Source organism: Candidatus Tisiphia endosymbiont of Parasteatoda lunata (assembly GCF_964030955.1).
Classification (GTDB): Bacteria; Pseudomonadota; Alphaproteobacteria; order Rickettsiales; family Rickettsiaceae; genus Tisiphia.
The window spans coordinates 1,029,564-1,086,836 of the sequence record NZ_OZ035003.1; the positions used below are offsets into that span (position 1 = coordinate 1,029,564).

Below are 57,273 nucleotides of genomic sequence, written 5' to 3' on the forward strand. Positions count from 1 at the left end.
ATTAGGCTCAGTATTATCGCCACCCCTGCGAAAGCAGGGGTCTAAAAAAATAGCCAAGAAGACTATTCAACATTTTTAGACCCCGAATCCGTCATTCGCACCGAAGGCTCTCAATGTAGTACTAAGCTAAAGCTTTTACTTGAATAATCATGAGAGTAATATCAAGAAAAACTCTTAGGATCTATATCCACTTTTAAATGACAAAAAGCAGGGATTTTGATTAAACTTAACCATGTTTGTAAAAATTTTTGTAAATTAAATTTCCTATCCACTATGATTAGAATACGGTAACGAAACTTTCCTGCTAATTTAAACATCAATGCACTAGATGGTCCGAGTATTCTAGCTGAACTTTTTGGTGCAATTGCAACTAGAGTTTTGGATATTTCAAGCACTTTATGCTCATTTTTTCCAGACAAAATTATTGATGCCATTTTGGTGAAAGGAGGCATATTCTCTGCTTGCCTTGTTTTAAGTTCATATTGTAAAAACTGATCTCCTCCATTTTTTATATAACTAAATATAGCATTATCTGGATAATAAGTTTGCATTAATACTAGACCTTTTTTATCTTCTCTTCCTGCCCTACCTCCTACTTGATGAAGTAGTTGATAATTGCGTTCACTTGACCGCAAGTCTCCACTACTAATAGCTCCAAGATCAGCATCAACAACACCTACTAAAGTAAGGTTAGGAAAGTGATAACCTTTAGTAATCATCTGAGTACCAATTAGAATATCAACCTCAGAATGCTCCATTTTATATAGTAATTCGCGGATCTTTTCAGGTTTTTGGGCATAATCTTTGCTAATTACCGCAATTTTACTATCGGGAAAAAGATGCCTAGTTTCTTCTTCAATTCTTTCAATCCCAGGACCACAAACAGTTAAAGAGTCTTCTTCCCGACAATCAGGACAAAAAATATGAATCCTACTTTGATAACCACAATGGTGACATTCAAGTTTTTTGCTAGATTTATGTACCACTAACCAAGCAGAGCAAGAATTACAAGTAAAACGATAACCGCAAAGTTTACATAACATCAAAGGGGCATAACCCCTACGATTCAAAAATAATAACACCTGCTCTTTGCTTGCTAGCTTTTTACCTATTAATGCTATTAATTCCTTAGATAAGTAAGAATTTTTTGATAATTTCTCCTTTTTCATATCAATTATTTGAATTTCTGGCAAAGTTGCCTCCTGGTAACGATTTGACAATTCAATTAATTGATATTTATTGGTACTTACGTTATAAATTGTTTCAATAGACGGAGTAGCCGAGCATAATACTACTTTTATTTTGGATAAGCTTCCCCGCAATACCGCTACATCGCGAGCATTATATAATATACCATCATCTTGCTTATAAGAACTATCATGCTCTTCATCAATAATAATTAATCCAAGATTACTATACGGTAGAAATAGACTACTTCTAGCACCAATTATAACTTTAATTTCATTGTTGAGCAAACCTCTTAAAATCATCTTTTTCTGAGCTTTAGTAATCGCAGAATTCCATATTACTGGCTGAAAGCCAAAGCGTACTGTAAAACGATTTATAATTTGCTGACTTAAAGCAATTTCTGGTAACATGATCAATATTTGGTTACCTTGCTTCAAATAATCAGCCAATAGATGAAAGTAAATTTCTGTTTTACCTGATCCGGTTACTCCCTTAATAATTGATGGTTTATCCGATTGACTTAATAGAGAAAGTGCTTCTTGTTGCTCTACTGAAAGAGTTGGCAAAATAAAATCTTTGTTTAATTCTTGATGCTTTATTTTTATAGGTTGCTGGGCAATATCGATCGGCAAAGTCAACTTAGCAACTGAACCAAGTGAAGTCATATAATAATTAGCAGCCCATTTAATTAAATCTAATATTTCCTGATTAAACCTAAATTCAAGTGGCACTTTTTGTTTAATAGATTTGATTTTACTAGTTCCCTCTGAAACTTCAGTATCTAATTGCCAAACTATACCCGTTAATTCTTTATTCCTAAATGGGACAACTACTAAATCTCCTATAGCTAATTTTAATCCATTTGGAATTAAATAATCCAACGGGAAAAGCTTAGCTAATGGCAATAATATTTTTGCAACTTGCATTGAAATTCATTTTCAGGTCATTTGAGTATACTACTATATACTAATTATCAGAAGCACTAATAGATAAACAATAACAAAATGCAAAAATATTCATCTTTTTCAAAAAAAAATATAATAAATTCCTAGTAATATTCTAATTTTTAGTTTAACTTGTATAGCGATTTAAAATATTATGGTTTTTATGGAAGATATTAACTATTGGGACAACTCAAAGTATGAATATTGTCAGTATGCTACTAGGCTATTGAACAAACTCTGTAAGATAAATGAGGAAGTAAACCGACCAATAAATATTGACGAAGTTAAAAAAGCTATTTATTACGCCAAAAAATATCACGGCAGTCAAATGAGACAGTCTGGCGAACCCTATTACTCGCATCCAATTGAAGTAGCGTATATGGTAGCGGAATATGCAGCATCAGAAATTCCAAGCTATTTCAGAACTGATATGATTGTTACCTGTATACTGCATGATACTATCGAGGATACAAAACTGACCGAAAAGATGATTGAATATATTTTTGGAAGTGTAATAGCTAGTCAAGTAGAAGCTTTAACTAGGGTTAAACCTCACGGCAAGATTAGCTCTAGAGAGATTTTAAATTTATTATATCAACAAAAAAAATATGATGTAGCATTTATTAAAATTTTCGACCGAATTCACAACTTACAAACTATAGGAATTAAATCACCTGAAAAAGCTAGGAAGATTATTGAGGAAACTATAGAAGAATTTATACGTCTAGCTATATACTTAGAAACAATTGGTTTAGAAAAAAAACTAATAGAGCTATGTTATCAATATTTACCTACTATATCATCTAAGCAATATTTGCTACAGAGTCTACATAATACCAATTGCAATAATTAACACGGTGTATTTATCCAGTCTCTATACATAATTGATTTTACTAAATCTACATTATGAGCAAGTTGATTCCAAGCGTAACAAGCCATAGTGACGATATCTTCATATACACCATAACATTGGTTAGACAAGTAATGATTCTTGATCCATTCCCAAACTTGTTCCATTGCATTAAGTTCCGGTGCATAGGGCGGAAGCGGTATCAAACTGATATTGCTTGGCACAGTTAGTTTTTTGGCTGTGTGCCAACCTGCATTATCCGTTAGTAAAGCTATATGTCGGTTGCCTTGAATACTGCGAGAAAGGTCTTCTAAGAATTTATTCATTGCCTGTGTGTTTGCATATGGTAAAATTAATGCAAAAGCTTCTCCTGTATCATGGCAAGCAGCTCCATAAATATATGTTGAAATGAATTGCTGTTGCCGAACTTTACGGGGTCTAGTGCCACGCTTAGCCCATATACGAGTTAAACTACCTTGTTGCCCAACTCGAGTTTCATCTTGAGACCATATATCAACTTTACATCTATCGATATTTTTTGGTAATAATTCTGTTAACATATCTGGAAAGTTTTTTTATATGTATTTTGAGTCTCTTGATTTGACTTTGGATGCATTGAACGAGAAGTAATCCAGCTAAAACCAAGGCGGTGCATAGTATTGTAGACTGTTTTTAAAGCACATTTAGCACCATATTCCTCAAGTAACATGATATGTAACTCCTTTCCAGTTATATACCCACCAGTTTTACTTTCACTGAGCGTATTGATTTTATCAAAAAGAGCAGACTCTTGTATAGTGTTAATCTTCCTAGGGGCACCGCTTCTTTGTGATTCAAATAATCCTTCAAAACCATGATTCCTAAATCTTCTGAGCCATGATTGCACAGTTTTCCAGTGTGACTTCACTATTTCAGATATGGCTTTAAAAGATTTGCCTAATTGAAGGTGATACATCGCCAATAAACGTATACGATTTCGACCATGCGGCTCATGTTTCATCATTTTTATAAAATCATGACCTTCAAAACCTTACGGTAATATTAACCTAGCTATTTGATTACCTTTTATCAGTTAAAAAACCATTTTATAACACTGCGTTAATTATTGCAATTGGTATAAGTTTTCTTTTCAGAAAGATTTCCAGCATCTTTCTCGAGTTTAATAAAATATGATAATCCATATGCACAACCTACAATTGTTGGGATTGTAATAAAATACAATCCCCAATGACTAAAATAATCTGTTAAATACACAAGGCTAACAGAAGTAATACCAATTGCAATAATTAACGCAGTGTTATAAAATGGGTTTTTAACTGATAAAAGGTAATCAAATAGCTAGGTTAATATTACCGCAAGGTTTTGAAGGTCATGATTTTATAAAAATGATGAAACATGAGCTGCATGGTCGAAATCGTATACGTTTATTGGCGATGTATCACCTTCAATTAGGCAAATCTTTTAAAGCCATATCTGCAATAGTGAAGTCACACTGGAAAACTGTGCAATCATGGCTCAGAAGATTTAGGAATCATGGTTTTGAAGGATTATTTGAATCACAAAGAAGCGGTGCCCCTAGGAAGATTAACACTATACAAGAGTCTGCTCTTTTTGATAAAATCAATACGCTCAGTGAAAGTAAAACTGGTGGGTATATAACTGGAAAGGAGTTACATATCATGTTACTTGAGGAATATGGTGCTAAATGTGCGTTAAAAACAGTCTACAATACTATGCACCGCCTTGGTTTTAGCTGGATTACTTCTCGTTCAATGCATCCAAAGTCAAATCAAGAGACTCAAAATACATATAAAAAAACTTTCCAGATATGTTAACAGAATTATTACCAAAAAATATCGATAGATGTAAAGTTGATATATGGTCTCAGGATGAAACTCGAGTTGGGCAACAAGGTAGCTTAACTCGTATATGGGCTAAGCGTGGCACTAGACCCCGTAAAGTTCGGCAACAGCAATTCATTTCAACATATATTTATGGAGCTGCTTGCCATGATACAGGAGAAGCTTTTGCATTAATTTTACCATATGCAAACACACAGGCAATGAATAAATTCTTAGAAGACCTTTCTCGCAGTATTCAAGGCAACCGACATATAGCTTTACTAACGGATAATGCAGGTTGGCACACAGCCAAAAAACTAACTGTGCCAAGCAATATCACTTTGATACCGCTTCCGCCCTATGCACCGGAACTTAATGCAATGGAACAAGTTTGGGAATGGATCAAGAATCATTACTTGTCTAACCAATGTTATGGTGTATATGAAGATATCGTCACTATGGCTTGTTACGCTTGGAATCAACTTGCTCATAATGTAGATTTAGTAAAATCAATTATGTATAGAGACTGGATAAATACACCGTGTTAATTATTGCAATTGGTATAATAAACGTCAATTCGGGATAAGGATATTGTGAACATGTAGATTAAAATCAAATTTTGTTGAAGGTTTATTTTTCTTTAATGAGTAAGCAACAAGAGTAGATAATATATGGACAAAGGCATTTATTGGTGATCTATGTCTAGTATGTTCAAGGTTCATTTTATTGTCCCACTTTGGGAGAAAAACCCCGCACTTGCAGTGCGTCGTTTCAACATAAATTTTAAATATCTTATCAAGAAAAGATAAGATAAGATAAGATATTTTTTAACAAAATCTTACACTTCACAGATATATTCTTTTTGTGTTGTGACACTTTCTAAATGAGCCATACACAAATAGTTTCTAACTTTTAAGTTAGTACATACATGAGGCATTCATGCCGTAATATTAAGCTCTGCACTTGCAGTGCAGAGTGGTTAACTTAATAGAACTTACGCGAATTCAGGATAAGAATTTGTCAATTCTTATCCCAAATTCGGTGAAATTATCGAAACAATCAGATTTGAGATGGCTCTGCATCTGATTGTTAAATTAATATTTTGCTAAAAACATGATTTTAATACTGAAACTAGAGAAAATTTTAACAATTATAGACATAGGTTAAAGTTGGGTTTTTTAAACTGCCCTAAAAATACGTTTGACAAGTGAGATACTTTAACTTAAGAAATTAATATAAATTCTAACCAAAAGGGTAAATATGGCAAAACATACTTTTTACAGGCTAATACCTGCTGTTGTCGGGGTTTTGTTTCCTACTACTTATTTTACTTATGATGGATATACAAAGTCTACAAAACCATCTCATTTCGAATTAGCTGCAACTAAATTGGGTTTTACAGGTTATAAAAAAGCAGGTCAAGGTATAAGAAGTGCATCAGAACATCAAGAAGCCTTATTAAAGCAACTTCAAATCGCAGGATATTTTCATCCAAAAAAGCTATGGCAGGATATTAATCGTCTAGGAGTAAAGGATCCTGTAATAACTTTTAAACAGATATATCCTGCAATAAAGAAATCTAAAGCTGATCAAAGTGATCCTAGCAAATTTAATGCTAAAATATTACGTAAAAACCTTGGAAAAGGAACAGAATTAGATGAACAAGATATCATGGATTTCCTTTTCTATATTTCTCAGAATGCTTTTGGTCGTAAACCTGGTCAGGAACGTAATGAGCTATCTTCCCAAGACTGGATGAAAAAGTATGAGAAAGAATATTTAGCTGGTGCTAAAGTACTACGTCTAATTGATCGCGAAACTCCAGAACATCAGGAATATGACATTGCTTGGATTGCCGGGGCATCTCGTATAGGCGTAATGGCTCGGATAATAGATTACCATAATATATTATTAAAATATAATATTAAAGTGAACGGAGAAACAGCAATATTAACAGGAGCACGAGAATTATGGGCTAATATTGATGGAATTACGCCTACAGTACGTGATAAGTTGATTGAAGCTTATAAAGCAAAAACTGACTTAGATACATTGGATGTTTCTCTGCCTATAGGAGAGGATCTAGCTCGTGTGACAGAAGGGAAAGAATATATAAAAGGTTTAGCTGCACGATATAATATCAGATTGAACGAATCATCTCCATTTATCCAATATAAGACAAAAGAGGAATGTCCCCCAGGATATTTTCCTGGTAGAGTGTATCCTAATTATGCAGAAGGAGAAAGTCGAAAATTAACAGAAACTTTAATGTCCCAAGATTTACTTACTACTTATCTATTAAATGATAGTAAAACCATTACTATAGTCGATACATTAGCAGAGCAATACCAAAGACCTAACACTACTAGTACAGCCCGTGACGCTGCAAGAAAGTCAGAACGCCCTCGCAAAGCGAGGGGCTTGACGGTTATGAGCAGCCCAAAGGGCTGCCATTGTTAATTAAAATTCTCCTGATTCGTCAGAGCCTAAACTATCAAGTTGCTCTTAATTCGAGCCTTTCTAATTAAGTGTGTAAATTTTTCATAGGGCTTAAATTCTACCTTCAAATTTTATCAAAAAGTGAGCCATAGCTGCGTTCCAGTTTGGAATCGGCATAACCCATTTCTTGGTCATATAATCAATTGCCAAATACAAGGTCTTAAAAACGGCATTATCATTTGGAAAAACCCGTTTATTCTTAGTAACCTTACGTAATTGGCTATTGACAGATTCTACACTATTAGTTGTGTATATTACTTTCCTTATCGCCTCAGGGTATCCTAGAAAAACCATTAAATTTTCCCAATGAACATACCAAGATTTAGCAATTTGTGGATACTGTTTACTCCATTTAGCTTCAAAAGATTCTAAAGCAAGATGTGCTTCTTCCTCTGTGCTAGCAGTATATATAGGCTTTAAATCAGCCGCTAATTCTTTTCGGTCTTTATATGATACATATTTTAAACTATTTCTAATCTGATGTACAATACATAATTGATGTTCGGTTTTCGGAAAAACTGCTTCTATTGCCTCAGACATACCGGTTAAATTATCACTGCAAGCAATAAGCATGTCTTGCATACCTCTGTTCTTCATCTCAGTAAAATTACCAAGCCAAAATTTCGCTCCTTCATTTTCACTGATCCACAATCCTAAAATATCCTTCCTTCCAGATAAATCAATACCTAATGCTACATATACAGACTTATTGATAATTCGTTTATCTTGACGTACTTTTACTACTAAACAGTCAAAAAATACTATAGCATATACTCGATCCAATGGTCGGCTTTGCCATATCTTGACATCCTCAATTACATCATCAGTAATTTGACTTATCAAACTTTCGCTAACGTCAGCTCCATACAATTCTTGCATTTGAATCTTAATATCAGATAAGCTCATTCCTTTAGCGTATAATGATATTATTTTATCATCAAATCCTTCAATACGTCTTTGACGCTTCGGAATTAATGCAGGTTCAAATGTACTACTTCTATCCCTTGGAACCTCAATCTCTACAACTCCATTATTTGTTACTAGATTCTTTACATTCCTACCATTACGAACATTATCACTATCAGTATGACAATATTTATCATATCCTAAATGATTATTCATCTCTGACTGCAATGCCTTCTCTACAAGCCGTTTGGTTAATTGTTTTAATAAACCATCCTCTTTAAGTAATGTTGATATATCTGTATCATTATTTATTGTCCCACTTTGGGAGAAAAACCCCGCACTTGCAGTGCGTCGTTTCAACATAAATTTTAAATATCTTATCAAGAAAAGATAAGAATGAATCATACAGATATTTTTTAACAAAATCTTACACTTCACAGATATATTCTTTTTGTGTTGTGACACTTTCTAAATGAGCCATACACAAATAGTTTCTAACTTTTAAGTTAGTACATACATTAGGCATTCATGCCGTAATATTAAGCTCTGCACTTGCAGTGCAGAGTGGTTAACTAATAAATCTATCGCTTGATTCATTGCTTCATTTTGTTTTTGGTGCATTATAATTTCTCCTTTTGTTATATTATATTTTTATATAACCTTTGAAAAATTTACACACTTATTTGTACAGAGCCCTTAATTCTTAATGTAGTGTTTGATCTGATTCTCTTCAAATCCTACAGTTGAGACCGCATAACCTCTAGCCCACAACTTTTCTCCATTAAAATTACGTTTTCGTCCACCAAACTGCCTAGCAACGGCTATAGCACTTTTCCCCTTGATATAGCCTATTACTTCAGCTACAGAATATTTAGGAGGAATCTTAATGAGCATATGCACATGATCTTGTACCATATGCCCCTCTATGATCTTGCTCCCACGTTGAAAAGCTAACTCATGGAATACGTTCCCAAGATATTTTCTAACCTTCCCGTACAATTCTTTTTTACGACACTTTGGAATAAACACAATATCAGGAGTTTCGCACTTAGCAAAAAATATGTTAATCTAGCAAGAAAGAGTTTTAGTTAAGCATGGCAAGATCAAAATGTAGCAAAGACTTATATAAATCATTTTTACAAGCAAGTAGCGTAAGATATAGTGGTAAAGCATTATCTGAAGTAAGTCCAATAAACCTATCTCATGATAGTGCAAGTCGATGGTTAAATAGTAAGGATTTCCGCCCTAGCGGGATCTACAGAGAAGTGTCAAAATATATTGATAGGGAAGCTTCTTGTTTATTAGTGGGAGATGACACGTTATTGTCAAAGCAATACAGTAAGAAAATTGAGCTTGTACATTATCAATATTCTGGAGCTGTACATGATGTTATACCTGGTATAGGGATGGTCAACTTACTGCATTACAATGCTAAAACTGATCAATCTACCCCTGTAGATTATAGAATATATGATAAAGAAACTGATGGAAAAACAAAGAATGAGCATTTTTGTGATATGCTTACTTTAGCTAAGGAAAGAGGGATCAATCCTGATGCAGTAGTAATGGATGCGTGGTATAGCGGTTTGGAGAATTTGAAACATATACGTAATTTAGGTTGGACATGGGTTAGTAACCTAAGAAAAAATAGAAAAGTTAATCATAATGTTAGCTTAGAAAGTTTAGAGATTCCTGATGAGGGACTAAAAATTCACCTACGTGGATACGGTTGGGTTACGGTATTTAAGTTTGTGGCAAAAAATGGTCGCATTGATTACATAACAACTAACTTAGAAAATCCAACACGTGAACAAATAGAGAAAATTGTTAAGGCACGGTGGTCTATAGAAGTTTATCATCGAGAATTAAAACAAACTTGTGGTATTGAACGCTGTCAGGCACGCACGGGTCGAGCTCAGAGAAATCATATTTGCCTTGCCGTATTTGCTTGGCTCGATATGAACAAAAGGAGGATAAATGAAAAAATTACTTTATATCAACAAACTTGGGAAGTTATAAAAACATCAATTCAGAACAACATTAGATGCCTTTTAGCTGATTCGCAATTTTGCTAACTGCGAAACTCCTGAATATGATATTTGCAATCCCATTTAGAATGATTTAAACTTTCGTATGTTGTCATATATTTTCTCCTTTGACCGTCAAGCCAAAGAAGTTATATATGATAACTTTTTATAGTCACCTTTTTGGTTAAAACCCCCAGCTTCAGCTGGGAAAGACTTCAGTCCTTGTTCTAATATTTCAATTCACTATAACTTGAATATAGAAACTGGACTGATTTTTCAAGACAAATTTTTCACTAATTTTGTTTCCCATTTTACATAATTTTTAAGCTGCATTTTGTAAGTAATCAAGATACACGTTCATCGGTTTTTTATAACCAATACTTGAATGGAATCTTTGATTGTTATATTTATCCATGTATTTATCAATACCATCTTTAAGTTCTGCGATATTTTTAAAATCATTTATAAATATACAATTATATTTTAAAGTTCTAAAAAATCTTTCAATCACAATATTATCAATGCTTCTACCCTTACCGTTCATTGAGATTTGTATATTATTCTCTTTTAGAATTCCCGTATGCTCATGTCCAGTATATTGACTACCCTGATCACTATTGAATATTTGTGGTGCAGGGTATTTATTCAGTGCATCTTTTAATACATCGGTTACAAGTGATGCATCCATAGAATTAGATACTTTATAACTTAGTATTGCCTTACTATGCCAATCTATAATCGCCACAAGATACATAAATCCTCCGTTAGTTCTAATATAAGTAATGTCACCACTCCACACTTGATTAACATAAGGTACATGAATAGTTCTATTCGTTCCTGATTTGTGCCAGTACGGCTCAAGCAAATAGCTATAAATTTTATGTTGACCATCCTTCACAGAAGTAGATTGCTTTTTATGAGGATGAATAGCTTCTATACCCATTATTCCCATATATTTAAGCACCCTATCTCTGCCCACATTAAAGCCGTCTTCCAATAATTGTTTGTATATATAACGATAACCATACTCAGGGTTATCCGTATATATTTCATCTATTCTATTTAAAATATCAAGATTATATAAGCTCATTACTTTAGCTTTATAATATACTCCAGATCTGCTTATCTTTAATAGTTCACATTGCCTTGTCTTTGCTAACGTACTCAGCTTGGGGTCGACAAGACTTTTCTTATTTGATAAGTCCAAGCTGTTTAGCTTTCCCACCGCCCAGTCCCTCTCGACTGTAGCCTTACCTAATGCTTTTGCAAGTTCATCGTTTTGATTCTTAAGTTCACTAATCTGCCCTTTGTACTCACTAACAGCTTTTGCTGGCTCAAATGCCAATGACGCATTATCTAAAAATTGTCGTTTCCAGTTTTGCATAGTTTTAGCCGTTACTTCATATTTGACCGATAACTGACCTATTGTTGATTCTTCTTTTAACATCTCTAATACTATTTTAGTTTTTGCTTCTGCACTAAAATTTTTAATTTGTTTTTTACCCATTTGTTTCTCTTTAATTTTATTTATTATTCTATACTTATTGAGAAACAAAAATACCTGCTTCTTTGTCTAATTTTTTCAGTCCATTATATTCTAGCTTTGTTCCACCTAAGCCTGATATTTCTGAAGTTAGTCTATCAGGAAACTGGTTACAAGGTCTATTTGATGAATATCTACCATAATATCGAATATGTCGATCGTTTAATAAAATAGTTATGAAATATGGTACATCAAATTGAATTAGGTGACAAAGAACATGGAAATGGCCTCAGATAATTTACCAATTTCTGCTATTTTGTTTTGAATCCAATGATGATAATAATTAAAATCACATATTGAATGGAGTGTTATATTTTAACAATCAGGTGGGCAGCCGCTTCAAACCTGATTGTTTCTATATATAACACTGAATTCGATGTAACTTGTTACATCGAATTCAGGTTATTTAAAGACTACCTAGAATATAAGGGGGTGATACTATCAACCATTACCCTAGATACCGTACTTAAGATAGCTATTGCCGCTAATTTGATTAAGAATGGTGAAGTAATGACAGTAACTTACCGGTTAAAGTAGATGTACAATCTTATGATTTGATCACCTATCCACCTCTCAAGGAACATATCGATGCTAACATGCTACTATTGTTTACGTATGGTAATATACCTAAATAAAGGGTTTGGAAGTAGTGATAGTAAAAGATGAGCTGAAGTAATTTTCAACTAAGCATAAACATGAAAAATCCTTTATCGATATATATACACTGGCCATTTTGTTTGTCAAAATGTCCGTATTGTGATTTTAATTCTCATGTTGTAGATAAAGTAGATCATGATACATGGTTGAAATGTTATGAACTAGAGCTTGATCATTTCAAGGATATTATAGGTCATAAATATATAAAATCTATTTTCTTTGGAGGTGGAACTCCATCTTTAATGAAGCCATTTGTTGTTGAAGGAATAATTAAAAAAATAGCAAATCTAGCAACAATAGATAAGCAGACAGAAATTACTTTAGAAGCAAATCCCACTTCATTTGAGACTGAAAAATTTAGGGACTTTAGATCAGCTGGAATAAACCGTGTGTCAATTGGCGTCCAGTCTCTAGTGGAAGATGACTTAAAGAGTTTAGGACGACAACATGATGTAGGGCAAGCAATCAAAGCTATTGAGACAGCTCGCCATCTTTTCCCTAGAATATCTTTTGACTTAATTTATGCAAGAAGTAACCAAACTCTAGAAAGTTGGCAAGATGAACTTACCAATGCCATGAAACTTGCCTCAGGTCATATCTCACTGTATCAACTAGTAATCGAAAAGGGTACGTTATTTTATAAATTGTTTAACGAGGGAAATCTGACTATACCAAACTCAGATCAAGCAGCTGACCATTATGAGTGGACTAACTGCTATTTAAAGTCCCAAGGATATCTTAGATATGAAATATCAAATTATGCTATATTAGGTCATGAATGTAAACATAACTTAACATATTGGCAATATGACAACTATTTAGGTGTAGGTCCGGGTAGCCACAGCAGGGTTAACATGTGTGATAGTAATTTTACATCTAATCTATATAGTATTATGATGTGGCATAAACCAGAAAAATGGTTACAAGCTGTTGACAGTTTAGGATGTGGTATTCAGCAGATTAATAAACTTTCTATGCAAGAAATAATTGCAGAAATGTTGATGATGGGACTACGTCTTGAAAAGGGTTTAACTATTGATAGTATACAGAAAAGAATTGGTAAACAATTATTTGAGGTTTTAGATATGGAAAAGGCAACATACTATAAAAAGCTAGGTTTACTTAGGTGGGATGAGGGATTAGGTGATAAAGGTCATATTAATCTTACGAACAAAGGTCTAATGTTACATAGCTATATAGTGCCAAGGTTATTTAAAACCTCAGTTTTGGATTAAAAATTTTAATCCAAAACTGGCTAGAATATCAGAAAAATGCATTCTTGAAGCGATTCTACGAATGCATTTTAATCTATTATCGCTAATAATCTTATTTTTATTGGTATAAGAATAAGATTATTAGTAAATGAAAATCATTCCAATTTCGGGTTAATTTCATTAATCCGAAATTGAGGTTTAAATAGACTTCTTTGTATTAATGTATATGTTGGAACAAAAAGAGAAAGAGTTAGATAAGATACAAAAAAGGATTAAGAAACTTAAAACAAATAATCATTTTCACCCTAAACTTAATCCAAAAAAAGAAATTGATGCGTTGGCTATAGCGTTAGATTTGTTTTCTAGTGTGATGCTGGGGTTTATTGTTGGTTTTACATTAGATAAATTGTTTAATTCTAAACCATTTTGTATTATAATATTTTTGTTGATAGGTATGCTTGCAGGTTTTAAAATAATTTGGCAAAAACTAAATAAGAAATAATGTCCCATAGTCCCTTAGATCAATTTGCAATAAAGAAACTAGTAGAAATTAATTTATTTGGTTTCGATATTAGTTTTACTAACTCTAGTTTGTTTATGTTGCTTGCTGGAGTTGTAGGTCTTTCCTATTTTTATTTAGCCTTAAAAGGCGAAAAAATTATACCATCTAGATTACAGCTTAGTGCTGAAATAATTTATGATATAATTACAGTGATGCTCAATCAAAATGTTGGAGAAAAGGGACGTAAGTTTATACCGTTCATTTTTACTTTGTTTATGTTTATTTTGTTATGTAACTTGCTCGGCATGCTTCCTTACGGGTTCACTGTTACTAGCCATATTATAGTAACATTTGCCTTAGCAATTATGATATTTTTTATGGTTACAATTATCGGTTTTATTAATCACGGTATACATTTTTTATCAATATTTTTGCCTAAAGGTACGCCATCTTGGCTAGCTCCGCTTATGATTTTGATAGAATTATTTGCCTATCTAGCAAGACCTATAAGTTTATCTTTAAGGTTAGCTGCTAATATGGTAGCAGGACATATATTACTAAAGGTGATGGCAGGATTTATAGTTTCATTAATGATTTTCTTTAAATTTTTGCCAATTCCACTAATTGTGATCCTTATTGGATTTGAAATTTTTATAGCAATACTTCAAGCTTATATATTTACAATTCTTTCTTGTGTATACTTGAATGATGCTGTAAATTCACATTAGGTTCTGCGTATGACTTCATTTTTATGGTCTTATAGATAAAAATGCAGTAATATGCAAGAACCTAGAATTTTTTATATTTAGGAGTTTACATATGGACGGAACGTCTCTAAAATTTATTGGTGTAGGATTAATGGCTATTGGTATGTCAGGTGCGGCCATTGGTGTAGGTAGTATATTCAGTGCATTGCTATCTTCAATTGCCCGTAATCCTTCAGCTACTGATCAATTACAAAGAATGGCATTCATTGGAGCTGGACTTACCGAAGCTATGGGCTTATTCTCGTTCGTAATTGCAATTTTGTTGATATTTTCCTAAGTAACTATGCCTCAATTTGATGTTACCTTTTATTGTTCGCAAATCTTTTGGCTGGTAGTTGTTTTTAGTATCTTATACCTTCTAGTTCATAAGTTCATTGCACCGCTAACTGAAAAGATTCTTGAGAATAGGCAAGCTTATATAGATAGCAATATTGCTAGTGCAGAAAGTCTTGGGGAAAAAGCTGAGGACTTGCATAAGCAATATGCAAATACACTAGCAGAGATATCAAATATAGTGGAAAATATTAAAAAAGAAGCTAGGGATGCAATGGAAGCATCTCTTCTATCAAAAAAAATTCAACTCCATAATGAGTTGAAAGCACAAATTGCCAATAATCGTCATGATATAGAAACAACTAATAAATTATTTTGGATTAATGAAAATGACTCATGCATCGATTTAGCAAAATTGTTAATTCAAAAAATTACTAATCAAGAAGTTGATTTAGAGTTATTAAAAGAATCTTACAAAAAGATAAAATAATGCAATTGTTTGACGAAAAATTTTGGCTAGCCGTCTGTTTCCTAATTTTTGTGTATTTAGTCTATAGACCAATAAAAAATATAATTTTAAAATCGTTAGATGACAAAATTATGGTCATCAAAGACCAAGTTTTAGAAGCCCAAAAACTTAACGAAGATATGACGTTGTTATTTGAAGATGCTACAGCCCAAATACAACAGATTGAAGTTTTAAGAGAAAAAATGATCAAAGATGGCAAAGAAACTGCCAATAATATAATTAAGCAGCAAAACGAAGAAATTGATAAGTTTCTAGAAAGCAAAAAACTTGAGGCTATAGATTTAATGAATAGACAAAAGCTAGAAGCTTCTCAAATGCTACAATCTGAGTTTTGTGATAAAATGGTAGAATTAGTAACTACCTATATGCGATCTACAAAAAACGATTCCATATCAGATAGTGAGATAGCTAAGAGACTCATGGAAAATCCAGTATCTAAAAAATTTATATAATAAACCCAATTCAGGATAAGAATTAGTTAATTCTTATCCTGAATTTGCATAATAACTATAAACTCCAATTCTTTAAAGTAGCAGAATATATAAGCTCATTTTAACATTAAAGGAGAAAAATAAATGATAAAGTATCCGCATGAACAGAGAAGTTTAACTAGTCTGTCCGGCAAAACTCTATAAGTCTTATAGATAATAGGGTTTAATGGCAGAAAATAATAAAGAAATCCATAAGAAAATGTTAAAATAATGGTATGGACCTACCCTATATACAGAATGAGAAGCGTATGCTAATCTTCTAGGATAGGAAATGAATCCTAAACAACAATAAGGAGGTCCATATGGAAGTTACCACAATTGGTATAGATATTGCAAAAAGAATTTTTCAAATTCACGGTGTAGATAAAAATGGCAAGACAATATTAAAGAAGAAATTAATGAGAGAACAGGTTTTAACTTTTATGGCTAACGTACCAAAATGTCTAGTAGGCATGGAAGCTTGCGGTGGAGCTAGCTATTGGGCAAGAGAATTAATAAAATTAGGTCATAATGTAAAACTAATGGCACCACAGTTTGTTAAGCCTTATGTCAAAACCAATAAAAATGATCAAGCTGATGCAGAAGGAATATGTGAGGCAGTAGCAAGACCTAGTATGAGGTTTGTACCCATTAAAACTGTAGAGCAACAAGATATTTTATTTATTGTCCCACTTTGGGAGAAAAACCCCGCACTTGCAGTGCGTCGTTTCAACATAAATTTTAAATATCTTATCAAGATAAGATAAGATATTTTTTAACAAAATCTTACACTTCACAGATATATTCTTTTTGTGTTGTGACACTTTCTAAATGAGCCATACACAAATAGTTTCTAACTTTTAAGTTAGTACATACATGAGGCATTCATGCCGTAATATTAAGCTCTGCACTTGCAGTGCAGAGTGGTTAACTCATAGGGTAAGACAGTGATTGGTAAAAAATCGTACTGCACTTGCTAATGAGATTAGAGGGCTATTATATGAATTTGGTTTTACTATTCCGCAAGGAATCAATAAGATTATAACAAAATTAACTGAGATTTTAGACGAAGGGGATTTAAGTAAGCTAAGCTACCAAACATTTAGTGAGTTAAAAGAAGAATTTGTAGAAAATGATAAAAAAATAAAAGAGCTAGAACAACGATTAAAAATCATAGCTAGCCAGTATAGTAATCACCAACAACTAATGATGATACCAGGTATAGGTTTAATAACTGCCACAGCCTTAATAGCCTCAATAGGTAATGCTAGTTGTTTTGAAAATGGTAGGCAATTATCAGCATGGTTGGGATTAGTGCCAAGGCAACACTCTAGTGGTGGCAAAAATAAGTTGCTTGCTATTAGTAAAAGAGGTGATATCTATTTACGTACTTTGTTAATTCAAGGGGCAAGATCCATTCTGAATAGCAAGATAAGATTTACCACGGAAGAACAAAAATCTAAAAAAGATTATAGCAAGTTTACTGAGTGGATGTTTAATTTATCTGAGAGAAACGGTCATAATAAAACAGTTGTCGCGGTAGCTAATAAGCTAGCAAGGGTGGTATTTGCATTACTTAGTTCAGGTGATGATTATACCGAGAGTAAAGTTTGTAGTTAAAAAACTACTCCAAATAATTGATGAAATGACATTATAGGTAATAGAAGTTTAACAAATTCCAATCCGGAATATGCGAAGAATGATAATATTGATGGTAAATAAGACGAACCTTAGCTTACAAAAAAACTGATTTAGCTAAGGGCTATTTATAAGTCGATAAAATAATAAGTATAAGTTTGTAAGCCAGCGAATTCCATCAGGGCTATAGGATAAATTGCTTGATTTATTGTCTATAAGCCGGATACATGACTGCATTCGATTTTTTTGCTGTTATATATTATTTTTTTCTTGCATTGTTGGGTAGGTCCATACATAATAAAAGATACCAATGTACTAAACATAAAGTTATCTGACATAAATAACAATTACCAAAAGATATTTGCTAGAGAAATAAGGATATATTCAGTAAATCGAATACGAGCATTGGAAACTACGCATCGTGTGGCAGCATTAATCTGTTTTTTGCATCAGATTTATCAAGATATTACAGATTTTCTGATTGAAACATATATTAAACTTTTGAATCAATCTACCAATAGAGCAAAAGCAAAAGTTAATAAACAAATTCAACAAAAGGAAGAAGATGTCAGGCAAGCTTTAAAGAGTTACGAAAAACTCAAAGTTACCATAAAAGACCCAACTATTCCTGATATTGATTTACGTAATGTAATTTTTAAGAAATTTTCTAAAGAATTTGAGCATGACAAACCAGTAGACATAATATTAAAAAGTAAATCTAGTCAGATATTTCATAGTATAACTAATAAATATAGCTACTTCCGGCAATTTTCACCACATGTTATAGCGAATTTAAATTTGCAGCCTGAAAGTAAGCATCAATCTGATGTAATAGAAGCAGCGAATGTTTTAAAGGAACTTAATCTTAATAATAAACGTAAATTAGATATAGATACACCTGTTAATTTCATACCAAGAAAATTGAGGAAGCATATTATCAACGGTAATCAAATAAACAGGCATGCTTGGGAGTGTGCTTTACTTTTTAATATAAAGAATGAGATAAAGAATAATAATATTTCAGTTAAGAATAGTAAGCGTTTTTGTAAATTCCAAGATTTTTTTATATCTGATGAGCAATGGGTACATACAAGAGAGGCTTTTTTTGCCAAAAGCAAGTTGCCACAAAACCCTAAAGAAGCTATCCCATATTTGACTGAAAGATTGAACATGGCATATGATCAGTATTTAGAAAGTGCTAAACATAATAAGTACGCTAAAGTAATAGACGGTAAATGGTCATTATCTACAGATTCAGCTGATAAGTTAACTAAAAAGCAAGAAGAAGATTTAAAATTATTAAAGAACTGGATTTTCTCACATATGCGAAAAATAAAATTACCGGATCTATTAGTAGAAGTTGATAATGAGCTGCAGTTTAGTGAAGTTTTTATGTTACCCAATAAGAAGAAACAACGTCTTATAGAAGATATATCTAATATCATCATAACTATTATGGCTCATGGCTGTAATATAGGATCATATGTTATGTCACAGTTAGTAAATGGGATTTCTTATCAGCAAATTAAAAATATAACAGATTGGCAACTTACTGATGACGCACAACGAATAGTTTTAGCATGGATTGTAAATGCTATATCTTGTTTGGGTATTAGTAAGAATTGGGGGGAAGGTAAAACTTCTAGCAGTGACGCACACTTAGTTTTATTTCAGGAAAAGGTTTTACAACAAGGATATAGTTTAAGATTTGGAGATTTTGCTCTTGCCTTTTATACGTTTGTTGCTGACAATTATGCCCCCTTACATAGCCAACCTATTGAATGTAATGAAGGGGAGGCTGCTTACGTATTAGATGGTATAGTAAATAATGAGAGTGATTTAAATATAGAAGAACATTATACTGACACAAGAGCAGCATCTTTTATCATATTTGCAGCTTTTGAATTTTCAGGACTCAAGTTTAATCCTAGAATCAAATCTATCCAAAATCATCGGATATTTAAGATTGATAAAAATAAGGATTATGGTGTACTTACTCCATTATTAACCCATAAAGAAAGCAATATAAGGATATCGGCAATTACTGGACAATGGGATAGAATGGCACATTTTTATGCTTCTATTGCTTTTGGGCATATTACAGCATCAGTAGCCTTAAAGAGATTACTATCTCTAAATTATAAAAACGAGTTTTATAATGCCAATATACACTTAGGTAGAATTCTAAAAACCGAGAACACTTTACAGAATATGATAGATCCCGATAAGAGGAAAAGAAGACATAGAGGGTTGCTAAAGGGGGAGGAGATGCATCAACTTGCTAGGGATGTTGGTTATGGGAACAGAGGTACGATTACAGCTAGAGATTTAACAGCCCAACGAAATTGCTGTAACTGTTTAACCTTGATTATGGCTTGCATTGTGTATTGGCAAGCTAAGGAGATTACTAGTATTCTTAGTGAATATGGTTCAGAAGCAAAAGGATTAGATTTATCTTTATTAAGGCATATTAGTCCTATCGGATGGGATAATGTAATTTTATATGGAGAATATGTAATTAATAAAAGTTTGATTAGAAGATAATATCCTTTTATGGAAAGTTTAATAGGAAAATGAACTAGGGTAATTTATAAAGAATCTCCAATAAGCAAAAATTTACTATTTTTTATTAAAAAATAGATACTTACAATAAAAAGATTCTTTTACAGAATATTATAATATGGTAACCTTGATTATCACAGCTCTACAGAACAAATTCTCAAATTTGTATTTTTTATTTTATGGAAAGATTTTATAGTCTGTCCGGCAAAACTCTATAAGTCTTATAGATAATAGGGTTTAATGGCAGAAAATAATAAAGAAATCCATAAGAAAATGTTAAAATATGCTAATAAACCTTATGGATTTCAGTCAATATGCCAATAGAAAATATTATCAAATCACAAAAACAAGGAAAACTTTTTGGTTATAAATTAAAAGAAGAATTAAACTCAAATAATAAGCTATATAAATTAAGAGAATTAATAAATTGGTCTGGTCTAGAAGAATGGTTATCAAAAAATGTTTCTATTAAGAGATTTGGTAGAAATAGAAAATGTCATAGAGTGATGCTTGGTGTAACGATGCTACAAGCAATGTATAATTTTTCAGATTCATTAGCAGAGGAAGAACTAAAAGAAAACATGTATTGGCAATATTTCTGTGGGTGGGAATATATAGAAACAGATATAGCGATGTCGGAAACTAGCATAAGAAGATTTCGTAATTTATTAGGTGAATCTGGATATAACGAGATATTAGCAGAGTTGATAAGAGTTGGAATAAGAAATAACACAATTAAAAAAAAAGATTTGAAATTGATAATTGCTGATACAACGGTACAAATTAAGAATATCCAGCACCCACATGATGTTTATTTAATGGATAAAGCTAGGCTTAGTATTGTGAAGCTTTGCCAAAGTTTGGGTATAAGTTTAAACGAAACCTACGCTAGAACCTATAAGCGAGATATAATAAAGCTCTGGAAGTATAAAGAGCATAGCAAAGCCAAGAAGCGTTGGAAAATAATGAAGCATTTAAAAACGTTACTTGGTCGTTTGGTTAGAATATGTGAGCGTGAGATAAAAAATCAGAAATTAAACTTATCTATCAGAGATCAAGAAGTATTGAAAAAAGTAAAACAAATACATAGCCAATCTGTTTTAAAAAGAGAAGAGAAAAAGCAATACAAAGAACAGAATAAAATATTGTATAGTTTTCATGCCCCTGAGGTAGAGTGTATAGGGAAGGGAAAACGAAACAAGCCATATGAGTTTGGCAATAAAGTTGCGGTAGTAGTCAGTGGTCGTAGAAATTTTGTACTGTCAGCAAAATCGTTTCATAATAATCCTTATGATGGTCATACATTGCAGCAGAGTTTTGAAGCGGTAGAAAATGTAACTGGAATAAAGATAAAAAAATCGTTTGTTGATCTTGGTTATACTGGCAGCAATGTTAAAGAGAAGAGTAAGGTATATACCCCAAAAACTCGGAAAAAGTTATTGAAAGAAGACAAGTGTATGATCAGGAGACGCAGTGCTATAGAACCAATAATAGGGCATTTAAAACAATATGGCAGGATGGGCAGAAACTTCTTGAAGGGTGTGATAGGAGATGTGATCAATCCAATAATCTCTGCTATAGGTTTGAATTTACGATGTATTGCCAATCATTTACACATCATGCCTAACTCTACATAAAAAAATTATCATTAAAAAACTTGCTAAACGATTAAAAAAAATCGTTAACAATAAGCTCATGTAAAAATTTTACTAAAATAGAAATTTTTCAATAAAATTGAAAACAATTTTTAATTTTAGTGCAAATATTAGAATTTTTTTTGTAAAAATTTTATTCAATCATAGATTATGGGGGGCTTTAAATATTTTTGGCGGACGGACTAGCAATAATTTTGCAAGCTTATAAATGCGTTCTATTATAAAAATAATTTATTTGCTTTTTAGTGCTATTCTATCACCGAATTATATTCGGCACTTTGTAAATTGCAACATTTTTTAGTATATTTTGCCAAAGTGGCACTTCATCGCACGTTCCCTAACACTCCGCCATACTGAACACAAAAAATCAGCATAATCGTTAAGCGCTTCATTGGACCAGATTGGTCCATAATAACCCATGATAATTCCGTATGAAAATTGATCTGTTAAAAAATTATTTGTCATAATAAACTCCTTTATGTTTTGTAAATATTAGACTTGCTGCATAACTCAATCTAGTTGGTGATTTTGTCGTCGAAACTCGCCTCCACTCCTCACGTACGTCTTTGTACGCGAAGGTAGCCGGCTTCGTTTCTCCTAAAAATCCCTCAACTATCTTTGATTTATGCAGCAAGTCTATTAAGTAAGGCTATCAATTAACTTAGCCATTCTTTCTTCGTCCAAATCCTCAAAGAAATCATCATTAATTTGTACAACTGGTGCATTGACACAAGCTCCCAAACATTCAACTTCTGTAAGGCTAAATTTTTTATCACTTGTTAGTTCACCAAAGTTAATACCAAGTTTTTTTTTACAAATAGTTACAATTTTATCGCTACCCCTTAGCCAACAAGGAGTAGTCCCACAAATTTGTATATGATATCGTCCTACTGGCTTTAGATTAAACATGGTATAAAATGTTGCAACTTCATATGCTCGGATGAAAGGTAAATTTAGAAAATTTGCTACATACTCTATGCAGCCTCTTGGTAACCAACCATTCATTTGGCGTTGTGCAAGGTCAAGTAATGGCAGAATAGCACTCTTTTGTTTGTTTTCAGGATATTTCTTAATGATATTTTGGGCTTTTTTTAAGTTCTCATCATTAAAACTGAAATTTAGTGGTTCATCATTCATCGATCAATTTCTCCAAAAACAATATCAAGACTGGCAATAATAGTTACCACATCTGCCATCAAATGTCCTTTTGACATGAAATCTAGACCTTGGAGATGGGCAAACCCAGGGGCTTTAATCCGGCATCTATAAGGTCTGTTTGTTCCATCAGAATATAAATACACACCAAACTCGCCTTTTGGTGCTTCAACAAATTTATATATTTCGCCTTTTGGCACATCATATCCTTCAGTGTAAAGTTTAAAATGATTAATCATTGCTTCCATCGATTCTTTCATTTTTTCTCTTGAGGGTGGTGCAATTCTAGGATCATCGGTTTTAATAGCACCCTTTGGCATTTTTTCAAGACATTGCTGTATAATTTTAAGCGATTGGTACATTTCTTCAATACGCACCAAATACCTATCATAACAATCACCATTTTTGCCAATTGGTATATCAAAATCTAGTTCATCATATACATCATACGGATTGGTTTTTCTGAGATCCCATGCGATGCCTGAACCTCTAAGCATTGGACCAGAAAACCCCCACTCCATAGCTTCTTTTTGACTTACTACTCCGATATCTACTAAGCGTTGTTTCCAAATTCTATTGTCATTTAACAGAGTCTCGACGTCTTCTAGTTTTTTTGAGAATTGCTGAACAAAAATATTTATATCTTCTAGTATACCATTTGGTAAGTCCTGTGCAACCCCACCAGGTCTAAAATAATTTGCATGCATTCTAGAGCCGGAGACACGCTCATAAAATTCCATAATTTTTTCGCGTTCCTCAAATAACCATAATAGGGGGGTAGTAGCACCAACATCTAGGGCTTGTGTTGTTATATTCAGTATGTGATTCAGGATACGAGTAAGCTCAGAAAACATCACTCGAATAAACCCTGCTCGTCTTGGCACGTTGCAGCCAAGCAATCCTTCAACTGCTAAGGCAAAAGCGTGTTCTTGGCACATTGGCGATACGTAATCTAACCGATCAAAATATGGTATAGCTTGTAGGTATGTTTTATGCTCAATTAATTTTTCAGTACCACGATGCAGCAGTCCAATATGCGGGTCTGCTTTATTGATAACCTCACCATCCATTTCTAAAATTAATCTTAATACCCCATGGGTAGCTGGATGTTGTGGACCAAAATTTAACACAACACTTTTATTATTATCACTCACCTTGTTTTAGACTCCGGCAATTGTTGATTTTAATCGAGTATATATCAAAATTTTTGTCCACTAAGTGAAAAAATTATATAATATTAAAATAATAGCATTATTTTTCCATGTCATCTATTAAAGCTTGCTCTCCATCATTGAGATTTTTTGGAGAATGAATTTTGTGGCTCTTTGTATCTTTTTCTTCGATAGAAGGCAATTCATAGTGAGGGGGAACTTCTAAGGTTTTATTGCGTTGTACCCTATATTCATCAGGGCCAGGTGTCACTATACCTATTGTTTCTTTTACTTTTTTATTGCAGGCAGACAGTGTTACTAAGGTAGTAAATAACAAAAAAATTATACGCATACTCTTCTGCTTTAAAGAATTGGTTTTTGCAAATACTTGCTGGGTATTCGCGTACTCACGTACCTTATTGTACTGTTTGCGTTCGCTTATCCCTTGTTTGTTTTCCCCATCCTCCAAATCATTTGAGTACATATCAATCCTCTTTATAAATTTATATTTTTCTTAGAATCAAGCTCACGAATCCTATCCGCTTCAGTTTGCAATCGAGCGTGATTATATTCAACATCTTGTTGTTGTGCAACAATTTTCTTGGTCTTATAATAATCATGTAATAAGAATATTGCACCTAATGAAATGAAACTATCTGCTAGATTAAATACCGGAAAACCAAAATCTTTATAGTGAAAATAAATAAAATCAAATACCGCCCCATGAACAAAACGGTCGATCAAATTACCAATAGCACCACCAATGAAAAAACTACAACCAACAAAGCTTGGCATTGTCTTACATTTTAATAAGATATACCACAAATATGCTATAAGGGCAGAGTTAACAACTATAAAAAGCATATTACTATACTGGTAATAATTTCGAAGTATTCCAAAACTAATTCCATAATTCCAAATATAAACCATATCTAAAAAGCTGGTTATTTCTAGCGTTAGACCAGCTTTACCTCTTAGATAACCTATAAGATACCATTTTACTAATTGATCTATAATTACTAATTTAACAATTATACGACTACTTTGGCGAATAATTAGTAATATTTTCTTAAATATTGATGGTATACGCATATTAGAATTTAATTTTTGATTATATACTCGGTGAACTTCAAGAATTGGCGTCGTCATGTCTAAAGATACCCGCTGCTCCGTTACTCATGTACGCTACGCCGCTCGACTTTGCTACTGCCTAGCTCTTCTTGAAATTATACTATTGTCTACCCAACTCTTCATTTACGAGAAGTATACTCTTCTGCTCCTACGAATTGTTTTTTGAAAATATCATGGATTCGCATGCTCACCATTCATTTTCAAATCCAATTCTTCAAATCATTTGAGTATACTTCTATTTTATTGTCCCACTTTGGGAGAAAAACCCCGCACTTGCAGTGCGTCGTTTCAACATAAATTTTAAATATCTTATCAAGAAAAGATAAGATATTTTTTTAACAAAATCTTACACTTCACAGATATATTCTTTTTGTGTTGTGACACTTTTTAAATGAACCATACACAAATAGTTTCTAACTTTTAAGTTAGTACATACATGAGGCATTCATGCCGTAATATTAAGCTCTGCACTTGCAGTGCAGAGTGGTTAACTAATCCTTTCTAGACATATCTTTTCAGTCACTATCTTTAATTCCTCTACGCGGTTAATAAGGTAAAGTAATTGTTCTTTACTAATTGTATAATCTTGATCATACCTTGCATCAACATAAGCATTTCGCAGTAACGTAAAGCACTCTTCTTGCTCAGGAGTCTCATGTGGAAATATCTTATAGAGATCGTAATGATGACTTCTAGCCCTATCGCCAAGTCCCAGTATATCATGTGACTTTGCCTTGTAACCAGTAAAAACTAACAGGATAGCATTATAAAAGCTCTCGGTAGCTTGGTGAAGCATAAAGGCTGCATTATTCAATTGTTCTATATCCAAACACAAATGAGCAAGCAATAGAAAGTCCTTAGCTTTTTTAAACCAATATTTGTAATCTTTCTCAGCTATTGGTCTACGTTCCTTCCATGATAGTTCCTTAGCTTCAGATAGTATAAATTCACCACTATTATATAAAAGAATGCCCTCTTTCTTGATATCACTAAAGAAATACTGCCCCTTTTCCAGTTGCCTATTTACCAGTTTAATAGGTTCAAGTATCAGAGTAATTGGTGGTTTTTCATCTAATGAGAATTTTTTACCTAGCCTATTCTCTATCTTATGTTGTAGGTTTATAGCTGGATAGCCGGCATATTCTCCGTTCTTTAAAATCAACAAAAGGTCAAAATCACTTTGATACTTATAATAACTAATATCCCCTACCTTCTCTATATCCTCTACCCAATCTCCTCTAGCATAAGAGCCAAATAAGATAATCATTGCTATTTTTGATTTGCCTACATATAGGATTTCTTTAATAATATTATCTAGTTTTTCTTTAATCACTAGTGAGCGATCAGGTAAGGTAGTTAAAGCTATTTTTTTATAGTCACCTTTTTGGTTAAAACCCCCAGCTTCAGCTGGGAAAGACTTTAGTCCTTGTTCTAATATTTCAATTCACTATAACTTGAACATATGATATTTTAACAAGACTAGCCACACTGTATTTTACCATCGCTTTAATGTTGTTTGAATCACTAAATATCGCTATAAAATACTGCAGGGTAACCTAAGAGTTAGGATCAGAGAGATAATGCACAGGCGTTAGTAATATCTCTTTAGAGTAATAGCGACTTCCAGTCTAGATATCAACCCACCAGCTTCAGCTGGTTGTTATTGAGCCTAGATCAACTATATACCAAATATTTAAATAATCAACAACAATTTAATCGTAAATTGTAAAAATAATTTATGATTATAATCAATAGTTGTTATATGTGTCATAATCAGTAACAATAACATAAGAATTCAGGATAAGAATTAACTAATTCTTATCCCAAATTCGCGGGAGTAGTATACAAGACATGAGGTAGCCTAGATGTTATCCCAAATTCGCATAAATTACTATACTTCGGCTCTGTACAAATAAGTGTGTAAATTTTTCAAAGGTTATATAAAAATATAATATAACAAAAGGAGAAATTATAATGCACCAAAAACAAAATGAAGCAATGAATCAAGCGATAGATTTATTAATAAATAATCAGGAGTTTCGCAGTTAGCAAAATTGCGAATCAGCTAAAAGGCATCTAATGTTGTTCTGAATTGATGTTTTTATAACTTCCCAAGTTTGTTGATATAAAGTAATTTTTTCATTTATCCTCCTTTTGTTCATATCGAGCCAAGCAAATACGGCAAGGCAAATATGATTTCTCTGAGCTCGACCCGTGCGTGCCTGACAGCGTTCAATACCACAAGTTTGTTTTAATTCTCGATGATAAACTTCTATAGACCACCGTGCCTTAACAATTTTCTCTATTTGTTCACGTGTTGGATTTTCTAAGTTAGTTGTTATGTAATCAATGCGACCATTTTTTGCTACAAACTTAAATACCGTAACCCAACCGTATCCACGTAGGTGAATTTTTAGTCCCTCATCAGGAATCTCTAAACTTTCTAAGCTAACATTATGATTAACTTTTCTATTTTTTCTTAGGTTACTAACCCATGTCCAACCTAAATTACGTATATGTTTCAAATTCTCCAAACCGCTATACCACGCATCCATTACTACTGCATCAGGATTGATCCCTCTTTCCTTAGCTAAAGTAAGCATATCACAAAAATGCTCATTCTTTGTTTTTCCATCAGTTTCTTTATCATATATTCTATAATCTACAGGGGTAGATTGATCAGTTTTAGCATTGTAATGCAGTAAGTTGACCATCCCTATACCAGGTATAACATCATGTACAGCTCCAGAATATTGATAATGTACAAGCTCAATTTTCTTACTGTATTGCTTTGACAATAACGTGTCATCTCCCACTAATAAACAAGAAGCTTCCCTATCAATATATTTTGACACTTCTCTGTAGATCCCGCTAGGGCGGAAATCCTTACTATTTAACCATCGACTTGCACTATCATGAGATAGGTTTATTGGACTTACTTCAGATAATGCTTTACCACTATATCTTACGCTACTTGCTTGTAAAAATGATTTATATAAGTCTTTGCTACATTTTGATCTTGCCATGCTTAACTAAAACTCTTTCTTGCTAGATTAACATATTTTTTGCTAAGTGCGAAACTCCTGATAATGATACAGATATATCAACATTACTTAAAGAGGATGGTTTATTGTCCCACTTTGGGAGAAAAACCCCGCACTTGCAGTGCGTCGTTTCAACATAAATTTTAAATATCTTATCAAGAAAAGATAAGATAAGATATTTTTTAACAAAATCTTACACTTCACAGATATATTCTTTTTGTGTTGTGACACTTTCTAAATGAGCCATACACAAATAGTTTCTAACTTTTAAGTTAGTACATACATGAGGCATTCATGCCGTAATATTAAGCTCTGCACTTGCAGTGCAGAGTGGTTAACTGTCCCACTTTGGGAGAAAAACCCCGCACTTGCAGTGCGTCGTTTCAACATAAATTTTAAATATCTTATCAAGAAAAGATAAGAATGAATCATACAGATATTTTTTAACAAAATCTTACACTTCACAGATATATTCTTTTTGTGTTGTGACACTTTCTAAATGAGCCATACACAAATAGTTTCTAACTTTTAAGTTAGTACATAAATTAGGCATTCATGCCGTAATATTAAGCTCTGCACTTGCAGTGCAGAGTGGTTAACTAAAACAATTAACCAAACGGCTTGTAGAGAAGGCATTGCAGTCAGAGATGAATAATCATTTAGGATATGATAAATATTGTCATACTGATAGTGATAATGTTCGTAATGGTAGGAATGTAAAGAATCTAGTAACAAATAATGGAGTTGTAGAGATTGAGGTTCCAAGGGATAGAAGTAGTACATTTGAACCTGCATTAATTCCGAAGCGTCAAAGACGTATTGAAGGATTTGATGATAAAATAATATCATTATACGCTAAAGGAATGAGCTTATCTGATATTAAGATTCAAATGCAAGAATTGTATGGAGCTGACGTTAGCGAAAGTTTGATAAGTCAAATTACTGATGATGTAATTGAGGATGTCAAGATATGGCAAAGCCGACCATTGGATCGAGTATATGCTATAGTATTTTTTGACTGTTTAGTAGTAAAAGTACGTCAAGATAAACGAATTATCAATAAGTCTGTATATGTAGCATTAGGTATTGATTTATCTGGAAGGAAGGATATTTTAGGATTGTGGATCAGTGAAAATGAAGGAGCGAAATTTTGGCTTGGTAATTTTACTGAGATGAAGAACAGAGGTATGCAAGACATGCTTATTGCTTGCAGTGATAATTTAACCGGTATGTCTGAGGCAATAGAAGCAGTTTTTCCGAAAACCGAACATCAATTATGTATTGTACATCAGATTAGAAATAGTTTAAAATATGTATCATATAAAGACCGAAAAGAATTAGCGGCTGATTTAAAGCCTATATATACTGCTAGCACAGAGGAAGAAGCACATCTTGCTTTAGAATCTTTTGAAGCTAAATGGAGTAAACAGTATCCACAAATTGCTAAATCTTGGTATGTTCATTGGGAAAATTTAATGGTTTTTCTAGGATACCCTGAGGCGATAAGGAAAGTAATATACACAACTAATAGTGTAGAATCTGTCAATAGCCAATTACGTAAGGTTACTAAGAATAAACGGGTTTTTCCAAATGATAATGCCGTTTTTAAGACCTTGTATTTGGCAATTGATTATATGACCAAGAAATGGGTTATGCCGATTCCAAACTGGAACGCAGCTATGGCTCACTTTTTGATAAAATTTGAAGGTAGAATTTAAGCCCTATGAAAAATTTACACACTTAATTAGAAAGGCTCTTAGTAAAATCAATTATGTATAGAGACTGGATAAATACACCGTGTTAATTATTGCAATTGGTATTAGTTTTTTGCATATCCATTTTAGTACAATGATCAAGAACTCCTTTAATCATGCTACTTACTTCTGAAGAAGAACAAGTTTTTAGTTGGGAATAGATACAGGTGGAATTTTGATCGACATGCCAATAAATCATCACTCCACGTCCTTTGTAGCGTGTATGCCACTCAGTCATTAAATTTTGATCCCAGCTACTTACCTTAGTTGAATCACAAGCACAACCAGTTGTAGCAAAACCCCAAATCCTTGAATCTCTTGTTTCTAAAATTGCATTAACAACCTCAACTATCGCTTCCCTAACATTAGCTGTATTGATATCAGGAGTTTCGCACTTAGCAAAAAATATGTTAATCTAGCAAGAAAGAGTTTTAGTTAAGCATGGCAAGATCAAAATGTAGCAAAGACTTATATAAATCATTTTTACAAGCAAGTAGCGTAAGATATAGTGGTAAAGCATTATCTGAAGTAAGTCCAATAAACCTATCTCATGATAGTGCAAGTCGATGGTTAAATAGTAAGGATTTCCGCCCTAGCGGGATCTACAGAGAAGTGTCAAAATATATTGATAGGGAAGCTTCTTGTTTATTAGTGGGAGATGACACGTTATTGTCAAAGCAATACAGTAAGAAAATTGAGCTTGTACATTATCAATATTCTGGAGCTGTACATGATGTTATACCTGGTATAGGGATGGTCAACTTACTGCATTACAATGCTAAAACTGATCAATCTACCCCTGTAGATTATAGAATATATGATAAAGAAACTGATGGAAAAACAAAGAATGAGCATTTTTGTGATATGCTTACTTTAGCTAAGGAAAGAGGGATCAATCCTGATGCAGTAGTAATGGATGCGTGGTATAGCGGTTTGGAGAATTTGAAACATATACGTAATTTAGGTTGGACATGGGTTAGTAACCTAAGAAAAAATAGAAAAGTTAATCATAATGTTAGCTTAGAAAGTTTAGAGATTCCTGATGAGGGACTAAAAATTCACCTACGTGGATACGGTTGGGTTACGGTATTTAAGTTTGTGGCAAAAAATGGTCGCATTGATTACATAACAACTAACTTAGAAAATCCAACACGTGAACAAATAGAGAAAATTGTTAAGGCACGGTGGTCTATAGAAGTTTATCATCGAGAATTAAAACAAACTTGTGGTATTGAACGCTGTCAGGCACGCACGGGTCGAGCTCAGAGAAATCATATTTGCCTTGCCGTATTTGCTTGGCTCGATATGAACAAAAGGAGGATAAATGAAAAAATTACTTTATATCAACAAACTTGGGAAGTTATAAAAACATCAATTCAGAACAACATTAGATGCCTTTTAGCTGATTCGCAATTTTGCTAACTGCGAAACTCCTGGATATATCTCCTCTTAATATAACGTAAATCTGAATAATTTGTATCTTCATGAGCACTACTAATACGTTTTAATCCAGTATTACTACCAATAGCATATAAAGATAGTAGTAAGCGTTTCAGTAATTTAGATTGGCTGATGTTGCCCCTAGCAGCAACTGTCTGAAAATGGTTGGTAAAACCAATACGCAAGTCTGTTTCTTTTAGGATATCAATTAAGTTTATTGCTCCCCAACGTTTATTAATTACTTGTAATGTTATCAGATTACTAGGTTCAATTTGAGCATCGTATGGTGTTAACTTAATATGTCCATTAGTGCTATTCTTCGGAACAATGATTTTTACCTTATGGTTATCCCCGATACTATTATTAAATTGCTGTAAATGCTGATCTAAAGTATCTCGCAATGATTGGATGAATTCGTTACCATCTTTTGGTAATCCAAGTTTTTTGTAATAATATTCAGCATTATAGTCAAAATCTTTGGGTCAATCCTCTTCTGGATCACGGTAACGATACGCACCCTTAATCCATATTTGCTTACAATCTAGTAAATCATGCAATAGCTCTAAAATTGCCACTTCATAATTAAAGCGGTTGATTCTAACATTTTTAGCTTTAGTTACATCTTTTATTTCATTGTCTGCATTGTTTCCAGTGTTCTCCTCCTGTTCTTCTATTACCATAGACTGCAAGAATACGAAGAACGTATGAAATGCCTAAGGGATGATTTTAATTCAGAAGAGTTTGACCCCATATTAGTTGAATTTGGTGATCATAAATAAATTTACGTATGGATTGAAAATATCTCAATAACAACCAGCTGAAGCTGGTGGGTTGATATCTAGACTGGAAGTCGCTATTACTCTAAAGAGATATTACTAATGCCTGTGCTGTCTCTCTGATCCTAATTCTTATAAGTTACCCTGCAATACTTTTGTAGCGATATTTAGTGATCCAAACAACATGAAAGCGATGGTAAAATACAGTGTGGCTAGTCTTGTTATAATCTGTCATATATGATATTTTAATATACATAAGAGCTTGCTCTTATGTATATTAAAATATCATATATTCAAGTTATAGTGAATTGAAATATTAGAACAAGGACTGAAGTCTTTCCCAGCTGAAGCTGGGGGTTTTATAATGGACTGAAAAAATTAGACAAAGAAGCAGGTATTTTTGTTTCTCAATAAGTATAGAATAATAAATAAAATTAAAGAGAAACAAATGGGTAAAAAACAAATTAAAAATTTTAGTGCAGAAGCAAAAACTAAAATAGTATTAGAGATGTTAAAAGAAGAATCAACAATAGGTCAGTTATCGGTCAAATATGAAGTAACGGCTAAAACTATGCAAAACTGGAAACGACAATTTTTAGATAATGCGTCATTGGCATTTGAGCCAGCAAAAGCTGTTAGTGAGTACAAAGGGCAGATTAGTGAACTTAAGAATCAAAACGATGAACTTGCAAAAGCATTAGGTAAGGCTACAGTCGAGAGGGACTGGGCGGTGGGAAAGCTAAACAGCTTGGACTTATCAAATAAGAAAAGTCTTGTCGACCCCAAGCTGAGTACGTTAGCAAAGACAAGGCAATGTGAACTATTAAAGATAAGCAGATCTGGAGTATATTATAAAGCTAAAGTAATGAGCTTATATAATCTTGATATTTTAAATAGAATAGATGAAATATATACGGATAACCCTGAGTATGGTTATCGTTATATATACAAACAATTATTGGAAGACGGCTTTAATGTGGGCAGAGATAGGGTGCTTAAATATATGGGAATAATGGGTATAGAAGCTATTCATCCTCATAAAAAGCAATCTACTTCTGTGAAGGATGGTCAACATAAAATTTATAGCTATTTGCTTGAGCCGTACTGGCACAAATCAGGAACGAATAGAACTATTCATGTACCTTATGTTAATCAAGTGTGGAGTGGTGACATTACTTATATTAGAACTAACGGAGGATTTATGTATCTTGTGGCGATTATAGATTGGCATAGTAAGGCAATACTAAGTTATAAAGTATCTAATTCTATGGATGCATCACTTGTAACCGATGTATTAAAAGATGCACTGAATAAATACCCTGCACCACAAATATTCAATAGTGATCAGGGTAGTCAATATACTGGACATGAGCATACGGGAATTCTAAAAGAGAATAATATACAAATCTCAATGAACGGTAAGGGTAGAAGCATTGATAATATTGTGATTGAAAGATTTTTTAGAACTTTAAAATATAATTGTATATTTATAAATGATTTTAAAAATATCGCAGAACTTAAAGATGGTATTGATAAATACATGGATAAATATAACAATCAAAGATTCCATTCAAGTATTGGTTATAAAAAACCGATGAACGTGTATCTTGATTACTTACAAAATGCAGCTTAAAAATTATGTAAAATGGGAAACAAAATTAGTGAAAAATTTGTCTTGAAAAATCAGTCCAGTTTCTTTTAACCAAAAAGGTGACTATAAATGCAAAATAATTTATCCGAAAATAATATTCTTGGTAGCGATGTTTTTTTTACGTTAGATAGTGAGGAAATTATTTTAGCTAGTAGTAAGAATACTAAAGAAAATAGATTAGCATTTGCTGTAATGCTCAAGTTTTTTCAAGTAGAAGGACGATATCCAACTCCTAGCGATGTTATCCAGCAAACGATGATTAATAGCCTGGCTATGCAACTAGATTGCTGTGATATGAATCTTGATAATTATGATTGGCATAACAGAAGTTCAAAACGATTTCGTCAAGAAATTCGGTTATTATTAGACTATCGAAAAGCTAATATAGAGGATAGTAAAAAGTTAATTGATTGGCTAATAGAACACAGCTTACCACAAGTTCCAACATTACCGCAAATATTAGAGCAAGCCTATCAATTTTGTGGCAATCAGAGATTAGAACCATTTAAACCAAGGCAGTTAGATCGTTATATTGCTACGGCATGTTCTAGATTTGAGCGAAAGTTTTTCTTGGACATTTCTAAGCAGTTATCTATTGCCACAATAAAGTTAATAAATGAGTTATTACCTAAGAGTGATGAAATCAGTGATAATGAGGAGCAAAACAAGGAGGATAGTGAGGAAAGTAGGTTAGCAATAATAACATTAAGCTGTCTAAAGAAAGATATAGCCGGAGCTAAATTAAAAAATGTCAGTAACGAAATAGATAAGCTTAAGTGGTTAAGAAGATTGAGTTTACCTGAGAAATTAAACTCAGTTCCAAGAAAACTTAAGAAAAAATATTACACTAGGATTTGTGCTGAATTGCCAAGTGAGATTAGAAAACACCAGCCACAAATTTGTTATTCCACTATGGCAATATTTTGTCATGTTCGTTGTGAATTAATAACCGTTTATTGGCGATGTATCACCTTCAATTAGGCAAATCTTTTAAAGCCATATCTGCAATAGTGAAGTCACACTGGAAAACTGTGCAATCATGGCTCAGAAGATTTAGGAATCATGGTTTTGAAGGATTATTTGAATCACAAAGAAGCGGTGCCCCTAGGAAGATTAACACTATACAAGAGTCTGCTCTTTTTGATAAAATCAATACGCTCAGTGAAAGTAAAACTGGTGGGTATATACTGGAAAGGAACTACATATCATGTTACTTGAGGAATATGGTGCTAAATATGCGTTAAAAACAGTCTACAATACTATGCACCGCCTTGGTTTTAGCTGGATTACTTCTCGTTCAATGCATCCAAAGTCAAATCAAGAGACTCAAAATACATATAAAAAAACTTTCCAGATATGTTAACAGAATTATTACCAAAAAATATCGATAGATGTAAAGTTGATATATGGTCTCAGGATGAAACTCGAGTTGGGCAACAAGGTAGCTTAACTCGTATATGGGCTAAGCGTGGCACTAGACCCCGTAAAGTTCGGCAACAGCAATTCAATTTCAACATATATTTATGGAGCTGCTTGCCATGATACAGGAGAAGCTTTTGCATTAATTTTACCATATGCAAACACACAGGCAATGAATAAATTCTTAGAAGACCTTTCTCGCAGTATTCAAGGCAACCGACATATAGCTTTACTAACGGATAATGCAGGTTGGCACACAGCCAAAAAACTAACTGTGCCAAGCAATATCACTTTGATACCGCTTCCGCCCTATGCACCGGAACTTAATGCAATGGAACAAGTTTGGGAATGGATCAAGAATCATTACTTGTCTAACCAATGTTATGGTGTATATGAAGATATCGTCACTATGGCTTGTTACGCTTGGAATCAACTTGCTCATAATGTAGATTTAGTAAAATCAATTATGTATAGAGACTGGATAAATACACCGTGTTAATTATTGCAATTGGTATTATTATGCTATCCAAAGACTTTTAGGATGGCCAATTATACATCTTAAAAATTGTTCTGCTATTTTTCACAGTCCACCAATCGGACAAAGTCAATTATGGTCTATATGTGAACTAAGTTAACCTCAGGTTAGTTGTGAGGAGGAGATTTATGAGTAATATCAAAATTCGTTACTGTGCAATGGAGGACCTCTCTTGCATGTTGCCTCTCATGGAACAACTTGGCTATAAGGCATCAGAGGATAGAAAAATTGATCATTATTATGAAGTTATAGCCAAGAAAAAATAAGATAAACCTTGTTACAGGATATGTTATGAATATTCATTTTGAAAAAGCTAACTTATACCAATTGCAATAATTAGTCCGTCCGCCAAAAATATTTAAAGCCCCCCATAATCTATGATTGAATAAAATTTTTACAAAAAAAATTCTAATATTTGCACTAAAATTAAAAATTGTTTTCAATTTTATTGAAAAATTTCTGTTTTAGTAAAATTTTTACATGAGCTTATTGTTAACGATTTTTTTTAATCGTTTAGCAAGTTTTTTAATGATAATTTTTTTATGTAGAGTTAGGCATGATGTGTAAATGATTGGCAATACATCGTAAATTCAAACCTATAGCAGAGATTATTGGATTGATCACATCTCCTATCACACCCTTCAAGAAGTTTCTGCCCATCCTGCCATATTGTTTCAAATGCCCTATTATTGGTTCTATAGCACTGCGTCTCCTGATCATACACTTGTCTTCTTTCAATAACTTTTTCCGAGTTTTTGGGGTATATACCTTACTCTTCTCTTGAACATTGCTGATCTGTCAACAGTTTTCCGGACAGTTTGTTTAGGCACATTTTTGCATTTTCTCGTATTGTACAGGTGATAGATAGTCATTAGTTGAATGCATCCTTATACGATTATAAAATACTTCTATATATTCAAATATGGCATATTTTGCTTCCTCCCTAGTTTTAAATTTATATTGATAAATTAGTTCTGTTTTTATAGTGTGAAAAAAGCTTTCAGCAACAGCATTATCCCAACAATTTCCTTTACCGCTCATACTCTGTATAATACCATGTTGTTTTGTAAGTTTTGAATGGCTATCAGAACAATATTGACTACCTCTATCAGTATGCCAAATAAGTCCTTTAGGTGGTTTACGTTGCCATATTGCCATTAGCAGAGCATTATTAACTAAATCAGCTTTCATGTTACTATTCATTGACCACCCTATAATTTTCCTAGAAAATAGATCAATAACGGTTGCTAAGTACAGCCAACCTTCTTCAGTTGGAACATATGTGATGTCCCCAACCCAATAACAATTAGCAGCATAGACCTTGAACTTTCTATCCAATAAATTAGGAGCAACTTGCTTATTATGACTAGAATCAGTAGTTGCTTTAAATTTATGTTTGCTTTTACATACTAAACCAGCTTCATTCATTAGCCTTGCAATCCGCTTCCGACTAACAATTATACCGTGTCTAGATAGTTCCTTTTTAATGGGTCTAGATCCATAATTCCTTCTACCTTCTTGAAAAATTGTTTTAATCTTACAGGTTAAAGCATTATCTTCTTTGTCCCTATTGCATTCAGGGGTAGTTAACCATTCATAATAGCCACTACGTGATACTTTCATAAATTTGCACATAATCGCAGTTGAAAAATCACCTTTATGCTTCTTTATCCATGCGTACTTTATTGGGACTCTTTCGCAAAGTACGCGGCAGCCTTTTTTAATAGATCACGCTCCTGCGTTACCCTAGCTAAATCTTTCTTTAATCTTTTTAATTCATCATAGAGATGTTCATCTGTTCGCATTATTGATTCTTTAGGTTTGGAATATTTATCTACCCAAGTATATAGAGTATTTCTAGTAATACCTAACTCTTTAGCTGTTTGTGACACAGGTCGCTTGGACTCAATTGCTAATTTAACTGCTGACTCTTTAAATTCAGCCGGATAAACCTTTGGTTTGCTATTAGTCATTTTTGTACTTCCTTTCTGTTAATATTGTCTCCTATTAACTGTCCGGAAAACTATAACCACATCATGCTGCCAGTATAACCAAGATCAACAAACGATTTTTTTATCTTTATTCCAGTTACATTTTCTACCGCTTCAAAACTCTGCTGCAATGTATGACCATCATAAGGATTATTATGAAACGATTTTGCTGACAGTACAAAATTTCTACGACCACTGACTACTACCGCAACTTTATTGCCAAACTCATATGGCTTGTTTCGTTTTCCCTTCACTATACACTCTACCTCAGGGGCATGAAAACTATACAATATTTTATTCTGTTCTTTGTATTGCTTTTTCTCTTCTCTTTTTAAAACAGATTGGCTATGTATTTGTTTTACTTTTTTCAATACTTCTTGATCTCTGATAGATAAGTTTAATTTCTGATTTTTTATCTCACGCTCACATATTCTAACCAAACGACCAAGTAACGTTTTTAAATGCTTCATTATTTTCCAACGCTTCTTGGCTTTGCTATGCTCTTTATACTTCCAGAGCTTTATTATATCTCGCTTATAGGTTCTAGCGTAGGTTTCGTTTAAACTTATACCCAAACTTTGGCAAAGCTTCACAATACTAAGCCTAGCTTTATCCATTAAATAAACATCATGTGGGTGCTTGATATTCTTAATTTGTACCGTTGTATCAGCAATTATCAATTCCAAATCTTTTTTTTTAATTGTGTTAGTTCTTATTCCAACTCTTATCAACTCTGCTAATATCTCGTTATATCCAGATTCACCTAATAAATTACGAAATCTTCTTATGCTAGTTTCCGACATCGCTATATCTGTTTCTATATATTCCCACCCACAGAAATATTGCCAATACATGTTTTCTTTTAGTTCTTCCTCTGCTAATGAATCTGAAAAATTATACATTGCTTGTAGCATCGTTACACCAAGCATCACTCTATGACATTTTCTATTTCTACCAAATCTCTTAATAGAAACATTTTTTGATAACCATTCTTCTAGACCAGACCAATTTATTGTCCCACTTTGGGAGAAAAACCCCGCACTTGCAGTGCGTCGTTTCAACATAAATTTTAAATATCTTATCAAGAAAAGATAGGATATTTTTTAACAAAATCTTACACTTCACAGATATATTTTTTTGTGTTGTGACACTTTCTAAATGAGCCATACACAAATAGTTTCTAACTTTTAAGTTAGTACATACATGAGGCATTCATGCCGTAATATTAAGCTCTGCACTTGCAGTGCAGAGTGGTTAACTAGCATATTTTAACATTTTCTTATGGATTTCTTTATTATTTTCTGCCATTAAACCCTATTATCTATAAGACTTATAGAGTTTTGCCGGACAGACTAATTAACACGGTGTATTTATCCAGTCTCTATACATAATTGATTTTACTAAATCTACATTATGAGCAAGTTGATTCCAAGCGTAACAAGCCATAGTGACGATATCTTCATATACACCATAACATTGGTTAGACAAGTAATGATTCTTGATCCATTCCCAAACTTGTTCCATTGCATTAAGTTCCGGTGCATAGGGCGGAAGCGGTATCAAAGTGATATTGCTTGGCACAGTTAGTTTTTTGGCTGTGTGCCAACCTGCATTATCCGTTAGTAAAGCTATATGTCGGTTGCCTTGAATACTGCGAGAAAGGTCTTCTAAGAATTTATTCATTGCCTGTGTGTTTGCATATGGTAAAATTAATGCAAAAGCTTCTAATGAATTGCTGTTGCCGAACTTTACGGGGTCTAGTGCCACGCTTAGCCCATATACGAGTTAAGCTACCTTGTTGCCCAACTCGAGTTTCATCCTGAGACCATATATCAACTTTACATCTATCGATATTTTTTGCTAATAATTCTGTTAACATATCTGGAAAGTTTTTTTATATGTATTTTGAGTCTCTTGATTTGACTTTGGATGCATTGAACGAGAAGTAATCCAGCTAAAACCAAGGCGGTGCATAGTATTGTAGACTGTTTTTAAAGCACATTTAGCACCATATTCCTCAAATAACATGATATGTAACTCCTTTCCAGTTATATACCCACCAGTTTTACTTTCACTGAGCGTATTGATTTTATCAAAAAGAGCAGACTCTTGTATAGTGTTAATCTTCCTAGGGGCACCGCTTCTTTGTGATTCAAATAATCCTTCAAAACCATGATTCCTAAATCTTCTGAGCCATGATTGCATAGTTTTCCACTGTGACTTCACTATTGCAAATATGGCTTTAAAAGATTTGCCTAATTGAAGGTGATACATCGCCAATAAACGTATACGATTTCGACCATGCGGCTCATGTTTCATCATTTTTATAAAATCATGACCTTCAAAACCTTGCGGTAATATTAACCTAGCTATTTGATTACCTTTTATCAGTTAAAAACCCATTTTATAACACTGCGTTAATTATTGCAATTGGTATTAAGTCATAAAGACACTATTTTTAACTGGTTAAAAGAACCCCATGTTCAGGAATTTTGGGATAATAGCCAAGAACATAAAGATGATATTTTAAATTTCATCAACGGTCGTATAAAACCTTCAAGTTACGCAGATGGTCTATACACATATTGGATTGGGTGTATCTATAACGAACCTTATTGCTTGGTCATGACACTACAAGAAAAGCAGGAATATTCTATAGCACTACTCAAAAAAGCTTATCTTTCAAAGCATGGTCACACCTATAGCATGGATTATACCATTGGTAATATAGCCTATTTTGGCAAAGGATTAGGGGCAAAGACTTTAGAAGTATTTATTGATTTTATTAGAAGTAGTTATGATAGCCAAGTTGATACTTTTTTTATCGATCCAGATGTCACAAATCCAAGGGCTAGACATGTTTATGAAAAGGCAGGATTTAAATATATCGATGATTTTATTATGGAAGGAGATGGTGTATTTGCTGGACGCAAAACACATTTTTTAGTAAAGCGATTGTAATCAATGGTACAAATTAATACCAAAATAAAGAATACAGTAAAGTTTCAGGAAAATATTTTAATCCGGCTTGCTGAAACTACTGACATCTCATCATTTGTCGCTCTGTCATATAAAAAGCGTCGTGCTTATGAAAAAGTTCAGCCACAGTTTTGGAAATATGCCGGTCCTGAAGCTGAGAAATCTCAAAAGCAATGGTTCGAAGAGTTATTGAGGTTAGACGATCACATTATGCTAGCTGCAGTTTACAAAGAAAAAATATTAGGTTTCATCATCGGTAGATTAATGTCAGCACCAAAAGTCTATAACCCGGGTGGACTAACCCTTATGATCGATGATTTTTGTGTGGAAAGTAAACACGATTGGAATTCTATTGGTCAGAAATTGATTAAGGAAATCAAGAAACTCGCAAAAACTAAAAATGCTACTCAGTTTCTTGTCGTTTGTGGTGCATATGACGAACCCAAACGTAATTTCCTTAAAAGCATGGGCTTAACTGTAGCTTCTGAATGGTATGTGGGAAGAATTATGTGATTACAGGAATGAATCATGTTACTTTAGCTGTAGTTTGATCAGTCTTGTGAGTTTTTTCGTAATACTCTGCTGCTTTAAATAATTATTTTTTTAATATCATGGATTCACGTATTAAATGGTAATACTTGCGTTCGCCCGCCTCTTGTTTGTTGTTTCCATTCTTCAAATCATTATGGGTATACTCCCCAAATCTAACTTAAAACAATGGAAATCAGTTGTGTTTATTATGAATTGTATTATAATAAACTATTTAGAGGCTTTATTTTAACCTGGGGTTATCTTAAGGCACGAATATTACTGACTTTAAATTAACCTACTCCAATTCGGGATAAGAATTAGACTTACTGCATAAATCAAAGATAGTTGAGGGATTTTTAGGAGAAACGAAGCCGGCTACCTTCGCGTACACAGACGTACGTGAGGAGCGGAGGCGAGTTTCGACGACAAAATCACCAACTAGATTGACTTATGCAGTAAGTCTAATTCTTATCCCAAATTCGCGTGACTACGTGGGAATGACATCTTAGGTCATTAAACCGATGTCTTACATCGATATTTGAGGTTAAATTAGTAGATTTAAGGATGGTTATGTATAGAATTAACTTTATTATTATAATCTTATCTTTCATGCTTACAGGTTGTCTGCCAGCTGTTTTTACTGCAGCAACTACCTCTACTCTTGCAGTTGCAAAAGATCAATCAATTGCGGAGACAATTGATGACGTAAAAATAGCTACAAAAATCAAAGCTTCTTTTATAAAAAATAATTTCAGGGAATTATATACTAAGATTAAGGTTGAGGTAAATCAGGGTAGGGTACTACTGACTGGCATCATAGACAAAAAAGAAGATGCATTAAAAGCTGTAGAAATTGTGTGGGGTGAACAAGGAGTTCGTGAAGTTATTAACGAACTAATAATAGATAAAAAAAGTGATCATTTTGACTTAGTGCAATATACTAAAGATGCTATGATTACTAGCCAGATCAAGGCTAGAACTTTTGTTAACCGAGATATAAAATGGGTAAATTATACCATTGTTACAGTGAATGATATAGTATATATATTTGGTATAGCAAGGTCTGAGGAAGAATTAGAAAAAGTTACTTCTATTGCTTCCCAGATTAATGGTGTGGCAAGGGTTGTCTGTCATGTTAAAATAAAAGAAACTGAAGAAAATGATAATAAATAACCTCAATTCGATATAACTTGTCATATCAAATTCAGGTTAAATATGATATAAATGAAAGTGAAACTTAGATATATTCTTTTGTTGCTAGTTTATTGTATAGGGCTTAGCTCTTGCTCTACTAAGCCTAGTCTATATCGTAAATTATCGCAGGAAGATCCTAAAAATGTTCATTATAAGGGGCATTATAAGATAGGCAAAAAATATACTATCAAAGGTAAGACTTATAAGCCTAAGGAAGATATTAATTGCAACCAAGTAGGTGTAGCGTCTTGGTATGGTTCTAAGCATAAATTTCATGGGAAAAAAACAGCAAATGGTGATACATATAATAAACATATGCTAAGTGCAGCCCATCCTAGTTTGCCATTACCTAGTTTGGTTAAAGTGACTAACTTAAGTAATAATAAATCTCTTATTCTTATGGTTAATGATCGCGGTCCTTTTAAAAAGAACCGTATTATAGATGTTTCAGAAAAATCTGCTGAAATTTTAGGATTTAAAAAACAAGGTACAGCAAAGGTTAGAGTACAATATATGCATAAGGAGACTAAAGAATTTTTGAATAATATTGCTTTAAAGCCTAAGGAAAATTGTATTGCAAAAAAGAAAGTAGCCAATCCTAAATGTAGCGTTAATTGTCATATTAAATTAGTAAATCTAAAACATAAATTGGCAGTTAACCCTTGATGATTTTTGTATTATAGTGTATTCCCAAATTGGAAAACCAATTCTTCAAGCTTTTATAGGAGTATACATGATTGTTTTTGGGAAATATAAATTAAATAGTCCTCAGTATCTTGAGTCTTATAGGAAGATGTTGTTGCTTAGAAGATTCGAAGAAAAATGTGGGCAGTTTTATGGTATGGGTCTAATAGGTGGGTTTTGTCACTTATATATTGGACAAGAAGCGATAATTACTGGTGTGGATTTAGTAAAACAGCTTGGTGATAGTACTATTACCAGTTACAGGGATCATGCTCATATTATTTCAGCAGGGACTGAAGCAAAATACGTATTAGCAGAACTGATGGGTAAAGAGACTGGTTGCTCGAAAGGTAAGGGTGGTTCAATGCATCTGTTTGACGTAGAAAACAAATTTTACGGTGGACATGGTATTGTAGGGGCTCAAGTACCTATAGGTACAGGTCTAGCTTTTGCTGAGAAATATCGAAATACTAATAATATATGTTTTACTTTCTTGGGAGATGGGGCAGTTAATCAAGGTCAAGTATATGAAGCTTTTAATTTAGCGGCGTTATGGCACCTACCTGTAGTTTATATTATTGAAAATAATCAATATTCAATGGGTACTTCAGTAGCTCGTTCTACCTTTATGACTGACCTTTACAAGAAAGGGGAGTCATGTGGTATTACGGGATTTAGACTAAATGGTATGTCGTTAGAGTCAGTTTATGATTATGTTCGGCAGGCTGCGGAGTTTGTTAGAAATGATGGTGGCCCAATAATATTAGAAATGGATGCTTATCGTTACAGAGGACATTCAATGTCTGATCCAGGTAAATATCGTAGTAAGGAAGAAGTAGAAAACTATAAAGAACAGGACCCATTATCACAAGTGAAAAATATAATTTTGGCTAATAAATATGCTAGCGAAGAGCAATTAAAAGAAATTGAGAAAGAGGTTAAAGAGGTCATTGCAGAAGCAGTTGAGTTCTCAGAAAGATCGGCATTACCGAATGAAGAAGAGCTATATACGAATATTTACGTTGAATGAGTAGAAACATGTTACAAACGACAGTACGGGAAGCCTTACGTGCAGCAATGCAAGAAGAAATGTTAAGAGATAATAGAATCTTTATTATGGGAGAAGAAGTTGCTCAGTACCAAGGAGCGTATAAGATAACCCAAGGGTTATTAGAGCAATTTGGTTCAAAAAGGGTAATTGATACGCCAATAACAGAACATGGTTTTACTGGTGTGGCTATTGGAGCGGCATTTGCTGGGCTTCGTCCCATTGTTGAATTCATGACATTTAATTTTGCTATGCAAGCAATGGATCAAATAGTTAACTCTGCAGCTAAAACTCATTATATGTCTGGTGGAATTATTAAATGTCCAATAGTATTTCGTGGACCAAATGGGGCAGCAAGTCGAGTTGCTGCCCAACATAGTCACAATTATACAGCTTGTTATAGTCATATTCCGGGGCTTAAGGTAGTAGCTCCCTATAGTGCAGAAGATCACAAAGGGCTTCTAATGACTGCTATTCGTGACGATAACCCGGTTGTTTTTCTAGAAAATGAAATTCTCTATGGTCATAGTTTTGAAGTCCCAGAAATAATAGAACCAATTCCATTTGGTCAGGCTAAGAAACTTATTGAAGGTGATGATGTTACCATAGTAGCATTTTCCTTACAAGTTAAGTTGGCTTTAGATGCAGCAAATAGCTTGTATGATAGTGGTATTAACTGTGAGGTAATCGACCTAAGAACTATCAAGCCCTTAGATATAGAAACTATATTAGAGTCGGTTAAAAAAACTAATCGGTTGGTTGTTATAGAGGAAGGCTGGTTTTTTGCAGGTGTTGGTGCAACTATAGCTAGTATGGTAATGAACCAAGCATTTGATTATCTAGATGCTCCTATAGAGATTATCTCGGGTAAGGATGTTCCTCTACCATATGCTATTAATCTAGAGAAATTAGCACTGCCAACTATAGAAGATGTTATTAGTGCTGTGAAGAAAGTGTGTTATACTAGCTAGACTTCAAGAATTAAGGTCGTCAGTTTAACCACTACCGATATCGTTCCCGCATGGATCACTAGTATGTTATTCCCTCGTAGGCGGAAATCCATAATATCTAATAGCCTTTGCAGGCTATTTTTTGGATTCCCGCTTTTAGCTAGGAATGGCATCTTTCTGGGCTCTGTACAAATAAGTGTGTAAATTTTTCAAAGGTTATATAAAAATATAATATAACAAAAGGAGAAATTATAATGCACCAAAAACAAAATGAAGCAATGAATCAAGCGATAGATTTATTAATAAATAATGATACAGATATATCAACATTACTTAAAGAGGATGGTTTATTGTCCCACTTTGGGAGAAAAACCCCGCACTTGCAGTGCGTCGTTTCAACATAAATTTTAAATATCTTATCAAGAAAAGATAAGAATGAATCATACAGATATTTTTTAACAAAATCTTACACTTCACAGATATATTCTTTTTGTGTTGTGACACTTTCTAAATGAGCCATATACAAATAGTTTCTAACTTTTAAGTTAGTACATACATTAGGCATTCATGCCGTAATATTAAGCTCTGCACTTGCAGTGCAGAGTGGTTAACTAAAACAATTAATCAAACGGCTTGTAGAGAAGGCATTGCAGTCAGAGATGAATAATCACTTAGGATATGATAAATATTGTCATACTGATAGTGATAATGTTCGTAATGGTAGGAATGTAAAGAATCTAGTAACAAATAATGGAGTTGTAGAGATTGAGGTTCCAAGGGATAGAAGTAGTACATTTGAACCTGCATTAATTCCGAAGCGTCAAAGACGTATTGAAGGATTTGATGATAAAATAATATCGTTATACGCTAAAGGAATGAGCTTATCTGATATTAAGATTCAAATGCAAGAATTGTATGGAGCTGACGTTAGCGAAAGTTTAATAAGTCAAATTACTGATGATGTAATTGAGGATGTCAAGATATGGCAAAGCCGACCATTGGATCGAGTATATGCTATAGTATTTTTTGACTGTTTAGTAGTAAAAGTACGTCAAGATAAACGAATTATCAATAAGTCTGTATATGTAGCATTAGGTATTGATTTATGTGGAAGGAAGGATATTTTAGGATTGTGGATCAGTGAAAATGAAGGAGCGAAATTTTGGCTTGGTAATTTTACTGAGATGAAGAACAGAGGTATGCAAGACATGCTTATTGCTTGCAGTGATAATTTAACCGGTATGTCTGAGTCAATAGAAGCAGTTTTTCCGAAAACCGAACATCAATTATGTATTGTACATCAGATTAGAAATAGTTTAAAATATGTATCATATAAAGACCGAAAAGAATTAGCGTCTGATTTAAAGCCTATATATACTGCTAGCACGGAGGAAGAAGCACATCTTGCTTTAGAATCTTTTGAAGCTAAATGGAGTAAACAGTATCCACAAATTGCTAAATCTTGGTATGTTCATTGGGAAAATTTAATGGTTTTTCTAGGATACCCTGAGGCGATAAGGAAAGTAATATACACAACTAATAGTGTAGAATCTGTCAATAGCCAATTACGTAAGGTTACTAAGAATAAACGGGTTTTTCCAAATGATAATGCTGTTTTTAAGACCTTATATTTGGCAATTGATTATATGACCAAGAAATGGGTTATGCCGATTCCAAACTGGAACGCAGCTATGGCTCACTTTTTGATAAAATTTGAAGGTAGAATTTAAGCCCTATGAAAAATTTACACACTTAATTAGAAAGACTCTCTTTCTGCCATTTAATAGTTTGGTGATGTATTTAGTAATATACTAATAATTTGGTCGATAAGATCAGAGTTAGTACTAATATAATCTTCAGTTAACTTTAATAACTCAAGCAGATTGGCTTTAGAAGCATTATCCATAGCACTTGTCTTTTTATCAAGCTCAAATTGTAGGCGGCAGGAATTACCATAAATTTCCCCTAATTCAGCATTATACAAACCTTGAGCTTGCATCATTTCGCTAATCAAATTAGCTTTTAGTATCCAACCAATAACCCCTGATTTACATAAATCTTTCGACTCTATGCCTAGTTTTGTCAATCCTGTATCAAGTGATATGAGTACGATATCTTTTTGAGTTAGTGTATCATCTAGTTCATAAGCTAAATTAGCAGCTGTCAACTCAGGATTACTGGCAAACATACCCCCATCTACTTGATAACTGCTGTTATTATACGCATTAGTTAGAAGCTTTGGTGCAAAGAATATAGGGGCAGCACTGCTAGCTGCTGCAATATTACTTATCAAAAAATCATTATTAGGGTCTTTAAGTGCCTGCTTTCTAGTCCACACCTGTGGTAAATTAGTATCCAAATTATAGGAAGTAACAGCCGTAGGGCTTATTAGTTGGCTCATCCTAGTATTACCAAAAAGCCCTATTAATATCTTGTCATATTGACTCCAATCGTATTTTGGTCCCCAAAGACCAAAACCAGCATATATTTTTCTAAACATGGAAGCGTAAAAAATATCTTTAGACTTTTGCATATATAGATCTAAAATGTCAGAAGCTTTATATTTTGGCTGTCCTGATTCATTAGGTGTAGCGAGAGCTAACACCACAAGTCCACCTGTAGAAGTACCTACCATAAGGTCGAATAACTCACTGGCAGGTTTACCACTTCGATTTTCAAACTCTGCAACAATACGTGCTGGTATAATACCCTTAACCCCACCGCCATCTATTGATAGTATTCTAACAGCTTTCTTCTTATTTTTAAGAATAGATATATTTTTTGTTACTAAAGGACATGAGTTGGCAGAAATTACAGGAGAGTCCTTTTTGCTATATACTGCTCGTAAATGAAGAGTTGAATGAAGAGAAGAAAGAAGCTAGAATATGATAATGGGAGATATTTTAACATCTGAACAAAGAACGGGACTGAAGTCACGTCATGGTAATGAACGAGATAGGAGAGTATGTGACCGAATTAAGGCAGTTTTGCTGTATGATAAAGGTTGGAGCTATGGAGAAATAGCAGAAGCATTGCTGTTAAGTAAAGAAGCTATAAGAAAGCATGTAAGAGATTATCAAAAATTTAATAAATTAGAGACAGCTAATGGTGGTAGTGCAAGTAAGCTAAGTGAGCTAGAAGAGAAGGAGTTAATAGAGCATTTAGAAATATGTAATTATGTTTATGCCAAAGATATCAGTAATTACATAGAAGAAAAATACGGTGTTAGCTATACAATAGCAGGAGTAACAAAGCTATTAAGGAGATTAGGCTTTGTATATAAAAAGCCAAAGATCGTACCCGGCAAGCTTGATGTAGATAAGCAAGAACTATTTAAGCTAGAATATAGTTTATTGTCCCACTTTGGGAGAAAAACCCCGCACTTGCAGTGCGTCGTTTCAACATAAATTTTAAATATCTTATCAAGAAAAGATGAGCCTTTCTAATTAAGTGTGTAAATTTTTCATAGGGCTTAAAGAGTCAATCATTTAATTTGTGTAAGTTCATTTTTTATTTTCCAATAAATCATATTTAAAATCTCCACAAAGTATTTCAAATTGATTTAAAGCTAAAGACCAATCTTTAATAGGCATGGTCCATTTTTTGGCTGCATTTTGTAGGGATAAAAATATTATTTTTTGAATTGACTTATCATCTGGAAACACCCCCTTATTTTTGATAATTTTTCTAATTTGACGATTTACAGATTCTATAGTGTTAGTAGTATAAATTACCTTTCTGATCTCTTCAGGAAAGGCAAAAAACGGTATTATCCCAGACCAATTACGTTGCCAAATATCAGAAATTACCGGATATTTTTTATCCCATTTTACACCAAATTGCTGAAGTTTTAAACGTGCCATTTCGTCATTATTAGCTGTATAAATTTGTTTTAGATCTGATGTGACCTCTTTTAAATCTTTATATGACACATACTTTACTGAATTGCGAACCATATGTACAATACATAATTGTACTATAGTACTCGGGAATACACTGCTTATAGCTTCTGGAAAGCCCTTTAAACCATCCACACAAGCAACATAAATTTGTTCAATTCCTCGATTCTTTAACTCAGTAACTACTTGCATCCAAAATTTAGCACCTTCATTTTTGCCTATCCAAATGCCAAGTAACTCCTTTTTCCCTTCTATATTTACAGCAAGTGCTAAATATACTGCTTTATTTATTACTATGTGATTGTCTCTAGATTTTACATAGATACAGTCCAAGTATAATATTGGATACACCCTATCTAAACAACGATTTTGCCACCTAGTTACTTCTTCTATCACCCCATCTGTTATGGTGGATATCAAGTCACCAGATACATCAGTTTGATATATTTCTTCTAAATGCCCTCGGATCTCGCTGACTGTCATACCGCGACCATAAAGGGATATCACTTTCTCATCAAATCCATTAAATCTCCTCAGCCCTTTTGGTATTAATTGAGGATTATACTCTCCTTCCCGATCTCTTGGTACTTCTACTGTCAGCTTACGACCATCCCCATCAATTACTGTCTTCTCATAGCTACCATTACGACGATTATTATCTACTTTTGGCATCTTGCTATGTTTTGAATATCCTAATTCATGATCCAACTCACTTGCTAATATTTTCTCAACTATTTGCTTCTTTAGCTGTTGAAATAAACCATCTCGACCAAATAACTCCGATGGATCTGCTTTTGATAATAATTCTTCTACTAGCTGATTACTGATGTCTAATGTATCTTTATCTGTATCTAATTTTTTAGCCATAATTCCTCCTTGCTTGCTTAAGTTACTTTTTTTACAGTAATCTCTTACTGCTTTCTTTGCAACTTACACAAACTATAGGACAGACTCGGCTTAAATTCTACCTTCAAATTTTATCAAAAAGTGAGCCATAGCTGCGTTCCAGTTTGGAATCGGCATAACCCATTTCTTGGTCATATAATCAATTGCCAAATACAAGGTCTTAAAAACAGCATTATCATTTGGAAAAACCCGTTTATTCTTAGTAACCTTACGTAATTGGCTATTGACAGATTCTACACTATTAGTTGTGTATATTACTTTCCTTATCGCCTCAGGGTATCCTAGAAAAACCATTAAATTTTCCCAATGAACATACCAAGATTTAGCAATTTGTGGATACTGTTTACTCCATTTAGCTTCAAAAGATTCTAAAGCAAGATGTGCTTCTTCCTCTGTGCTAGCAGTATATATAGGCTTTAAATCAGCCGCTAATTCTTTTCGGTCTTTATATGATACATATTTTAAACTATTTCTAATCTGATGTACAATACATAATTGATGTTCGGTTTTCGGAAAAACTGCTTCTATTGCCTCAGACATACCGGTTAAATTATCACTGCAAGCAATAAGCATGTCTTGCATACCTCTGTTCTTCATCTCAGTAAAATTACCAAGCCAAAATTTCGCTCCTTCATTTTCACTGATCCACAATCCTAAAATATCCTTCCTTCCAGATAAATCAATACCTAATGCTACATATACAGACTTATTGATAATTCGTTTATCTTGACGTACTTTTACTACTAAACAGTCAAAAAATACTATAGCATATACTCGATCCAATGGTCGGCTTTGCCATATCTTGACATCCTCAATTACATCATCAGTAATTTGACTTATCAAACTTTCGCTAACGTCAGCTCCATACAATTCTTGCATTTGAATCTTAATATCAGATAAGCTCATTCCTTTAGCGTATAATGATATTATTTTATCATCAAATCCTTCAATACGTCTTTGACGCTTCGGAATTAATGCAGGTTCAAATGTACTACTTCTATCCCTTGGAACCTCAATCTCTACAACTCCATTATTTGTTACTAGATTCTTTACATTCCTACCATTACGAACATTATCACTATCAGTATGACAATATTTATCATATCCTAAATGATTATTCATCTCTGACTGCAATGCCTTCTCTACAAGCCGTTTGGTTAATTGTTTTAATAAACCATCCTCTTTAAGTAATGTTGATATATCTGTATCATTATTTATTAATAAATCTATCGCTTGATTCATTGCTTCATTTTGTTTTTGGTGCATTATAATTTCTCCTTTTGTTATATTATATTTTTATATAACCTTTGAAAAATTTACACACTTATTTGTACAGAGCCGAAAAGATAAGAATGAATCATACAGATATTTTTTAACAAAATCTTACACTTCACAGATATATTCTTTTTGTGTTGTGACACTTTCTAAATGAGCCATATACAAATAGTTTCTAACAGGAGTTTCGCAGTTAGCAAAATTGCGAATCAGCTAAAAGGCATCTAATGTTGTTCTGAATTGATGTTTTTATAACTTCCCAAGTTTGTTGATATAAAGTAATTTTTTCATTTATCCTCCTTTTGTTCATATCGAGCCAAGCAAATACGGCAAGGCAAATATGATTTCTCTGAGCTCGACCCGTGCGTGCCTGACAGCGTTCAATACCACAAGTTTGTTTTAATGAGTCTGTCCTATAGTTTGTGTAAGTTGCAAAGAAAGCAGTAAGAGATTACTGTAAAAAAAGTAACTTAAGCAAGCAAGGAGGAATTATGGCTAAAAAATTAGATACAGATAAAGATACATTAGACATCAGTAATCAGCTAGTAGAAGAATTATTATCAAAAGCAGATCCATCGGAGTTATTTGGTCGAGATGGTTTATTTCAACAGCTAAAGAAGCAAATAGTTGAGAAAATATTAGCAAGTGAGTTGGATCATGAATTAGGATATTCAAAACATAGCAAGATGCCAAAAGTAGATAATAATCGTCGTAATGGTAGCTATGAGAAGACAGTAATTGATGGGGATGGTCGTAAGCTGACAGTAGAAGTACCAAGAGATCGGGAAGGAGAGTATAATCCTCAATTAATACCAAAAGGGCTGAGGAGATTTAATGCAGGAGTTTCGCACTTAGCAAAAAATATGTTAATCTAGCAAGAAAGAGTTTTAGTTAAGCATGGCAAGATCAAAATGTAGCAAAGACTTATATAAATCATTTTTACAAGCAAGTAGCGTAAGATATAGTGGTAAAGCATTATCTGAAGTAAGTCCAATAAACCTATCTCATGATAGTGCAAGTCGATGGTTAAATAGTAAGGATTTCCGCCCTAGCGGGATCTACAGAGAAGTGTCAAAATATATTGATAGGGAAGCTTCTTGTTTATTAGTGGGAGATGACACGTTATTGTCAAAGCAATACAGTAAGAAAATTGAGCTTGTACATTATCAATATTCTGGAGCTGTACATGATGTTATACCTGGTATAGGGATGGTCAACTTACTGCATTACAATGCTAAAACTGATCAATCTACCCCTGTAGATTATAGAATATATGATAAAGAAACTGATGGAAAAACAAAGAATGAGCATTTTTGTGATATGCTTACTTTAGCTAAGGAAAGAGGGATCAATCCTGATGCAGTAGTAATGGATGCGTGGTATAGCGGTTTGGAGAATTTGAAACATATACGTAATTTAGGTTGGACATGGGTTAGTAACCTAAGAAAAAATAGAAAAGTTAATCATAATGTTAGCTTAGAAAGTTTAGAGATTCCTGATGAGGGACTAAAAATTCACCTACGTGGATACGGTTGGGTTACGGTATTTAAGTTTGTGGCAAAAAATGGTCGCATTGATTACATAACAACTAACTTAGAAAATCCAACACGTGAACAAATAGAGAAAATTGTTAAGGCACGGTGGTCTATAGAAGTTTATCATCGAGAATTAAAACAAACTTGTGGTATTGAACGCTGTCAGGCACGCACGGGTCGAGCTCAGAGAAATCATATTTGCCTTGCTGTATTTGCTTGGCTCGATATGAACAAAAGGAGGATAAATGAAAAAATTACTTTATATCAACAAACTTGGGAAGTTATAAAAACATCAATTCAGAACAACATTAGATGCCTTTTAGCTGATTCGCAATTTTGCTAACTGCGAAACTCCTGTTAATGGATTTGATGAGAAAGTGATATCCCTTTATGGTCGCGGTATGACAGTCAGCGAGATCCGAGGGCATTTAGAAGAAATATATCAAACTGATGTATCTGGTGACTTGATATCCACCATAACAGATGGGGTGATAGAAGAAGTAACTAGGTGGCAAAATCGTTGTTTAGATAGGGTGTATCCAATATTATACTTGGACTGTATCTATGTAAAATCTAGAGACAATCACATAGTAATAAATAAAGCAGTATATTTAGCACTTGCTGTAAATATAGAAGGGAAAAAGGAGTTACTTGGCATTTGGATAGGCAAAAATGAAGGTGCTAAATTTTGGATGCAAGTAGTTACTGAGTTAAAGAATCGAGGAATTGAACAAATTTATGTTGCTTGTGTGGATGGTTTAAAGGGCTTTCCAGAAGCTATAAGCAGTGTATTCCCGAGTACTATAGTACAATTATGTATTGTACATATGGTTCGCAATTCAGTAAAGTATGTGTCATATAAAGATTTAAAAGAGGTCACATCAGATCTAAAACAAATTTATACAGCTAATAATGACGAAATGGCACGTTTAAAACTTCAGCAATTTGGTGTAAAATGGGATAAAAAATATCCGGTAATTTCTGATATTTGGCAACGTAATTGGTCTGGGATAATACCGTTTTTTGCCTTTCCTGAAGAGATCAGAAAGGTAATTTATACTACTAACACTATAGAATCTGTAAATCGTCAAATTAGAAAAATTATCAAAAATAAGGGGGTGTTTCCAGATGATAAGTCAATTCAAAAAATAATATTTTTATCCCTACAAAATGCAGCCAAAAAATGGACCATGCCTATTAAAGATTGGTCTTTAGCTTTAAATCAATTTGAAATACTTTGTGGAGATTTTAAATATGATTTATTGGAAAATAAAAAATGAACTTACACAAATTAAATGATTGACTCCATAGAATTGTAACAAATAATAAATTTTACCATAATTTTGCTCAATTCTCAGAAGCTATAGATAGATTTTTTGCTAATATTGATCAATACAAAGGTAATTTGCTTACTCTTATAACTGACCAATTTCAGACTATAACTTTTAATCATTTTGCCAACTCTTCAGGTTAATTGAGTATATTGCACCTGTTTTCTAGGAGTACAAGCAGTAAATACTACTAATATAAGTAAGAATATCATGACATTTTTCATAATAACCTAAGAATATTTAGTCTCCCCGTCAAAAGTGCTAAAAATTAAGAAAAATTCAAAATTTAATACCTTAGCCAAAAATTCTTGTATAAAATTTGAGAGTTTAATTTTTTTGATTTAAATTTTTAGTACAAAAAGATGATTTTTAGAGAATTTTTGCATGATGATTTATTAACGATTTTGTAATTATTTGATTATTTTTTTACTGACTAATTTCTATGTAGAAAAATTTGTTTTGAGTAAATGATTCGCAATACACCGTAAGTTCAATCCTACAGCGGAAATTAACGGATTAATGACATCTCCTATTACCCCTTTCAGGTAGTTTCTGCCAACTCTACCATAACTTTTAAGATGCCCTATTATCGGTTCTATGGCACTCCGTCTCTTGAGCATTGCCTTATCATCTGACGATAGTTTCTTCTTGCAATATGGGCTATACACTTTGCCCTTCTCCTTAAAATTATTCCCCTTGTAACCTGAGTCAACAAAGGTTCTTGCTACTTCAACTCCTGTTAATTCTTTTACAATCTCTACAGTCTCCGATAATGTATGCCCATCATATGGATTGCCATGAAAAGATTTTGTCCCTAATACAAAGTTACCCCGACCACTTACTGCTATCGAAACCTTATTACCAAACTCGTATGGCTTGTTTAATTTCCCTTTACCAATGCACTCTACCTCCGGTGCATGAAAACTATATAATATTTTATTCTCTTCTTTATATTGTTCTTTTTCTGCTTTACTCAATATAGATTGTACTTGTATCTTTTTTATCTTATTCAGTATTTCTTGTTGTCTTGCCGATAAACTTAACTTTGCTTTAGCTATTTCTCGCTGACATATCCTAACTAAACGACCCAGTAATACTTTTAAATGCCTCATTATTTTCTTACGCTTCTTGGCTTTACTATTATCCTTATATTTCCATAATTTTAATATATCTCTTTTATATTGCTTGGCATATGTTTCATTTAACTTGATGCCTAAGGCATGACATAGCTTTACTAGCTCTATTCTTGCCTTATCCATCAAGTACACATCATGGGGATACTTAATATTCTTAATTTGTACAGTAGTATCAACTATTATCGATGCTAAGTCTTTTTTTTTACTACACCTGCTTTGCATCCGATTCTTATCAGCTCCTTTAATATCTCATTGTAGCCATCTTCTCCTAATATAGTACGAAACCGACGGATACTAGCTTCTGATATTTCAGCATCTTTCTGCAAATATTCCCAACCACAAAAATACTGCCAATATACGTTCTCTCTTAACTCTTCCTCAGTCGCTGCATCTGACAGGTTATACATCGCTTGCAGCATAGTCACCCCAAGTAACAGGCGGTGACATCTGCGATTCCTACCAAATTTCTTAATATCAACATTTGCTGACAACCATTCCTCTAAACTAGACCAATTTATTAATGATCTTAATTTATATAATTTATAGTCACCTTTTTGGTTAAAACCCCCAGCTTCAGCTGGGAAAGACTTCAGTCCTTGTTCTAATATTTCAATTCACTATAACTTGAATATATGATATTTTAATATACATAAGAGCAAGCTCTTATGTATATTAAAATATCATATATGACAGATTATAACAAGACTAGCCACACTGTATTTTACCATCGCTTTCATGTTGTTTGGATCACTAAATATCGCTACAAAAGTATTGCAGGGTAACTTATAAGAATTAGGATCAGAGAGATAGCACAGGCATTAGTAATATCTCTTTAGAGTAATAGCGACTTCCAGTCTAGATATCAACCCACCAGCTTCAGCTGGTTGTTATTGAGTGTCCCACTTTGGGAGAAAAACCCCGCACTTGCAGTGCGTCGTTTCAACATAAATTTTAAATATCTTATCAAGAAAAGATAAGATATTTTTTAACAAAATCTTACACTTCACAGATATATTCTTTTTGTGTTGTGACACTTTCTAAATGAGCCATACACAAATAGTTTCTAACTTTTAAGTTAGTACATACATGAGGCATTCATGCCGTAATATTAAGCTCTGCACTTGCAGTGCAGAGTGGTTAACTATTGTGGTTTAATTCTTCGATCAGTTTGTAATCAAAAAGTTGTCCTTGTCTTTGCAACTTTGTTATATTTTCTATCGGCATTAATCAGATAATCCTTAAGTTTTTTGCCAATATTATAGCTTTTTCTTATGGATTCTCTATATATTTTTATCTGCTAAGCATATTATATATTATCCTTCTAGACTTTTGACGGGGAGACTATTTAATTAATTTATAAAAGTTAAGACTTAATTTTGTATACACTATAAAATACATATACTCAAGTGATTTGAGGAATTAGATTTGAAAATGAATGGTGAGCATGCGAATCCATGATATTTTCAAAAAACAATTCGTAGGAGCAGAAAAGTATATTTCGTTATCAAGAGAATTCAGGTTATATTATTCTATATTTTTACTGCCCTGACCATCAAGGCCTTTAGTTCCATCCAGCTTTGCATTAACTAAAGATATTTTACTAACAAAGGCTTTAATGAAATTAACATTTGTTAAATCAGTATCATTAAAATTTGTATTATAAAGTTTGGCAGATTCTAATTTGCTACCGATA

General features: G+C 33.2%; 65 protein-coding genes and 6 pseudogenes (1 of these 71 cut by a window edge). 36 read left to right on the plus strand and 35 right to left on the minus strand.

Features of this window, described 5'->3' with window-relative positions; translation table 11 throughout:
- Nucleotides 1–161: 161 nt before the first annotated feature.
- A complete protein-coding gene (locus AAHN00_RS06420; protein ID WP_342272454.1) occupies nt 162–2,114 on the minus strand; it encodes a primosomal protein N' in 1,953 nt (650 codons plus the stop codon).
- 172 nt (nt 2,115–2,286) lie between these two features.
- Between AAHN00_RS06420 and AAHN00_RS06425 the strand changes: the two genes are divergently transcribed.
- Nucleotides 2,287–2,985, plus strand: coding sequence for an HD domain-containing protein (locus AAHN00_RS06425; protein WP_342272455.1), 699 nt, complete (start codon nt 2,287–2,289; stop codon nt 2,983–2,985).
- Here AAHN00_RS06425 and AAHN00_RS06430 read toward each other — a convergent pair.
- Nucleotides 2,982–3,542: an IS630 family transposase gene (locus AAHN00_RS06430; protein ID WP_342272456.1), complete on the minus strand. Its 561-nt coding sequence runs from the start codon at nt 3,540–3,542 to the stop codon at nt 2,982–2,984. The genes AAHN00_RS06425 and AAHN00_RS06430 overlap by 4 nt on opposite strands.
- Complete coding sequence (locus tag AAHN00_RS06435; protein ID WP_342271056.1) at nt 3,536–3,985, minus strand: helix-turn-helix domain-containing protein; 450 nt, start codon at nt 3,983–3,985, stop codon at nt 3,536–3,538. The genes AAHN00_RS06430 and AAHN00_RS06435 overlap by 7 nt, the downstream gene beginning before the upstream one ends.
- A 382-nt stretch (nt 3,986–4,367) precedes the next feature.
- On the opposite strand from AAHN00_RS06435, the gene AAHN00_RS06440 reads away from it, so the two are divergent.
- Together AAHN00_RS06440 and AAHN00_RS06445 are read left to right on the plus strand one after the other, a co-directional pair.
- Nucleotides 4,368–4,817, plus strand: a complete 450-nt coding sequence (locus tag AAHN00_RS06440; protein WP_342271578.1) for a helix-turn-helix domain-containing protein — start codon at nt 4,368–4,370, stop codon at nt 4,815–4,817.
- Nucleotides 4,811–5,371, plus strand: coding sequence for an IS630 family transposase (locus AAHN00_RS06445; protein WP_342270961.1), 561 nt, complete (start codon nt 4,811–4,813; stop codon nt 5,369–5,371). The genes AAHN00_RS06440 and AAHN00_RS06445 overlap by 7 nt, the downstream gene beginning before the upstream one ends.
- Nucleotides 5,372–5,395: 24 nt before the next feature.
- On the opposite strand, the gene AAHN00_RS06450 is transcribed toward AAHN00_RS06445, so the two are convergent.
- A complete protein-coding gene (locus AAHN00_RS06450; protein WP_250310986.1) occupies nt 5,396–5,545 on the minus strand; it encodes a hypothetical protein in 150 nt (49 codons plus the stop codon).
- A 538-nt stretch (nt 5,546–6,083) separates the two neighbouring features.
- Here AAHN00_RS06450 and AAHN00_RS06455 point away from each other — a divergent pair.
- Complete coding sequence (locus tag AAHN00_RS06455) at nt 6,084–7,283, plus strand: hypothetical protein (protein WP_342272457.1); 1,200 nt, start codon at nt 6,084–6,086, stop codon at nt 7,281–7,283.
- Between the two features lie 90 nt (nt 7,284–7,373).
- Here AAHN00_RS06455 and AAHN00_RS06460 read toward each other — a convergent pair whose 3' ends face one another.
- Nucleotides 7,374–8,591, minus strand: a complete 1,218-nt coding sequence (locus AAHN00_RS06460) for an IS256 family transposase (protein ID WP_342272569.1) — start codon at nt 8,589–8,591, stop codon at nt 7,374–7,376.
- A 333-nt stretch (nt 8,592–8,924) separates the two neighbouring features.
- Nucleotides 8,925–9,296, minus strand: coding sequence for an IS200/IS605 family transposase (tnpA, locus tag AAHN00_RS06465; RefSeq protein WP_342272598.1), 372 nt, complete (start codon nt 9,294–9,296; stop codon nt 8,925–8,927).
- A 26-nt stretch (nt 9,297–9,322) separates the two neighbouring features.
- Here tnpA and AAHN00_RS06470 point away from each other — a divergent pair, with 26 nt between their 5' ends.
- On the plus strand, nt 9,323–10,303 hold the full coding sequence (locus AAHN00_RS06470; RefSeq protein ID WP_342271025.1) for a transposase: 981 nt from the start codon (nt 9,323–9,325) through the stop codon (nt 10,301–10,303).
- Nucleotides 10,304–10,577: 274 nt separating this feature from the next.
- Here the strand turns inward: AAHN00_RS06470 and AAHN00_RS06475 are convergent, their stop codons facing one another.
- The gene (locus AAHN00_RS06475) at nt 10,578–11,762 is read right to left on the minus strand and encodes an IS3 family transposase (RefSeq protein WP_342270912.1); all 1,185 of its coding nucleotides are present in this window, start codon (nt 11,760–11,762) and stop codon (nt 10,578–10,580) included.
- Between the two features lie 731 nt (nt 11,763–12,493).
- Here AAHN00_RS06475 and hemW point away from each other — a divergent pair.
- The 7 genes and pseudogenes from hemW to AAHN00_RS06510 form a co-directional block, all read left to right on the plus strand.
- On the plus strand, nt 12,494–13,690 hold the full coding sequence (gene hemW, locus AAHN00_RS06480) for a radical SAM family heme chaperone HemW (protein ID WP_342272458.1): 1,197 nt from the start codon (nt 12,494–12,496) through the stop codon (nt 13,688–13,690).
- 205 nt (nt 13,691–13,895) lie between these two features.
- Nucleotides 13,896–14,171: an AtpZ/AtpI family protein gene (locus AAHN00_RS06485; protein ID WP_341755403.1), complete on the plus strand. Its 276-nt coding sequence runs from the start codon at nt 13,896–13,898 to the stop codon at nt 14,169–14,171.
- Nucleotides 14,171–14,899 carry a F0F1 ATP synthase subunit A gene (locus tag AAHN00_RS06490; RefSeq protein ID WP_342272459.1) on the plus strand — a complete coding sequence of 243 codons (729 nt, stop codon included), beginning with the start codon at nt 14,171–14,173 and terminating at the stop codon, nt 14,897–14,899. Before AAHN00_RS06485 ends, AAHN00_RS06490 begins: the two co-directional genes overlap by 1 nt.
- Nucleotides 14,900–14,990: 91 nt before the next feature.
- On the plus strand, nt 14,991–15,215 hold the full coding sequence (locus tag AAHN00_RS06495; protein WP_341748043.1) for a F0F1 ATP synthase subunit C: 225 nt from the start codon (nt 14,991–14,993) through the stop codon (nt 15,213–15,215).
- Nucleotides 15,216–15,221: 6 nt separating this feature from the next.
- Nucleotides 15,222–15,701, plus strand: coding sequence for an ATP F0F1 synthase subunit B' (locus tag AAHN00_RS06500; protein ID WP_342272460.1), 480 nt, complete (start codon nt 15,222–15,224; stop codon nt 15,699–15,701).
- Nucleotides 15,701–16,192: an ATP F0F1 synthase subunit B gene (locus AAHN00_RS06505; protein ID WP_342272461.1), complete on the plus strand. Its 492-nt coding sequence runs from the start codon at nt 15,701–15,703 to the stop codon at nt 16,190–16,192. The genes AAHN00_RS06500 and AAHN00_RS06505 overlap by 1 nt, the downstream gene beginning before the upstream one ends.
- A 341-nt stretch (nt 16,193–16,533) precedes the next feature.
- Nucleotides 16,534–16,890: pseudogene (locus AAHN00_RS06510) on the plus strand (IS110 family transposase); the annotation flags it as partial.
- Here the strand turns inward: AAHN00_RS06510 and AAHN00_RS15030 are convergent.
- On the minus strand, nt 16,888–17,034 hold the full coding sequence (locus AAHN00_RS15030; protein ID WP_410521419.1) for a hypothetical protein: 147 nt from the start codon (nt 17,032–17,034) through the stop codon (nt 16,888–16,890). The pseudogene AAHN00_RS06510 and the gene AAHN00_RS15030 sit on opposite strands and share 3 nt — an antisense overlap.
- A 130-nt stretch (nt 17,035–17,164) precedes the next feature.
- On the opposite strand from AAHN00_RS15030, the pseudogene AAHN00_RS06520 reads away from it, so the two are divergent.
- From AAHN00_RS06520 to AAHN00_RS06530, 3 genes and pseudogenes are all read left to right on the plus strand, one after another.
- A pseudogene (locus tag AAHN00_RS06520) lies at nt 17,165–17,830 on the plus strand (IS110 family transposase); the annotation flags it as partial.
- A 288-nt stretch (nt 17,831–18,118) separates the two neighbouring features.
- Entirely contained in the window at nt 18,119–20,392 is a 2,274-nt protein-coding gene (locus AAHN00_RS06525; protein WP_342272599.1) for a Tn3 family transposase, read from the plus strand.
- 332 nt (nt 20,393–20,724) lie between these two features.
- Nucleotides 20,725–22,047 (plus strand): IS5 family transposase, encoded by a 1,323-nt coding sequence (locus AAHN00_RS06530; protein ID WP_342272463.1) that lies wholly within the window; start codon nt 20,725–20,727, stop codon nt 22,045–22,047.
- Nucleotides 22,048–22,704: 657 nt separating this feature from the next.
- Here AAHN00_RS06530 and nuoE read toward each other — a convergent pair.
- The 8 genes from nuoE to AAHN00_RS06570 form a co-directional block, all read right to left on the minus strand.
- Nucleotides 22,705–23,202 (minus strand): NADH-quinone oxidoreductase subunit NuoE, encoded by a 498-nt coding sequence (gene nuoE, locus AAHN00_RS06535; RefSeq protein WP_341755736.1) that lies wholly within the window; start codon nt 23,200–23,202, stop codon nt 22,705–22,707.
- Nucleotides 23,199–24,374 (minus strand): NADH dehydrogenase (quinone) subunit D, encoded by a 1,176-nt coding sequence (nuoD, locus tag AAHN00_RS06540; protein WP_342272464.1) that lies wholly within the window; start codon nt 24,372–24,374, stop codon nt 23,199–23,201. The genes nuoE and nuoD overlap by 4 nt, the downstream gene beginning before the upstream one ends.
- A gap of 97 nt (nt 24,375–24,471) precedes the next feature.
- Entirely contained in the window at nt 24,472–24,855 is a 384-nt protein-coding gene (locus AAHN00_RS06545) for a hypothetical protein (RefSeq protein WP_375331771.1), read from the minus strand.
- 11 nt (nt 24,856–24,866) lie between these two features.
- Nucleotides 24,867–25,463: a signal peptidase II gene (lspA, locus tag AAHN00_RS06550; protein WP_410521436.1), complete on the minus strand. Its 597-nt coding sequence runs from the start codon at nt 25,461–25,463 to the stop codon at nt 24,867–24,869.
- A 526-nt stretch (nt 25,464–25,989) separates the two neighbouring features.
- Entirely contained in the window at nt 25,990–26,835 is an 846-nt protein-coding gene (locus AAHN00_RS06555; protein ID WP_342272465.1) for a HEPN domain-containing protein, read from the minus strand.
- Between the two features lie 712 nt (nt 26,836–27,547).
- Nucleotides 27,548–28,528, minus strand: a complete 981-nt coding sequence (locus AAHN00_RS06560; protein ID WP_342271025.1) for a transposase — start codon at nt 28,526–28,528, stop codon at nt 27,548–27,550.
- A gap of 87 nt (nt 28,529–28,615) precedes the next feature.
- Entirely contained in the window at nt 28,616–28,777 is a 162-nt protein-coding gene (locus AAHN00_RS06565) for a hypothetical protein (RefSeq protein WP_342272466.1), read from the minus strand.
- Between the two features lie 36 nt (nt 28,778–28,813).
- Nucleotides 28,814–29,038, minus strand: a complete 225-nt coding sequence (locus AAHN00_RS06570) for a hypothetical protein (RefSeq protein ID WP_342272006.1) — start codon at nt 29,036–29,038, stop codon at nt 28,814–28,816.
- Between the two features lie 155 nt (nt 29,039–29,193).
- Between AAHN00_RS06570 and AAHN00_RS06575 the strand changes: the two genes are divergently transcribed.
- Nucleotides 29,194–30,264 carry an IS256 family transposase gene (locus tag AAHN00_RS06575; protein WP_342272467.1) on the plus strand — a complete coding sequence of 357 codons (1,071 nt, stop codon included), beginning with the start codon at nt 29,194–29,196 and terminating at the stop codon, nt 30,262–30,264.
- A 109-nt stretch (nt 30,265–30,373) separates the two neighbouring features.
- Here the strand turns inward: AAHN00_RS06575 and AAHN00_RS06580 are convergent.
- Nucleotides 30,374–30,679 (minus strand): annotated as a pseudogene (locus AAHN00_RS06580) (Tn3 family transposase); the annotation flags it as partial.
- A 62-nt stretch (nt 30,680–30,741) separates the two neighbouring features.
- Between AAHN00_RS06580 and AAHN00_RS06585 the strand changes: the two are divergent.
- Nucleotides 30,742–31,722: a transposase gene (locus tag AAHN00_RS06585; RefSeq protein WP_342271025.1), complete on the plus strand. Its 981-nt coding sequence runs from the start codon at nt 30,742–30,744 to the stop codon at nt 31,720–31,722.
- Here the strand turns inward: AAHN00_RS06585 and AAHN00_RS06590 are convergent.
- Together AAHN00_RS06590 and AAHN00_RS06595 are read right to left on the minus strand one after the other, a co-directional pair.
- Nucleotides 31,719–32,141, minus strand: coding sequence for a Tn3 family transposase (locus AAHN00_RS06590; protein WP_342272468.1), 423 nt, complete (start codon nt 32,139–32,141; stop codon nt 31,719–31,721). The genes AAHN00_RS06585 and AAHN00_RS06590 overlap by 4 nt on opposite strands.
- 81 nt (nt 32,142–32,222) lie before the next feature.
- Nucleotides 32,223–32,420: a hypothetical protein gene (locus AAHN00_RS06595; protein ID WP_342272469.1), complete on the minus strand. Its 198-nt coding sequence runs from the start codon at nt 32,418–32,420 to the stop codon at nt 32,223–32,225.
- 544 nt (nt 32,421–32,964) lie between these two features.
- On the opposite strand from AAHN00_RS06595, the gene AAHN00_RS06600 reads away from it, so the two are divergent.
- The 7 genes from AAHN00_RS06600 to AAHN00_RS06630 all read left to right on the plus strand — a co-directional run bounded on the left by AAHN00_RS06600 (nt 32,965) and on the right by AAHN00_RS06630 (nt 36,387).
- Nucleotides 32,965–34,149 (plus strand): IS3 family transposase, encoded by a 1,185-nt coding sequence (locus tag AAHN00_RS06600; RefSeq protein WP_342270912.1) that lies wholly within the window; start codon nt 32,965–32,967, stop codon nt 34,147–34,149.
- An 87-nt stretch (nt 34,150–34,236) separates the two neighbouring features.
- Nucleotides 34,237–35,148 carry a DUF4158 domain-containing protein gene (locus AAHN00_RS06605; protein ID WP_342272470.1) on the plus strand — a complete coding sequence of 304 codons (912 nt, stop codon included), beginning with the start codon at nt 34,237–34,239 and terminating at the stop codon, nt 35,146–35,148.
- Nucleotides 35,130–35,411, plus strand: a complete 282-nt coding sequence (locus AAHN00_RS06610; protein ID WP_342272471.1) for a helix-turn-helix domain-containing protein — start codon at nt 35,130–35,132, stop codon at nt 35,409–35,411. Before AAHN00_RS06605 ends, AAHN00_RS06610 begins: the two co-directional genes overlap by 19 nt.
- Nucleotides 35,375–35,530, plus strand: coding sequence for a winged helix-turn-helix domain-containing protein (locus AAHN00_RS06615; RefSeq protein ID WP_342272472.1), 156 nt, complete (start codon nt 35,375–35,377; stop codon nt 35,528–35,530). Before AAHN00_RS06610 ends, AAHN00_RS06615 begins: the two co-directional genes overlap by 37 nt.
- Nucleotides 35,524–35,709 carry a hypothetical protein gene (locus AAHN00_RS06620; RefSeq protein WP_342271847.1) on the plus strand — a complete coding sequence of 62 codons (186 nt, stop codon included), beginning with the start codon at nt 35,524–35,526 and terminating at the stop codon, nt 35,707–35,709. Before AAHN00_RS06615 ends, AAHN00_RS06620 begins: the two co-directional genes overlap by 7 nt.
- The gene (locus AAHN00_RS06625; protein WP_342271848.1) at nt 35,636–36,085 is read left to right on the plus strand and encodes a transposase; all 450 of its coding nucleotides are present in this window, start codon (nt 35,636–35,638) and stop codon (nt 36,083–36,085) included. Before AAHN00_RS06620 ends, AAHN00_RS06625 begins: the two co-directional genes overlap by 74 nt.
- A 164-nt stretch (nt 36,086–36,249) precedes the next feature.
- On the plus strand, nt 36,250–36,387 hold the full coding sequence (locus AAHN00_RS06630) for a hypothetical protein (RefSeq protein WP_342272473.1): 138 nt from the start codon (nt 36,250–36,252) through the stop codon (nt 36,385–36,387).
- A 310-nt stretch (nt 36,388–36,697) separates the two neighbouring features.
- On the opposite strand, the pseudogene AAHN00_RS06635 reads toward AAHN00_RS06630, so the two are convergent.
- From AAHN00_RS06635 to AAHN00_RS06670, 8 genes and pseudogenes are all read right to left on the minus strand, one after another.
- A pseudogene (locus AAHN00_RS06635) lies at nt 36,698–36,841 on the minus strand (IS5/IS1182 family transposase); the annotation flags it as partial.
- Nucleotides 36,842–36,943: 102 nt separating this feature from the next.
- Nucleotides 36,944–37,846 (minus strand): IS3 family transposase, encoded by a 903-nt coding sequence (locus AAHN00_RS06640; RefSeq protein WP_342272567.1) that lies wholly within the window; start codon nt 37,844–37,846, stop codon nt 36,944–36,946.
- Nucleotides 37,804–38,094: a transposase gene (locus tag AAHN00_RS06645; RefSeq protein ID WP_342270937.1), complete on the minus strand. Its 291-nt coding sequence runs from the start codon at nt 38,092–38,094 to the stop codon at nt 37,804–37,806. Before AAHN00_RS06645 ends, AAHN00_RS06640 begins: the two co-directional genes overlap by 43 nt.
- A gap of 50 nt (nt 38,095–38,144) precedes the next feature.
- Nucleotides 38,145–39,173, minus strand: coding sequence for an IS5 family transposase (locus AAHN00_RS06650; RefSeq protein ID WP_342272601.1), 1,029 nt, complete (start codon nt 39,171–39,173; stop codon nt 38,145–38,147).
- Nucleotides 39,076–39,279, minus strand: a complete 204-nt coding sequence (locus tag AAHN00_RS06655; protein WP_342270887.1) for a hypothetical protein — start codon at nt 39,277–39,279, stop codon at nt 39,076–39,078. Before AAHN00_RS06655 ends, AAHN00_RS06650 begins: the two co-directional genes overlap by 98 nt.
- A gap of 189 nt (nt 39,280–39,468) precedes the next feature.
- A complete protein-coding gene (locus AAHN00_RS06660) occupies nt 39,469–39,879 on the minus strand; it encodes a transposase (RefSeq protein WP_342272474.1) in 411 nt (136 codons plus the stop codon).
- Nucleotides 39,788–39,991: a hypothetical protein gene (locus AAHN00_RS06665; RefSeq protein WP_342272475.1), complete on the minus strand. Its 204-nt coding sequence runs from the start codon at nt 39,989–39,991 to the stop codon at nt 39,788–39,790. The genes AAHN00_RS06660 and AAHN00_RS06665 overlap by 92 nt, the downstream gene beginning before the upstream one ends.
- Complete coding sequence (locus tag AAHN00_RS06670) at nt 39,985–40,434, minus strand: helix-turn-helix domain-containing protein (RefSeq protein ID WP_342272476.1); 450 nt, start codon at nt 40,432–40,434, stop codon at nt 39,985–39,987. The genes AAHN00_RS06665 and AAHN00_RS06670 overlap by 7 nt, the downstream gene beginning before the upstream one ends.
- Nucleotides 40,435–40,536: 102 nt before the next feature.
- Here AAHN00_RS06670 and AAHN00_RS06675 point away from each other — a divergent pair, with 102 nt between their 5' ends.
- From AAHN00_RS06675 to AAHN00_RS06705, 7 genes and pseudogenes are all read left to right on the plus strand, one after another.
- Complete coding sequence (locus AAHN00_RS06675) at nt 40,537–41,073, plus strand: GNAT family N-acetyltransferase (protein WP_342272477.1); 537 nt, start codon at nt 40,537–40,539, stop codon at nt 41,071–41,073.
- Between the two features lie 3 nt (nt 41,074–41,076).
- Nucleotides 41,077–41,604, plus strand: a complete 528-nt coding sequence (locus AAHN00_RS06680) for a GNAT family N-acetyltransferase (protein ID WP_341755914.1) — start codon at nt 41,077–41,079, stop codon at nt 41,602–41,604.
- 588 nt (nt 41,605–42,192) lie between these two features.
- Nucleotides 42,193–42,795, plus strand: a complete 603-nt coding sequence (locus tag AAHN00_RS06685) for a BON domain-containing protein (RefSeq protein WP_410521420.1) — start codon at nt 42,193–42,195, stop codon at nt 42,793–42,795.
- 72 nt (nt 42,796–42,867) lie between these two features.
- Nucleotides 42,868–43,482: pseudogene (locus tag AAHN00_RS06690) on the plus strand (septal ring lytic transglycosylase RlpA family protein); the annotation flags it as partial.
- Nucleotides 43,483–43,549: 67 nt separating this feature from the next.
- Entirely contained in the window at nt 43,550–44,530 is a 981-nt protein-coding gene (gene pdhA / locus AAHN00_RS06695) for a pyruvate dehydrogenase (acetyl-transferring) E1 component subunit alpha (protein ID WP_342272479.1), read from the plus strand.
- Nucleotides 44,531–44,538: 8 nt separating this feature from the next.
- On the plus strand, nt 44,539–45,519 hold the full coding sequence (locus tag AAHN00_RS06700; RefSeq protein ID WP_342272480.1) for a pyruvate dehydrogenase complex E1 component subunit beta: 981 nt from the start codon (nt 44,539–44,541) through the stop codon (nt 45,517–45,519).
- A gap of 233 nt (nt 45,520–45,752) precedes the next feature.
- The gene (locus AAHN00_RS06705; RefSeq protein ID WP_342272481.1) at nt 45,753–45,902 is read left to right on the plus strand and encodes a hypothetical protein; all 150 of its coding nucleotides are present in this window, start codon (nt 45,753–45,755) and stop codon (nt 45,900–45,902) included.
- Here AAHN00_RS06705 and AAHN00_RS06710 read toward each other — a convergent pair.
- Entirely contained in the window at nt 45,832–46,002 is a 171-nt protein-coding gene (locus AAHN00_RS06710) for a hypothetical protein (RefSeq protein WP_342272482.1), read from the minus strand. The two genes, AAHN00_RS06705 and AAHN00_RS06710, sit on opposite strands and share 71 nt — an antisense overlap.
- Before the next feature lie 119 nt (nt 46,003–46,121).
- Here AAHN00_RS06710 and AAHN00_RS06715 point away from each other — a divergent pair, with 119 nt between their 5' ends.
- Nucleotides 46,122–47,228: an IS256 family transposase gene (locus tag AAHN00_RS06715; protein WP_342272602.1), complete on the plus strand. Its 1,107-nt coding sequence runs from the start codon at nt 46,122–46,124 to the stop codon at nt 47,226–47,228.
- A 50-nt stretch (nt 47,229–47,278) separates the two neighbouring features.
- On the opposite strand, the gene AAHN00_RS06720 is transcribed toward AAHN00_RS06715, so the two are convergent.
- Entirely contained in the window at nt 47,279–48,310 is a 1,032-nt protein-coding gene (locus AAHN00_RS06720; protein ID WP_342272603.1) for a patatin-like phospholipase family protein, read from the minus strand.
- Between the two features lie 79 nt (nt 48,311–48,389).
- Here AAHN00_RS06720 and AAHN00_RS06725 point away from each other — a divergent pair, with 79 nt between their 5' ends.
- Nucleotides 48,390–48,905: a helix-turn-helix domain-containing protein gene (locus AAHN00_RS06725; RefSeq protein ID WP_342272483.1), complete on the plus strand. Its 516-nt coding sequence runs from the start codon at nt 48,390–48,392 to the stop codon at nt 48,903–48,905.
- Between the two features lie 96 nt (nt 48,906–49,001).
- Here the strand turns inward: AAHN00_RS06725 and AAHN00_RS06730 are convergent, their stop codons facing one another.
- Together AAHN00_RS06730 and AAHN00_RS06735 are read right to left on the minus strand one after the other, a co-directional pair.
- The gene (locus AAHN00_RS06730) at nt 49,002–50,264 is read right to left on the minus strand and encodes an IS256 family transposase (RefSeq protein WP_342270914.1); all 1,263 of its coding nucleotides are present in this window, start codon (nt 50,262–50,264) and stop codon (nt 49,002–49,004) included.
- Between the two features lie 90 nt (nt 50,265–50,354).
- Nucleotides 50,355–51,569, minus strand: coding sequence for an IS256 family transposase (locus AAHN00_RS06735; protein ID WP_342270921.1), 1,215 nt, complete (start codon nt 51,567–51,569; stop codon nt 50,355–50,357).
- 500 nt (nt 51,570–52,069) lie between these two features.
- Here AAHN00_RS06735 and AAHN00_RS06740 point away from each other — a divergent pair, with 500 nt between their 5' ends.
- The 3 genes and pseudogenes from AAHN00_RS06740 to AAHN00_RS06750 form a co-directional block, all read left to right on the plus strand.
- Nucleotides 52,070–52,453, plus strand: a complete 384-nt coding sequence (locus AAHN00_RS06740; RefSeq protein WP_342272484.1) for a transposase — start codon at nt 52,070–52,072, stop codon at nt 52,451–52,453.
- A 22-nt stretch (nt 52,454–52,475) separates the two neighbouring features.
- On the plus strand, nt 52,476–53,456 hold the full coding sequence (locus AAHN00_RS06745; protein ID WP_342271025.1) for a transposase: 981 nt from the start codon (nt 52,476–52,478) through the stop codon (nt 53,454–53,456).
- A 19-nt stretch (nt 53,457–53,475) separates the two neighbouring features.
- Nucleotides 53,476–54,393 (plus strand): annotated as a pseudogene (locus AAHN00_RS06750) (IS256 family transposase); the annotation flags it as partial.
- A gap of 491 nt (nt 54,394–54,884) precedes the next feature.
- Here the strand turns inward: AAHN00_RS06750 and AAHN00_RS06755 are convergent.
- The 4 genes from AAHN00_RS06755 to AAHN00_RS06770 form a co-directional block, all read right to left on the minus strand.
- The gene (locus tag AAHN00_RS06755; protein ID WP_342271532.1) at nt 54,885–55,802 is read right to left on the minus strand and encodes a transposase; all 918 of its coding nucleotides are present in this window, start codon (nt 55,800–55,802) and stop codon (nt 54,885–54,887) included.
- A complete protein-coding gene (locus AAHN00_RS06760) occupies nt 55,769–56,071 on the minus strand; it encodes a transposase (protein ID WP_342272187.1) in 303 nt (100 codons plus the stop codon). The genes AAHN00_RS06755 and AAHN00_RS06760 overlap by 34 nt, the downstream gene beginning before the upstream one ends.
- 396 nt (nt 56,072–56,467) lie before the next feature.
- Entirely contained in the window at nt 56,468–56,614 is a 147-nt protein-coding gene (locus tag AAHN00_RS06765) for a hypothetical protein (RefSeq protein ID WP_342272485.1), read from the minus strand.
- Between the two features lie 490 nt (nt 56,615–57,104).
- Nucleotides 57,105–57,273 carry the final stretch of a pentapeptide repeat-containing protein gene (locus AAHN00_RS06770; protein WP_342272486.1) on the minus strand. The gene runs 1,694 nt beyond the window's last position, so 169 of the gene's 1,863 nt are visible here — the last part of the coding sequence; its start codon lies beyond the right edge, outside the window — the gene reads right to left on this strand; it ends in the stop codon at nt 57,105–57,107.

Bases quoted from the DNA above. Each gene is read 5' to 3' on its own strand.
- AAHN00_RS06450 (WP_250310986.1), bottom strand. From the start codon at position 5,545: ATGAACCTTGAACATACTAGACATAGATCACCAATAAATGCCTTTGTC.
- hemW (WP_342272458.1), top strand. From the start codon at position 12,494: ATGAAAAATCCTTTATCGATATATATACACTGGCCATTTTGTTTGTCA.
- AAHN00_RS06610 (WP_342272471.1), top strand. From the start codon at position 35,130: ATGTATCACCTTCAATTAGGCAAATCTTTTAAAGCCATATCTGCAATA.
- lspA (WP_410521436.1), bottom strand. From the start codon at position 25,463: ATGCGTATACCATCAATATTTAAGAAAATATTACTAATTATTCGCCAA.
- AAHN00_RS06600 (WP_342270912.1), top strand. From the start codon at position 32,965: ATGGGTAAAAAACAAATTAAAAATTTTAGTGCAGAAGCAAAAACTAAA.
- AAHN00_RS06495 (WP_341748043.1), top strand. From the start codon at position 14,991: ATGGACGGAACGTCTCTAAAATTTATTGGTGTAGGATTAATGGCTATT.
- AAHN00_RS06585 (WP_342271025.1), top strand. From the start codon at position 30,742: ATGGCAAGATCAAAATGTAGCAAAGACTTATATAAATCATTTTTACAA.
- AAHN00_RS06670 (WP_342272476.1), bottom strand. From the start codon at position 40,434: ATGATGAAACATGAGCCGCATGGTCGAAATCGTATACGTTTATTGGCG.
- AAHN00_RS06430 (WP_342272456.1), bottom strand. From the start codon at position 3,542: ATGTTAACAGAATTATTACCAAAAAATATCGATAGATGTAAAGTTGAT.
- AAHN00_RS06615 (WP_342272472.1), top strand. From the start codon at position 35,375: ATGTTACTTGAGGAATATGGTGCTAAATATGCGTTAAAAACAGTCTAC.
- AAHN00_RS06740 (WP_342272484.1), top strand. From the start codon at position 52,070: ATGGCTAAAAAATTAGATACAGATAAAGATACATTAGACATCAGTAAT.
- AAHN00_RS06460 (WP_342272569.1), bottom strand. From the start codon at position 8,591: ATGTTGAAACGACGCACTGCAAGTGCGGGGTTTTTCTCCCAAAGTGGG.
- AAHN00_RS06620 (WP_342271847.1), top strand. From the start codon at position 35,524: ATGTTAACAGAATTATTACCAAAAAATATCGATAGATGTAAAGTTGAT.
- AAHN00_RS06425 (WP_342272455.1), top strand. From the start codon at position 2,287: ATGGTTTTTATGGAAGATATTAACTATTGGGACAACTCAAAGTATGAA.
- AAHN00_RS06735 (WP_342270921.1), bottom strand. From the start codon at position 51,569: ATGCACCAAAAACAAAATGAAGCAATGAATCAAGCGATAGATTTATTA.
- AAHN00_RS06705 (WP_342272481.1), top strand. From the start codon at position 45,753: ATGCACCAAAAACAAAATGAAGCAATGAATCAAGCGATAGATTTATTA.
- AAHN00_RS06655 (WP_342270887.1), bottom strand. From the start codon at position 39,279: ATGGCTCATTTAGAAAGTGTCACAACACAAAAAAATATATCTGTGAAG.
- AAHN00_RS06605 (WP_342272470.1), top strand. From the start codon at position 34,237: ATGCAAAATAATTTATCCGAAAATAATATTCTTGGTAGCGATGTTTTT.
- AAHN00_RS06445 (WP_342270961.1), top strand. From the start codon at position 4,811: ATGTTAACAGAATTATTACCAAAAAATATCGATAGATGTAAAGTTGAT.
- AAHN00_RS06440 (WP_342271578.1), top strand. From the start codon at position 4,368: ATGATGAAACATGAGCTGCATGGTCGAAATCGTATACGTTTATTGGCG.
- AAHN00_RS06420 (WP_342272454.1), bottom strand. From the start codon at position 2,114: ATGCAAGTTGCAAAAATATTATTGCCATTAGCTAAGCTTTTCCCGTTG.
- AAHN00_RS06530 (WP_342272463.1), top strand. From the start codon at position 20,725: ATGCCAATAGAAAATATTATCAAATCACAAAAACAAGGAAAACTTTTT.
- AAHN00_RS06560 (WP_342271025.1), bottom strand. From the start codon at position 28,528: ATGGCAAGATCAAAATGTAGCAAAGACTTATATAAATCATTTTTACAA.
- AAHN00_RS06700 (WP_342272480.1), top strand. From the start codon at position 44,539: ATGTTACAAACGACAGTACGGGAAGCCTTACGTGCAGCAATGCAAGAA.
- AAHN00_RS06595 (WP_342272469.1), bottom strand. From the start codon at position 32,420: ATGGTAATAGAAGAACAGGAGGAGAACACTGGAAACAATGCAGACAAT.
- pdhA (WP_342272479.1), top strand. From the start codon at position 43,550: ATGATTGTTTTTGGGAAATATAAATTAAATAGTCCTCAGTATCTTGAG.
- AAHN00_RS06455 (WP_342272457.1), top strand. From the start codon at position 6,084: ATGGCAAAACATACTTTTTACAGGCTAATACCTGCTGTTGTCGGGGTT.
- AAHN00_RS06755 (WP_342271532.1), bottom strand. From the start codon at position 55,802: ATGCAAAGCAGGTGTAGTAAAAAAAAAGACTTAGCATCGATAATAGTT.
- AAHN00_RS06730 (WP_342270914.1), bottom strand. From the start codon at position 50,264: ATGGCTAAAAAATTAGATACAGATAAAGATACATTAGACATCAGTAAT.
- AAHN00_RS06470 (WP_342271025.1), top strand. From the start codon at position 9,323: ATGGCAAGATCAAAATGTAGCAAAGACTTATATAAATCATTTTTACAA.
- AAHN00_RS06685 (WP_410521420.1), top strand. From the start codon at position 42,193: ATGTATAGAATTAACTTTATTATTATAATCTTATCTTTCATGCTTACA.
- AAHN00_RS06745 (WP_342271025.1), top strand. From the start codon at position 52,476: ATGGCAAGATCAAAATGTAGCAAAGACTTATATAAATCATTTTTACAA.
- AAHN00_RS06435 (WP_342271056.1), bottom strand. From the start codon at position 3,985: ATGATGAAACATGAGCCGCATGGTCGAAATCGTATACGTTTATTGGCG.
- AAHN00_RS06505 (WP_342272461.1), top strand. From the start codon at position 15,701: ATGCAATTGTTTGACGAAAAATTTTGGCTAGCCGTCTGTTTCCTAATT.
- nuoE (WP_341755736.1), bottom strand. From the start codon at position 23,202: ATGAATGATGAACCACTAAATTTCAGTTTTAATGATGAGAACTTAAAA.
- AAHN00_RS06575 (WP_342272467.1), top strand. From the start codon at position 29,194: ATGAATAATCATTTAGGATATGATAAATATTGTCATACTGATAGTGAT.
- AAHN00_RS06630 (WP_342272473.1), top strand. From the start codon at position 36,250: ATGAGTAATATCAAAATTCGTTACTGTGCAATGGAGGACCTCTCTTGC.
- AAHN00_RS06680 (WP_341755914.1), top strand. From the start codon at position 41,077: ATGGTACAAATTAATACCAAAATAAAGAATACAGTAAAGTTTCAGGAA.
- AAHN00_RS06545 (WP_375331771.1), bottom strand. From the start codon at position 24,855: ATGTACTCAAATGATTTGGAGGATGGGGAAAACAAACAAGGGATAAGC.
- AAHN00_RS06485 (WP_341755403.1), top strand. From the start codon at position 13,896: ATGTTGGAACAAAAAGAGAAAGAGTTAGATAAGATACAAAAAAGGATT.
- AAHN00_RS06475 (WP_342270912.1), bottom strand. From the start codon at position 11,762: ATGGGTAAAAAACAAATTAAAAATTTTAGTGCAGAAGCAAAAACTAAA.
- AAHN00_RS06725 (WP_342272483.1), top strand. From the start codon at position 48,390: ATGGGAGATATTTTAACATCTGAACAAAGAACGGGACTGAAGTCACGT.
- AAHN00_RS06500 (WP_342272460.1), top strand. From the start codon at position 15,222: ATGCCTCAATTTGATGTTACCTTTTATTGTTCGCAAATCTTTTGGCTG.
- AAHN00_RS06645 (WP_342270937.1), bottom strand. From the start codon at position 38,094: ATGACTAATAGCAAACCAAAGGTTTATCCGGCTGAATTTAAAGAGTCA.
- AAHN00_RS06490 (WP_342272459.1), top strand. From the start codon at position 14,171: ATGTCCCATAGTCCCTTAGATCAATTTGCAATAAAGAAACTAGTAGAA.
- AAHN00_RS06665 (WP_342272475.1), bottom strand. From the start codon at position 39,991: ATGTTAACAGAATTATTAGCAAAAAATATCGATAGATGTAAAGTTGAT.